The sequence below is a fragment of the Streptomyces lucensis JCM 4490 genome (genome assembly GCF_014650035.1).
GTDB lineage: Bacteria > Actinomycetota > Actinomycetes > Streptomycetales > Streptomycetaceae > Streptomyces > Streptomyces lucensis.
Genome location: NZ_BMUE01000017.1, coordinates 57,672 through 113,678, shown reverse-complemented (window position 1 = coordinate 113,678; position 56,007 = coordinate 57,672). Strand labels below are relative to the sequence as shown.

At 72.4% G+C, this 56,007-nt stretch carries 51 protein-coding genes and 1 pseudogene (2 of these 52 running past the window's edge); 11 read left to right on the top strand and 41 right to left on the bottom strand.

The window, feature by feature from the left end; genetic code table 11:
- A protein-coding gene (gene pruA / locus IE177_RS29635; protein ID WP_190018551.1) for an L-glutamate gamma-semialdehyde dehydrogenase crosses the window boundary here: on the bottom strand, positions 1-128 show its beginning. The gene continues 1,504 nt to the left of window position 1, outside the view; only the first 128 of its 1,632 coding nucleotides appear in the window; it begins with the start codon at positions 126-128; its stop codon lies beyond the left edge, outside the window.
- A gap of 63 nt (positions 129-191) precedes the next feature.
- Complete coding sequence (locus IE177_RS29630; RefSeq protein WP_190018550.1) at positions 192-1,172, bottom strand: proline dehydrogenase family protein; 981 nt, start codon at positions 1,170-1,172, stop codon at positions 192-194.
- A 143-nt stretch (positions 1,173-1,315) separates the two neighbouring features.
- On the opposite strand from IE177_RS29630, the gene IE177_RS29625 reads away from it, so the two are divergent.
- A complete protein-coding gene (locus tag IE177_RS29625; protein WP_190018549.1) occupies positions 1,316-2,551 on the top strand; it encodes a PucR family transcriptional regulator in 1,236 nt (411 codons plus the stop codon).
- Positions 2,552-2,572: 21 nt separating this feature from the next.
- Here IE177_RS29625 and IE177_RS29620 read toward each other — a convergent pair whose 3' ends face one another.
- Positions 2,573-3,145, bottom strand: coding sequence for a TetR/AcrR family transcriptional regulator (locus IE177_RS29620; RefSeq protein WP_190018548.1), 573 nt, complete (start codon positions 3,143-3,145; stop codon positions 2,573-2,575).
- Positions 3,146-3,242: 97 nt separating this feature from the next.
- Here IE177_RS29620 and IE177_RS29615 point away from each other — a divergent pair, with 97 nt between their 5' ends.
- Positions 3,243-4,775: an MFS transporter gene (locus IE177_RS29615; protein WP_190018547.1), complete on the top strand. Its 1,533-nt coding sequence runs from the start codon at positions 3,243-3,245 to the stop codon at positions 4,773-4,775.
- Between the two features lie 66 nt (positions 4,776-4,841).
- Here the strand turns inward: IE177_RS29615 and serA are convergent, their stop codons facing one another.
- The 6 genes from serA to IE177_RS29585 form a co-directional block, all read right to left on the bottom strand.
- The gene (serA, locus tag IE177_RS29610; RefSeq protein ID WP_190018546.1) at positions 4,842-6,431 is read right to left on the bottom strand and encodes a phosphoglycerate dehydrogenase; all 1,590 of its coding nucleotides are present in this window, start codon (positions 6,429-6,431) and stop codon (positions 4,842-4,844) included.
- A 273-nt stretch (positions 6,432-6,704) separates the two neighbouring features.
- Positions 6,705-7,703, bottom strand: coding sequence for a ketol-acid reductoisomerase (ilvC, locus tag IE177_RS29605; protein ID WP_190018545.1), 999 nt, complete (start codon positions 7,701-7,703; stop codon positions 6,705-6,707).
- A 118-nt stretch (positions 7,704-7,821) separates the two neighbouring features.
- Positions 7,822-8,346 carry an acetolactate synthase small subunit gene (gene ilvN, locus IE177_RS29600; RefSeq protein WP_190018544.1) on the bottom strand — a complete coding sequence of 175 codons (525 nt, stop codon included), beginning with the start codon at positions 8,344-8,346 and terminating at the stop codon, positions 7,822-7,824.
- Positions 8,347-8,375: 29 nt separating this feature from the next.
- Positions 8,376-10,226 (bottom strand): acetolactate synthase large subunit, encoded by a 1,851-nt coding sequence (locus IE177_RS29595; protein WP_190018543.1) that lies wholly within the window; start codon positions 10,224-10,226, stop codon positions 8,376-8,378.
- A 243-nt stretch (positions 10,227-10,469) separates the two neighbouring features.
- Positions 10,470-13,652 (bottom strand): putative bifunctional diguanylate cyclase/phosphodiesterase, encoded by a 3,183-nt coding sequence (locus IE177_RS29590; RefSeq protein WP_373305201.1) that lies wholly within the window; start codon positions 13,650-13,652, stop codon positions 10,470-10,472.
- 199 nt (positions 13,653-13,851) lie between these two features.
- Positions 13,852-14,829 (bottom strand): 2-hydroxyacid dehydrogenase, encoded by a 978-nt coding sequence (locus IE177_RS29585; protein WP_190018541.1) that lies wholly within the window; start codon positions 14,827-14,829, stop codon positions 13,852-13,854.
- A gap of 76 nt (positions 14,830-14,905) precedes the next feature.
- On the opposite strand from IE177_RS29585, the gene IE177_RS29580 reads away from it, so the two are divergent.
- Entirely contained in the window at positions 14,906-15,904 is a 999-nt protein-coding gene (locus tag IE177_RS29580) for an aldo/keto reductase (protein WP_190018540.1), read from the top strand.
- Positions 15,905-15,968: 64 nt separating this feature from the next.
- Entirely contained in the window at positions 15,969-17,138 is a 1,170-nt protein-coding gene (locus IE177_RS29575) for a PQQ-dependent sugar dehydrogenase (RefSeq protein WP_190018539.1), read from the top strand.
- 25 nt (positions 17,139-17,163) lie between these two features.
- Here the strand turns inward: IE177_RS29575 and IE177_RS29570 are convergent, their stop codons facing one another.
- From IE177_RS29570 to IE177_RS29545, 6 genes are all read right to left on the bottom strand, one after another.
- A complete protein-coding gene (locus tag IE177_RS29570; protein ID WP_190018538.1) occupies positions 17,164-17,382 on the bottom strand; it encodes a DUF6191 domain-containing protein in 219 nt (72 codons plus the stop codon).
- A 37-nt stretch (positions 17,383-17,419) separates the two neighbouring features.
- Positions 17,420-20,479, bottom strand: coding sequence for a helix-turn-helix transcriptional regulator (locus IE177_RS29565; RefSeq protein ID WP_190018537.1), 3,060 nt, complete (start codon positions 20,477-20,479; stop codon positions 17,420-17,422).
- A gap of 176 nt (positions 20,480-20,655) precedes the next feature.
- Positions 20,656-20,838, bottom strand: a complete 183-nt coding sequence (locus IE177_RS29560; protein ID WP_308431598.1) for a hypothetical protein — start codon at positions 20,836-20,838, stop codon at positions 20,656-20,658.
- Between the two features lie 205 nt (positions 20,839-21,043).
- Positions 21,044-21,679, bottom strand: coding sequence for a hypothetical protein (locus tag IE177_RS29555; RefSeq protein WP_190018535.1), 636 nt, complete (start codon positions 21,677-21,679; stop codon positions 21,044-21,046).
- 35 nt (positions 21,680-21,714) lie between these two features.
- Positions 21,715-22,290: a GNAT family N-acetyltransferase gene (locus IE177_RS29550; protein ID WP_190018534.1), complete on the bottom strand. Its 576-nt coding sequence runs from the start codon at positions 22,288-22,290 to the stop codon at positions 21,715-21,717.
- A 71-nt stretch (positions 22,291-22,361) separates the two neighbouring features.
- Positions 22,362-22,757 carry a hypothetical protein gene (locus IE177_RS29545; RefSeq protein ID WP_190018533.1) on the bottom strand — a complete coding sequence of 132 codons (396 nt, stop codon included), beginning with the start codon at positions 22,755-22,757 and terminating at the stop codon, positions 22,362-22,364.
- A gap of 183 nt (positions 22,758-22,940) precedes the next feature.
- On the opposite strand from IE177_RS29545, the gene IE177_RS29540 reads away from it, so the two are divergent.
- Positions 22,941-23,744: an SAM-dependent methyltransferase gene (locus tag IE177_RS29540; RefSeq protein WP_190018532.1), complete on the top strand. Its 804-nt coding sequence runs from the start codon at positions 22,941-22,943 to the stop codon at positions 23,742-23,744.
- Between the two features lie 82 nt (positions 23,745-23,826).
- Here the strand turns inward: IE177_RS29540 and gatB are convergent, their stop codons facing one another.
- The 11 genes and pseudogenes from gatB to IE177_RS29490 all read right to left on the bottom strand — a co-directional run bounded on the left by gatB (position 23,827) and on the right by IE177_RS29490 (position 35,445).
- On the bottom strand, positions 23,827-25,341 hold the full coding sequence (gatB, locus tag IE177_RS29535) for an Asp-tRNA(Asn)/Glu-tRNA(Gln) amidotransferase subunit GatB (protein WP_190018531.1): 1,515 nt from the start codon (positions 25,339-25,341) through the stop codon (positions 23,827-23,829).
- A gap of 16 nt (positions 25,342-25,357) precedes the next feature.
- Positions 25,358-25,597, bottom strand: a complete 240-nt coding sequence (locus tag IE177_RS29530; protein ID WP_190018530.1) for a hypothetical protein — start codon at positions 25,595-25,597, stop codon at positions 25,358-25,360.
- Positions 25,594-27,099 (bottom strand): Asp-tRNA(Asn)/Glu-tRNA(Gln) amidotransferase subunit GatA, encoded by a 1,506-nt coding sequence (gene gatA / locus IE177_RS29525; protein WP_190018583.1) that lies wholly within the window; start codon positions 27,097-27,099, stop codon positions 25,594-25,596. The genes IE177_RS29530 and gatA overlap by 4 nt, the downstream gene beginning before the upstream one ends.
- Positions 27,096-27,392 (bottom strand): Asp-tRNA(Asn)/Glu-tRNA(Gln) amidotransferase subunit GatC, encoded by a 297-nt coding sequence (gatC, locus tag IE177_RS29520; RefSeq protein ID WP_190018529.1) that lies wholly within the window; start codon positions 27,390-27,392, stop codon positions 27,096-27,098. Before gatC ends, gatA begins: the two co-directional genes overlap by 4 nt.
- A gap of 290 nt (positions 27,393-27,682) precedes the next feature.
- Positions 27,683-28,177: a cupin domain-containing protein gene (locus IE177_RS29515; protein WP_190018528.1), complete on the bottom strand. Its 495-nt coding sequence runs from the start codon at positions 28,175-28,177 to the stop codon at positions 27,683-27,685.
- Between the two features lie 32 nt (positions 28,178-28,209).
- A pseudogene (locus IE177_RS35870) lies at positions 28,210-28,326 on the bottom strand (DUF4267 domain-containing protein); the annotation flags it as partial.
- A 106-nt stretch (positions 28,327-28,432) separates the two neighbouring features.
- A complete protein-coding gene (locus IE177_RS29510; protein ID WP_190018527.1) occupies positions 28,433-30,667 on the bottom strand; it encodes a putative bifunctional diguanylate cyclase/phosphodiesterase in 2,235 nt (744 codons plus the stop codon).
- 259 nt (positions 30,668-30,926) lie between these two features.
- Positions 30,927-33,122, bottom strand: a complete 2,196-nt coding sequence (gene ligA / locus IE177_RS29505) for an NAD-dependent DNA ligase LigA (RefSeq protein ID WP_190018526.1) — start codon at positions 33,120-33,122, stop codon at positions 30,927-30,929.
- Positions 33,123-33,137: 15 nt separating this feature from the next.
- Positions 33,138-34,145, bottom strand: a complete 1,008-nt coding sequence (locus IE177_RS29500) for a methionine synthase (protein WP_190018525.1) — start codon at positions 34,143-34,145, stop codon at positions 33,138-33,140.
- A gap of 30 nt (positions 34,146-34,175) precedes the next feature.
- Positions 34,176-34,865, bottom strand: a complete 690-nt coding sequence (locus IE177_RS29495; protein ID WP_190018524.1) for an SDR family oxidoreductase — start codon at positions 34,863-34,865, stop codon at positions 34,176-34,178.
- 16 nt (positions 34,866-34,881) lie between these two features.
- Positions 34,882-35,445, bottom strand: a complete 564-nt coding sequence (locus IE177_RS29490; RefSeq protein WP_190018523.1) for an LOG family protein — start codon at positions 35,443-35,445, stop codon at positions 34,882-34,884.
- A gap of 51 nt (positions 35,446-35,496) precedes the next feature.
- Here IE177_RS29490 and IE177_RS29485 point away from each other — a divergent pair, with 51 nt between their 5' ends.
- Together IE177_RS29485 and IE177_RS29480 are read left to right on the top strand one after the other, a co-directional pair.
- Positions 35,497-35,820, top strand: coding sequence for a DUF427 domain-containing protein (locus tag IE177_RS29485; protein WP_190018522.1), 324 nt, complete (start codon positions 35,497-35,499; stop codon positions 35,818-35,820).
- Between the two features lie 63 nt (positions 35,821-35,883).
- On the top strand, positions 35,884-36,672 hold the full coding sequence (locus IE177_RS29480; protein ID WP_190018521.1) for an alpha/beta fold hydrolase: 789 nt from the start codon (positions 35,884-35,886) through the stop codon (positions 36,670-36,672).
- Between the two features lie 217 nt (positions 36,673-36,889).
- On the opposite strand, the gene IE177_RS29475 is transcribed toward IE177_RS29480, so the two are convergent.
- Complete coding sequence (locus IE177_RS29475) at positions 36,890-37,738, bottom strand: hypothetical protein (protein WP_229816334.1); 849 nt, start codon at positions 37,736-37,738, stop codon at positions 36,890-36,892.
- Between the two features lie 5 nt (positions 37,739-37,743).
- The gene (locus IE177_RS29470) at positions 37,744-38,382 is read right to left on the bottom strand and encodes a papain-like cysteine protease family protein (RefSeq protein WP_190018519.1); all 639 of its coding nucleotides are present in this window, start codon (positions 38,380-38,382) and stop codon (positions 37,744-37,746) included.
- A 371-nt stretch (positions 38,383-38,753) separates the two neighbouring features.
- On the opposite strand from IE177_RS29470, the gene IE177_RS29465 reads away from it, so the two are divergent.
- The gene (locus IE177_RS29465) at positions 38,754-39,647 is read left to right on the top strand and encodes a hypothetical protein (RefSeq protein WP_190018582.1); all 894 of its coding nucleotides are present in this window, start codon (positions 38,754-38,756) and stop codon (positions 39,645-39,647) included.
- A 45-nt stretch (positions 39,648-39,692) separates the two neighbouring features.
- On the opposite strand, the gene mnmA is transcribed toward IE177_RS29465, so the two are convergent.
- Entirely contained in the window at positions 39,693-40,823 is a 1,131-nt protein-coding gene (mnmA, locus tag IE177_RS29460; protein ID WP_190018518.1) for a tRNA 2-thiouridine(34) synthase MnmA, read from the bottom strand.
- An 89-nt stretch (positions 40,824-40,912) separates the two neighbouring features.
- Here mnmA and IE177_RS29455 point away from each other — a divergent pair, with 89 nt between their 5' ends.
- Positions 40,913-41,569: an N-acetylmuramoyl-L-alanine amidase gene (locus IE177_RS29455; protein WP_229816332.1), complete on the top strand. Its 657-nt coding sequence runs from the start codon at positions 40,913-40,915 to the stop codon at positions 41,567-41,569.
- A gap of 241 nt (positions 41,570-41,810) precedes the next feature.
- Here IE177_RS29455 and IE177_RS29450 read toward each other — a convergent pair whose 3' ends face one another.
- From IE177_RS29450 to IE177_RS29440, 3 genes are all read right to left on the bottom strand, one after another.
- Complete coding sequence (locus IE177_RS29450; protein ID WP_190018516.1) at positions 41,811-42,980, bottom strand: cysteine desulfurase family protein; 1,170 nt, start codon at positions 42,978-42,980, stop codon at positions 41,811-41,813.
- A gap of 310 nt (positions 42,981-43,290) precedes the next feature.
- Entirely contained in the window at positions 43,291-43,569 is a 279-nt protein-coding gene (locus IE177_RS29445) for a DUF4190 domain-containing protein (protein WP_190018515.1), read from the bottom strand.
- A 31-nt stretch (positions 43,570-43,600) separates the two neighbouring features.
- Positions 43,601-43,768, bottom strand: coding sequence for a hypothetical protein (locus tag IE177_RS29440; RefSeq protein ID WP_190018514.1), 168 nt, complete (start codon positions 43,766-43,768; stop codon positions 43,601-43,603).
- Positions 43,769-43,912: 144 nt separating this feature from the next.
- Here IE177_RS29440 and IE177_RS29435 point away from each other — a divergent pair, with 144 nt between their 5' ends.
- Entirely contained in the window at positions 43,913-44,539 is a 627-nt protein-coding gene (locus IE177_RS29435) for a TetR family transcriptional regulator (protein WP_190018513.1), read from the top strand.
- A 543-nt stretch (positions 44,540-45,082) separates the two neighbouring features.
- On the opposite strand, the gene IE177_RS29430 is transcribed toward IE177_RS29435, so the two are convergent.
- A complete protein-coding gene (locus tag IE177_RS29430; RefSeq protein ID WP_190018512.1) occupies positions 45,083-46,060 on the bottom strand; it encodes a helix-turn-helix transcriptional regulator in 978 nt (325 codons plus the stop codon).
- A gap of 104 nt (positions 46,061-46,164) precedes the next feature.
- Here IE177_RS29430 and IE177_RS29425 point away from each other — a divergent pair, with 104 nt between their 5' ends.
- Positions 46,165-46,812, top strand: a complete 648-nt coding sequence (locus tag IE177_RS29425) for a TIGR03086 family metal-binding protein (RefSeq protein WP_190018511.1) — start codon at positions 46,165-46,167, stop codon at positions 46,810-46,812.
- Positions 46,813-46,844: 32 nt separating this feature from the next.
- Here IE177_RS29425 and IE177_RS29420 read toward each other — a convergent pair whose 3' ends face one another.
- From IE177_RS29420 to IE177_RS29385, 8 genes are all read right to left on the bottom strand, one after another.
- Entirely contained in the window at positions 46,845-47,708 is an 864-nt protein-coding gene (locus IE177_RS29420; protein WP_190018510.1) for a thioesterase family protein, read from the bottom strand.
- An 84-nt stretch (positions 47,709-47,792) separates the two neighbouring features.
- A complete protein-coding gene (locus tag IE177_RS29415; RefSeq protein WP_190018509.1) occupies positions 47,793-48,452 on the bottom strand; it encodes a trimeric intracellular cation channel family protein in 660 nt (219 codons plus the stop codon).
- 47 nt (positions 48,453-48,499) lie between these two features.
- The gene (locus tag IE177_RS29410; RefSeq protein ID WP_190018508.1) at positions 48,500-49,891 is read right to left on the bottom strand and encodes a M1 family metallopeptidase; all 1,392 of its coding nucleotides are present in this window, start codon (positions 49,889-49,891) and stop codon (positions 48,500-48,502) included.
- A gap of 99 nt (positions 49,892-49,990) precedes the next feature.
- Positions 49,991-51,352 carry an ABC transporter ATP-binding protein gene (locus tag IE177_RS29405; RefSeq protein WP_229816331.1) on the bottom strand — a complete coding sequence of 454 codons (1,362 nt, stop codon included), beginning with the start codon at positions 51,350-51,352 and terminating at the stop codon, positions 49,991-49,993.
- A gap of 23 nt (positions 51,353-51,375) precedes the next feature.
- Positions 51,376-52,470: an ABC transporter ATP-binding protein gene (locus IE177_RS29400; protein WP_190018506.1), complete on the bottom strand. Its 1,095-nt coding sequence runs from the start codon at positions 52,468-52,470 to the stop codon at positions 51,376-51,378.
- Positions 52,467-53,468, bottom strand: coding sequence for an ABC transporter permease (locus IE177_RS29395; RefSeq protein WP_190018505.1), 1,002 nt, complete (start codon positions 53,466-53,468; stop codon positions 52,467-52,469). The genes IE177_RS29400 and IE177_RS29395 overlap by 4 nt, the downstream gene beginning before the upstream one ends.
- A 126-nt stretch (positions 53,469-53,594) precedes the next feature.
- The gene (locus IE177_RS29390) at positions 53,595-55,364 is read right to left on the bottom strand and encodes an ABC transporter substrate-binding protein (protein WP_190018504.1); all 1,770 of its coding nucleotides are present in this window, start codon (positions 55,362-55,364) and stop codon (positions 53,595-53,597) included.
- Between the two features lie 94 nt (positions 55,365-55,458).
- A protein-coding gene (locus tag IE177_RS29385; RefSeq protein WP_190018503.1) for an ABC transporter permease crosses the window boundary here: on the bottom strand, positions 55,459-56,007 show its 3' portion. The gene runs 447 nt beyond the window's last position; the window shows 549 of its 996 coding nt (coding positions 448-996); its start codon lies off the right edge, out of view; it ends in the stop codon at positions 55,459-55,461.

Here is a 56,007-nt window from a genome sequence, read left to right as displayed (position 1 = left end):
GGCAGGTCGATCGGGTTCTGCGCCAGCTCCTTGAGCTTGGCCTCCAGGCGGGCGCGCTCGGGCGAGCCGGGGGCGTAGCCGTGCACCGGCTCGTTGACGGGGGTGGGGACCTGGGTCACAGCGTCCATGAGATCCGTAACTCCTTGTACGTGAGCGGGTGTCGCGGGGAGGTGGGTGGGAGGGCGGCCGGCTCAGCCCTTGCTGACCATGCTGCGGAGGAAGAAGCGCAGGTTCGCCGGCTTCTCCGCCAGGCGGCGCATGAAGTAGCCGTACCAGTCGGTGCCGTAGGCGGTGTAGACGCGCATGCGGTGGCCCTCGGCGGCCAGGCGCAGGTGCTCGTCGCTGCGGATGCCGTACAGCATCTGGAACTCGTACTCGTCGAGCTTACGGCCGGCCTGGTGGGCCAGCTCCTGGGCGATGGAGATCAGGCGCGGGTCGTGGGACCCGATCATCGGGTAGCCCTCGCCCTCCATCAGTGTCTTCAGGATGCGCACGTAGGCCTTGTCGATCTCGTGCTTCTGCTGGTAGGCGACCTCGGCGGGCTCCTTGTAGGCGCCCTTGACCAGGCGCACGCGGCTGCCGGACTCCGCCAGGCGGCGGGCGTCGGCCTCGGTGCGGAAGAGGTAGGCCTGGATGACGCAGCCGGTCTGCGGGAAGTCCTTCCGCAGCTCCTCGTGGATGGCGAACATCGAGTCCAGGGTGGTGTGGTCCTCGGCGTCGAGCGTGACGGTGGTGCCGATGGCGGCGGCGGCCTCGACGACCGGGCGGACGTTGGCGAGGGCCAGCTCGTGGCCGCCCTGGAATGCGGGGGCGGGCCCGGAGGGCCCATCGATCAGGGCGGTGGCGGGCGACGGGAGGGCCTGGCCGAACATGGACAGCTTGACCGACATCTCGACCTTCTCGCCGAGCTCCAGCTCCTCGAGCCGGCCGATCAGCTCCAGGTAGGCGTCCCGGGCGGCGGAGGCCTGCTCCGGGGTGGTGATGTCCTCGCCGACGACGTCCATCGTCAGCTCCAGGCCCTTGGCCGTCAGCTCGCGGACGATCGGGACGATGTCGGCCACGGTCTCGCCGGGGATGAAGCGGTCGACGACCTGCTTGGTGACCGGGGCCGCCGAGATCAGGCGTCGCATCCGGTCGCTGCGCGACGCGGCGAGAATCACGGGACCCAGCACGGGGCACCTCCACAGACAAGCACCGAAACGGCCGTCACCCGACGATTCGGGTACGGCACGGAGAACCACCGTGAAACCTATGGATTTCTCCGATCGTCAGCCATCGACAGCTGTCACGCATCCGTGCACGCGATCTCAGACAGATGTATGAAGGCGGCGCGGGAATGCGGGAGAATACGGGGGTGACGTCGGACTACAAGGCTGACTACCAGGAGCTGGTCGACGAGGTCTCGGAGCTGCTGGGCGTCCCGGCGACCCTGGAGAACAGGGACTTCGAGCTGATCGCCTTCGGCGCGTACGACAGCGAGGGCGACCTCGACCCGTCGGCCCTGGACCCGGTGCGCACCCGATCGATCCTGACCCGGCGCTCCACGGCGGCGGTGCGGACGTGGTTCGAGGGGTTCGGCATCACCCGCGCGACGGGACCGGTGCGCATTCCGCCGACTCCGGAGGCCGGCGTCTACCGCGGACGCATCTGCCTGCCGGTACGCCACCGGGGCGTGGTCCTCGGCTACGTGTGGCTGCTGGACGACGACCCGGGTCCGACGGAGGCCCAGCTGGACGCGGCCATGCGGGTCACGGGCCGGATCGGCGCCCTGCTCGCCGACGAGCAGCAGGCGGGGGCGGGGCTCGGCCGGGAGCTGCGGGCCGTGCTGACCTCGGAGCGCGGCTGGCAGCAGGACATGGCGGTGGCCGAGCTGCGCACCGCCCTGGGGGCGCGTGCGGACGGCCCGCACACCCTGGTGTGCGTGGCCCCCTGGCCGTCGGCCGATCCGGACGACGCGCCGTCCGCCCGCACGATCCCGCACGCCACGGCGTTGTGCACGCTCCCGTGGGGTGCCACGGCCCAGAGCCTTGCGGTGCTGGTGCGGCTGCGCTCGGCGGACGTGGCGGCGCCGGCGCTGACGGCCGCGGCGCGGGTGCTGAAGGAGTCGGAGGGGGCGCGGGGCGCGCGCCGGTCCAGGGCCGTGGCCGCCGCCGGGGTCGGTGAGCCCCGGATCGGGCTCACCGAGCTGGGGGAGGTCTGGCGGCAGGCGTCCGCGGCGGCACGCGCCGCGCTGGCCGAGCCGCGGTTCGGTCCGGTCGCGGAGTGGGGGCGCATCGGGCCGTACCGGCTGCTGACCGCGCTGCCCCCGGAGTCGGCGCACGACCCGGTGGCCGGCCCGCTGCTCTCCCCCGCCCACCGCGAGCTGGCCCGCACCGCCGAGGTCTACCTCGACCGCGCCGGGCAGGCCGGGCGCACCGCCGCCGAGCTGGGCATCCACCGGCAGACCCTCTACTACCGCCTGTCCCGCGTCGAGCAGCTGACGGGCCTCGACCTGGACGACGGCGAGGACCGGCTGCTGCTGCACATGGCCCTGAAGCGCGCGCGGCTGTGACGGGCCGCCCGGGCGCCCGGGTCAGTTCTCCCGGGCCGCCTCCACGACCTGCCGCAGGCCCTCGGTCAGGGCTTCCCCGTCGGGGGCCGTCTCGGGGTCGAAGGTCCACTGGGCGATGAGGCCGGTCATCAGGGTCAGGTAGAAGCGGCCGAGCGTGTCCGCGGCCTCGTCGGAGACCTCCTCCTCCGGCATGCCCATGAGCAGCGCCACCAGGCCGCGTCCGCCCTCCCGCTGGGCGGCGGCCAGGTGGGCGCGGACCCCCGGCAGCTCGATGGTCATGACCTCCATGCTGAGCCGCCACACGGAGCCGGGCTCGCGCATCGTGTCGGCGATGCGCGACCACACCCACCGGAACCGCTCCAGCGACCCCGGGGCCCCTTCGGGGCCGGCGCCCGCGTCGAAGGCGCCGGACATGCCCTCCACCAGCGCGACGTACGCCTGCGCCAGCAGGGCGTCCTTCGACCCGTAGTGGTAGCCGATCGAGGCCAGGTTGGTCCCCGAGGCCTTGACGATGTCGCGCGCCGTGGTGCGCGCGAAGCCCTTCTCCAGCAGGCAGCTCTTGGCGCCTTCGAGCAGATCCTCACGGTGTCCCATGCCGTCACCCTACCCGTCGATCCATACAACCGTCCTAGACAGATGACTTATACAAGCGTTCTAGACAAGCGTTTAAGACACCCGTACATTCCTTGGCATGACGAACCGGACGAGCACCTCCCCGACCGCACCCCCGACCCCCTCCACCCGCGCCGGACGCCGGGAGTGGACCGCGCTCGGCGTGCTGATGCTGCCGCTGCTGCTGGTCTCGATGGACGTGTCGGTCCTGTACTTCGCCACCCCGGCGATCAGCGCCGACCTGCACCCGAGCGGCACGCAGCAGCTGTGGATCTTCGACATCTACGGCTTCGTCCTGGCCGGGCTGCTGATGACGATGGGCTCCCTCGGCGACCGCATCGGCCGCCGCAGGCTCCTCCTCATGGGCGCCGCGGCCTTCGGCGCCGCCTCGCTCCTCGCGGCCTACGCGGACAGCGCCGGGACACTGATCGCGGCCCGCGCCGTCCTCGGCATCGGCGGCGCGACCCTGATGCCGTCCACGATGGCCCTGGTGCGCACGATGTTCACCGACCCCGCCCAGCGGGCGAAGGCGATCGGCCTGTGGTCCGGCGTGATGACCGGCGGCATCGCCCTGGGCTCGGTGATGAGCGGCATCCTCGTCGAGCACTTCTGGTGGGGCTCGGTCTTCCTGGTCAACCTGCCCGCGATGGCGCTGCTGCTGCTCCTCGGCCCGGTGCTGCTGCCGGAGTCGAGGAACCCCGAGCCCGGCCGGTTCGACCTGGTGAGCGTCCCGCTGTCGATGGCCGCCGTGCTCCCCGTGATCTACGGCCTGAAGGAGATCCCCTCCGAGGGCTGGCACCCGCTGTACGTCGTCTCCGTCACCGTCGGCCTGCTCTTCACGGCCCTGTTCGTCCACCGGCAGCGCACCGCCCGCTCACCGCTGGTCCCGCCGGCCCTCTTCCGGGGCCACGGCTTCTCGCCGGCGCTCGTCCTGACCCTCGTCTCCGCGTTCGGCATGATGGGCTCGGCGATCTTCACCACCCAGTACCTGCAGTCGGTCCTCGGCAAGAGCCCGCTGGCGGCCGCCCTGTGGAGCCTGCTGCCGTCGGTGTTCATCGGTGTCGCCGCACCGCTCACCACCCAGCTCGTCCAGCGGGGCGTGAACCGGGCGTACGTCGTCGCCGGCGGCTTCGCGGTCACCGCCACCGGTTACGCGCTGCTCGCCTTCACCGGCACCGACTCCCTGTGGCTGGTGCTGACCGCGGCCGGGGTGCTCGCCTGCGGAGTGGTCGCGGTGATGTCCCAGCTGACCGACCTGGCCATGGGCACGGCCCCGGTGGAGCGGGCCGGTACGGCGTCCTCGCTCATGGAGACCGGCACCGAGTTCGGCGGCGCGCTCGGCATGGCGGTCCTGGGCTCCATCGGCACGGCCCTCTACCGCCACGGCATGCCGGCCACGGCCCCGGCCGAGGCCCGCGAGACCCTGGGCGGCGCCCTGGCCACGGCGGCCCACCAGCCGGGCGGCGGCGGGACGCTGATCGCCGCCGCTCGGCAGGCCTTCACCGACGGGATGCACGGCGTGGCGGTCGCCGGCGCGGTGATCCTGGCGCTCGCGGCGGTGGGGGCCGCGCTGACGCTGCGGCGGATCGGGGGCGAGGCCGCGGAGAAGTAGGGCACGAGAAAGCGCCGGACGGGCCGACCGACGTCGGCCCGTCCGGCGCTTCTCGCGTCGGTCAGGTCAGACCAGGTTCACCGAGCGGGCGGACGTCGCACCGATCTCGGCGGCCACCTCGGCCAGCACCCCGGCGGACACCGTGTCGTCGACGGTGAGGACGGCCAGCGCCTCGCCGCCCGCCGCCGCGCGGGCGACCTGCATGCCGGCGATGTTGAGGCCCGCCTCGCCGAGGATGCGGCCGACGGTGCCGACGACACCGGGACGGTCCTCGTAGCGCAGGACGACCATGTGGTCGGCGAGGGCGAGGTCGACGTCGTAGTCGCCGACCGCGACGATCTTCTGCACGTGCTTCGGGCCGGCCAGCGTGCCGGAGACCGACACCTCCTCACCGGTGCCCAGCGTGCCGCGCACGGTCACCACGTTGCGGTGCTCGGCCGACTCGGAGCTGGTGGTCAGGCGCACCTCGACACCGCGCTCCTGCGCGAACAGCGGGGCGTTCACGTACGACACCGTCTCGTCGACGACGTCCTCGAAGACGCCCTTGAGCGCGGACAGCTCCAGCACCTTCACGTCGTGCTGGGTGATCTCGCCGTAGACCTCGACGTCGAGGCGGACCGCGACCTCGCCCGCGAGGGCGGTGAAGATGCGGCCGAGGCGTTCGGCGAGGGGCAGACCGGGCTTGACGTCCTCGGCGATCACACCGCCCTGGACGTTCACCGCGTCCGGCACCAGCTCACCGGCGAGGGCGAGGCGCACCGACTTGGCGACGGCGATGCCGGCCTTCTCCTGCGCCTCGTCCGTGGAGGCGCCGAGGTGCGGGGTGCACACGACCTGGTCCAGCTCGAACAGCGGCGAGTCGGTGCACGGCTCCTTGGCGTACACGTCGAGGCCGGCGCCGGCGACCCGGCCCTCCTTCAGCGCCGCGTACAGCGCCGCCTCGTCGACGATCCCGCCGCGGGCCGCGTTCACGACGCGCACGCTCGGCTTGACCTTGCGCAGCGCCTCGTCGCCGATCAGGCCGAGGGTCTCGGGCGTCTTGGGCAGGTGGACGGTGATGAAGTCGGAGACCTCCAGCAGCTCGTCCAGGGACAGCACCTTGACGCCCATCTGCGCGGCCCGCGCGGGCTGCACGTAGGGGTCGTAGGCGACGACCTTCATGCCGAAGGCCGACATGCGCTGGGCGACGAGGGCGCCGATGCGGCCCAGGCCCACGACGCCCAGGGTCTTCTCGGCCAGCTCGACGCCCGTGTACTTGCTGCGCTTCCACTCGCCGTTCTTCAGCGCGGCGTTGGCCTGCGGGATGTTGCGGGCGGTGGCGAGGAGCAGACCGCAGGCCAGCTCGGCGGCGGTCACGATGTTGGAGGTCGGGGCGTTGACGACCATCACGCCGGCCTTGGTGGAGGCGGAGACGTCGACGTTGTCCAGGCCGACGCCGGCTCGCGCGACCACCTTCAGCTTCTTGGCGGCCGCGATGGCCTCCGCGTCGACCTTGGTGGCGGAGCGGATCAGGATCGCGTCGACGTCGGCGATGGCGGGGAGCAGTTCGGCTCGGTCGGCTCCGTTGCAGTGCCGGATCTCGAAGTCCGGGCCGAGCGCGTCGACGGTCGCGGGCGACAGCTCTTCAGCGATGAGTACGACGGGTTTCGAGCTCACGTGAGTCCTCACAAGTCCAATGCGGACGGCCGTCCCGACGGCCGCTGGCGGAGGGGTGCTAGCCGCGTGGAAGACGCACGACGCTGTGGGCCTGACGCGTTGTTGTGCAGAAGTGTAGTGGCGCCGCGTGCGTCGCATTGCGCCGCTGCGGAAGGATCACCCGTCCGTGGCTGGACGGGGTGGACAACGCCGCGTTTCCAACGGGGACTCCGACGTTACCCCTGGTTCGCCGAAGGGGCCGGAGCAGTCCTCGCCCCGGCCCCGGCGTGAGGCCTACGCCTCCTCGTTCACCCAGCTCATCAGCTTGCGCAGCTGCTTGCCGGTGGTCTCCAGCAGGTGCTCGGAGTCCTGCTTCTTGTACTCGTCGTACTTCTTCAGGCCGCCGTGGTACTCGTCCATCCAGTTCCTGGCGAAGGTGCCGTCCTGGATCTCGGCGAGGACCTTCTTCATCTCGGCCTTGGTGGCGTCCGTGATGATGCGCGGGCCGGTGACGTAGTCGCCCCACTCGGCGGTCTCGGAGATGGACCAGCGCATCTTCTCCAGGCCGCCCTCGTACATGAGGTCCACGATCAGCTTCAGCTCGTGCAGGCACTCGAAGTAGGCGATCTCGGGCTGGTAGCCCGCCTCGGTCAGGGTCTCGAAGCCCGCCTTCACCAGCGCGGCCGTGCCGCCGCACAGCACGGCCTGCTCGCCGAACAGGTCGGTCTCGGTCTCCTCGGTGAAGGTCGTCTTGATGACGCCGGCCCGGGTGCCGCCGATGCCCTTGGCGTAGGACAGGGCCAGCGCGAAGGCGTTGCCGGAGGCGTCCTGCTCGACGGCGGCGATGCAGGGAACGCCGCGGCCCTCCTCGTACTGGCGGCGGACCAGGTGGCCCGGGCCCTTCGGGGCGACCATGCAGACGTCCACGCCGGCCGGGGGCTTGATGAAGCCGAAGCGGATGTTGAAGCCGTGACCGAAGAACAGCGCGTCGCCGTCCTTCAGGTTCGGGGCGATGGACTCCTCGTAGACCTGGGCCTGGATCGGGTCCGGGACGAGGATCATGATGACGTCGGCCTCGGCGGCGGCCTCGGCCGGGGTCACCACGCGCAGGCCCTGCTCCTCGGCCTTGGCCTTGGACCTGGAGCCCTCGTGCAGACCGACACGGACGTCGACACCGGAGTCGCGCAGCGACAGCGCGTGGGCGTGGCCCTGGCTGCCGTAGCCGATGACCGCGACCTTGCGGCCCTGGATGATGGACAGGTCGGCGTCAGCGTCGTAGAACAGCTCGGCCACTTTGGGTTCTCTCCTTGGTGTGCAGGTTGTGCTCCCACCGTATGCCGGTGAGGGGGAAGGAAGGTTCGGGATCTCGGCATACGGGCGGACGGTGCGCACCGGCCGCCCCTGTTCAGCCTTACGCGGATCGGTCCAGTGCGCGAAGCGAGCGGTCCGTGATCGAGCGGGCGCCGCGGCCGATCGCGATCGTGCCGGACTGCACCAGCTCCTTGATGCCGTACGGCTCCAGCATCTTGAGCATGGCGGACAGCTTGTCGCTGGACCCGGTGGCCTCGATCGTCACGGCGTCCGGGGAGACGTCGACGGTCTTGGCGCGGAACAGCTGGACGATCTCCACGATCTGGGAGCGGGTCTCGTTGTCGGCGCGGACCTTCACCAGGACGAGTTCGCGCTGGACGGCCTGACCGGGCTCCAGCTCGACGATCTTGAGCACGTTGACGAGCTTGTTGAGCTGCTTGGTGACCTGCTCCAGCGGGAACTCCTCGACGCTCACCACGATGGTGATGCGGGAGATGTCGGGGTGCTCGGTGACGCCCACCGCGAGCGAGTCGATGTTGAAGCCGCGGCGGGAGAACAGGGCGGCGATCCGGGCGAGGATGCCGGGCGTGTTCTCCACCAGGACGGAGAGCGTGTGCTTGGACATGTCTGGTCTTCCTCTTCGCTCTTCCCGGCTCAGTCGTCTTCGTTGTCGCCGAAGTCGGGGCGGACGTCCCGGGCGGCCATGATCTCGTCGTTGGAGGTGCCGGCGGCGACCATCGGCCAGACCATCGCGTCCTCGTGGACGATGAAGTCGATGACGACCGGACGGTCGTTGATGGAGTTCGCCTCCTCGATGACCTTGTCCAGGTCCTCCGGCCGCTCACAGCGCAGGCCCACGCAGCCCATCGCCTCGGAGAGCTTCACGAAGTCCGGCACGCGCGTGCCCTTGGCCTCCGGGTTCACGTCGTCCGGGCCGCTGTGCAGCACGGTGTTGGAGTAGCGCTGGTTGTAGAACAGGGTCTGCCACTGGCGGACCATCCCGAGGGCGCCGTTGTTGATGATGGCGACCTTGATCGGGATGTTGTTCAGGGCGCAGGTGGTCAGTTCCTGGTTGGTCATCTGGAAGCAGCCGTCGCCGTCGATCGCCCAGACCGTGCGGTCGGGCCGCCCGGCCTTGGCGCCCATCGCGGCCGGGACCGCGTAGCCCATCGTCCCGGCGCCGCCGGAGTTCAGCCAGGTGGCGGGCCGCTCGTACTGGATGAAGTGCGCGGACCACATCTGGTGCTGGCCGACGCCCGCCGCGAAGATCGTGCCCTCGGGGGCCAGCCGGCCGATGCGCTCGATGACCGCCTGCGGGGAGAGCGAGCCGTCCTCGGGCTGGTCGTAGCCGAGCGGGTAGGTCTCGCGCCAGCGGCTGAGGTCGCTCCACCATGCGGTGTAGTCGCCCTTGTGGCCTTCGCTGTGCTCCTTCTGCACGGCCTGGACCAGGTCGGCGATGACCTCGCGGGCGTCACCGACGATCGGCACGTCGGCGGGGCGGTTCTTGCCGATCTCGGCGGGGTCGATGTCGGCGTGGACGATCTTGGCGTACGGGGCGAAGCTGTCCAGCTTGCCGGTGACGCGGTCGTCGAAGCGGGCTCCGAGGGCGACGATCAGGTCGGCCTTCTGCAGCGCGGTGACGGCGGTGACCGCACCGTGCATGCCCGGCATTCCCACGTGCAGCGGATGGCTGTCGGGGAACGCGCCGAGCGCCATCAGGGTGGTGGTGACGGGCGCTCCGGTGAGTTCGGCGAGGACCTTCAGCTCGGCGGTGGCGCGGGCCTTGAGGACGCCGCCGCCGACGTACAGGACGGGCCGCCTGGCGGAGGTGATCAGCTTGGCCGCCTCGCGGATCTGCTTGGCGTGCGGCTTGGTCACCGGGCGGTAGCCGGGCAGGTCCGTGACCGGCGGCCAGGAGAAGGTGGTCCTCGCCTGGAGGGCGTCCTTGGCGATGTCCACCAGGACCGGGCCGGGGCGGCCGGTGGAGGCGATGTGGAAGGCCTCCGCGATCGTCCGCGGGATGTCCTCGGCCTTGGTGACCAGGAAGTTGTGCTTGGTGATCGGCATGGTGATGCCGACGATGTCCGCCTCCTGGAAGGCGTCCGTGCCGATCGCCTTGGACGCGACCTGCCCGGTGATCGCCACGAGCGGCACCGAGTCCATGTGCGCGTCGGCGATCGGCGTGACCAGGTTCGTCGCGCCCGGACCCGAGGTGGCCATGCAGACGCCGACCTTGCCGGTGGCCTGCGCGTACCCCGTGGCCGCGTGGCCGGCGCCCTGCTCGTGCCGGACCAGGACGTGCCGCACCCGGGTGGAGTCCATCAGCGGGTCGTACGCCGGGAGGATGGCGCCGCCGGGAATGCCGAACACCGTGTCCGCCCCGACCTCCTCGAGGGAGCGGATGAGGGACTGCGCACCCGTGACGTGCTCGACGGGGGCGGAGTGCTGTCCTCCGGAACGGGGCCGCGGCTGCGGATGGTGGGCCCCGGTGGCCTGCTCGGTCATCGGCATTCTCTTCTCGATGCTGAGGGTTTTTGCGAGGTTCGGGCGGAGTTCACGCGCTGCACGCAGGGCACTGGTGCAACAAAAAACCCCTCGTGCCGCAAGGCAAGCGAGGGGAGCGCGTCGGGGAGGTCACTGGGGATTCCGGATCGTCTTCCGGTGGGTCCCAGCTCAGCCGACGCGCTGTCCAAGTACGAGAATTCGGGTGCGCATGGAACTGACCCTCCCCCCGACGCGCACCACGTGTCAAGTGGGTGGGACGGGCGTCTCGGCATGCGGACGCAGCCTGCCCCCGCCGCCGAAGCCGCTCGCGCTGCCCGCGAGCGCCGGTTCGGCCTGCTCGTGCGGCACCGGGTAGCGCCCCGAGCCGAGCGCCCGGCGCAGCCGGTACTCGTCCAGCGCACCGGCGAAGGCCATGCCCTGCCCGTGCGTGCAGCCCATCGCGCGCAGGGCGGCCACCTGCTCGGGCAGGTCCACCCCCTCGGCGACGGACTGCAGGCCCAGATCGCCGGCGATGCGCAGCAGCCCCCCGGTGATCTTGTGCAGGCGGGCGGACTCCACGACCCCCTCGACCAGGCCGCGGTCGAGCTTGAGGATGTCCACGGGCAGCCGTCTGAGCGCGGTGATGGCCGCGTAGCCGCTGCCGAAGCCGTCCAGCGCGATCCGCACCCCGAGTCTGCTGAGGGCGGTCAGCCGCCGCTCCAACTCGTCCAGACCGACCCGGGGATCGGTGTCGGACAGCTCCACGACCAGTGCGCCGGGCGGCAGCCCGTGCCGGGTCAGCAGCGCCTCCACGGAGCCCAGCGGCATCGAGCGGTCCAGCAGCCGCCGGGCGCTCACCCGCACCGCCACGGGGACGGCGAGTCCGGTGGCGGCCCGTTCGGCGGCCTCCGCCACGGCCTCCTGGAGGATCCAGCGGTCCAGCTCGGCGGTCTTGTCGCCGTCCTCGGCCACCCGCAGGAACTCGGCCGGGGTGAACAGCACCCCCTGGGACGAACGCCAGCGCGCCTGCGCGGAGGCGGCCGTGATCCGGCCGTTCTCCAGGCACACCACCGGCTGGTGCAGCAGGGTGAACTCGCCGTCGTGCAGCGCGGCGCGCAGCCGCGTGGCCAGCTCCGCCTTGCGTACGACGTCCTGCTGCATCTGGGGTCTGTACAGCTCGACCCGGCCCTTGCCGGCCGATTTCGCGCGGTACATCGCGAGGTCGGCGTTGCGCAGCAGTTCGCCCGCGCCGAGTCCGGCCTCGGCGAAGGCGACGCCGATGGAGGCGTTGACCCGGACATCGTTGCCGTCGATGGCGTAGGGCTGGGAGAGGGTCGTCCGCAAGCGGTCGGCCAGCTCCAGGATGTTCCGCTCCCGGGCGGCGCGGTCACGGGTGCCGTCCCCGGCGATGAGGGCGGCGAACTCGTCGCCGCCCAGCCGGGAGGCGGTGTCTCCCTGCCGGACCGCGTCCTGGAGCCTGCGGGCGGCCTGGACGAGCAGCTCGTCCCCGGCCTGGTGCCCGATCGTGTCGTTGACCGCCTTGAAGCCGTCCAGGTCGATGAAGAGCACGGCCGTGCCGCGCAGCGCGGCGCCCCGGTCGGTGGAACGGCGTCCGGACAGGGCCTGCTGGACGCGCCTGGTGAACAGCGCGCGGTTGGGCAGGTCGGTGAGGGGGTCGTGCTCGGCGTTGTGCTGCAGCTGCGCCTGCAGGCGCACGCGCTCGGTCACGTCCCGGCTGTTGAAGATGAGCCCGCCGTGATGGCGGTTGACGGTGGACTCGACGTTGAGCCAGCCGCCGTCGCCGGAGCGGAACCGGCACTCGATGCGCGTGGTGGGCTCCTCCAGTGGGCTGGCGGCGAGGAAGCGGCGCACCTCGTGGACCACGCAGCCCAGGTCCTCCGGGTGGATGAGCGCGGCCAGTTCGCTGCCCACCAGTTCCTCGGCGGGCCGGCCGTAGACCCCGGCTGCGGCCGGTGAGACGTACCGCAGGACGCCGGTGGGCGCGGCGATCATGATCACGTCGCTGGAGCCCTGCACCAGGGAGCGGAAGTGGTTCTCCTTCTGCGCCAGCTCCTGGGTGAGGGTGATGTTGTCCAGCAGCATGATGCCCTGGCGGATGACGAGCGCGAGCACGACGGCGCCCGCGGTGATCAGCACGACGTGGTCGGGTCTGCGGCCGTTGAGGACGTTGTACAGGATGCCCAGGGTGCACACCGCGGCGGCGAGGTAAGGGGTGAGCGCGGCGAGGGAGCCGGTGATCGGCCGGCCGGCCGGGTACCGGCCGGTGTCGCCTCCGGGCAAGGGTGCCGGTGCGGGTGCCGGTGCGGTCGGGTGGTGGCCGGTGCCGCGCTGTCCGGGCAGGTGCTCGTGGACCACGCGCGTGCGCCCGTCCGGTCCCCGCGCCTCCTGCCGGGTGCGGCCGCGCGGGGTGGCCCAGGGGGCGTAGGCGAGCAGCAGGGAGCCGCCGAACCAGCCGGCGTCCAGCAGCTGCCCGGAGTGGTAGCTGCTGTGCAGCAGCGGCGAGGTGAACAGCGCGTCGCACATCACGGTCAGCGCGAGCGCGCCGATCGCCGTGTTCACCGCCGTGCGGTTGCCCTGGGCGCGCCGGAAGTGCAGGGCCAGGACCATGCTGACGAGCGCGATGTCGAGCAGCGGGTACGCCAGCGACAGCGCGGTGTGCGCCACGCTCGGCCCGTCGAAGCGCGCCGCCTGCGCGAGCGCGAGGCTCCACGACAGGGTGAGCAGCGAGCCGCCGATCAGCCAGGCGTCCAGTGCCAGGCAGATCCAGCCCGCCCGGGTCACCGGGCGCTTGGCGAGGACGAGCAGGCCCACGATGGCGGGCGGTGCGAAGCACAGGAAGAACAGGTCGGCATAGCTGGGGCTGGGCACGGACTGCCCGAGGACGACCTCGTACCACCCCCAGACACCGTTGCCCAGGGACGCCATCGCCGAGGAGAGGGCGAACAGCAGCCAGGCGGACCGGAACCGCACGCGCGTGGTACGGGCGTACAGGACGCACGAGACGGCGGCGATGCCCGCCGCGGCGCTCAGCCCGAAGTCGCCCATGACGAGTGCGACTTCCTCGGTTCCCCAGTCGAACGCGGCTCCGACGGCGTAGGCCGCGCAGATCAGGGCGAGGACGAGCTGCTCCGTCAGTCGCGCACTCCCCCGGGCGGGCGGCCGGCGCGGCGGCGCCTGCTGCGGCCGCGGTGCGCGCACCGCTTCGCCGGGGGGGCTGGTCACAGAGGGCGGCGCGCTCACCGGGGCCTCCCGGTGCTCGCCGCCCCCGGCTGCTGCCGGTTGCGGTGCGCCGGGCGCGCGTGCCTCCTGCGGCCGCTGTGCCTGCGCTGCTGGCTGGTGTGGTGGCTGGTGTGGTGGCCGCGTCTGCGCGTGGCCGTGCGCCAGGGTCGCCGTCGGCGGCTCCGCCGCGTCGGATCGTTCGTCCATAGGCCGTGCATCGCCCGTCGCCCCCCTCACAAATCTGAAATGTCCGTCCCCGGCGCCGAACGGTCAGCGGCGCTGCCCCTGTCGGGACGATACACCAGGATCGTCACTCAGGGACATAGCTTCTCTACGCTCCGTGACGACCAGCGGCGATGGGGGCACGGAGCGCGCCCGAAAGATTGCGGAGGGTGCTGGAAGGGGGTCAGCGCCCCTTTGTTCCCGCGGTGCCCGCGTCCGTCGTAAGGATCACGTTCCGCAGGGGCTCCTGGTTCACGAACCGGGTCAGCTGGTCGGTGAGCAGCCTCTTGGCGCGGGGCAGGAAGGCCGAGGAGGGGCCCCCCACGTGCGGGCTGATCAGCACGCCGGGCGCCTGCCACAGGGGATGGCCCGGCGGCAGCGGCTCCGGGTCCGTGACGTCCAGGGCGGCGGTGATGCGGCCGCTCTCCAGCTCGGCGAGCAGCGCCCCGGTGTCGACGACGGGCCCGCGGGCGACGTTGACCAGCAGCGCGCCGTCCTTCATCCGGGCGAGGAAGCCCGCGTCGACGAGGCCCAGGGTGTCCGGTGTGAGCGGCGTGGAGAGGATCACGACGTCCGCGTCCGGGAGCATCGAGAGCACATCGGTGATCGGATGCACAAGACCGCGCGCAGTGGTGCGCCGGGAGCGCGCGATGCGCGCCACCCGCGCGACCTCGAACGGTTCGAGCCGGTCCTCGATGGCGGCGCCGATGGAGCCGTAGCCGACGATGAGGACATTCTTGTCGGCCAGGGACTGGTGGAACGCGCTCGCCCAGCGCTCCTGTTGCTGGGCCCGGACGAACCCGGGGATGCCGCGCAGGGCGGCCAGGGTGAGGGTCAGCGCGAGTTCGGCGGTGCTCGCCTCGTGCACTCCGCGCGCATTGCACAGCCGCACACCGGGCACGACGGACGACAGCCGCGCGGTGACGTCGTCGACGCCCGCCGTGAGCGTCTGGATGACCCGGACGCCGGTCAGGTGCTCCAGCGGACGCGCCTTGACCGCCCCGCGCTTCATGTACGGCACCACGTACACGACGCAGTCCGCGGGATCGCCGGGGAAGGGCTGCTCACCGTCCTCGCCACCGTCCCAGAACAGGTACCGGGGGCCCTCGGGCAGCCCCTCGATCTCCTCCGGCGGGATGGGAAGCCAAACGTCTGCGCTCATGCCGAGGAGGCTATGTCAAAGACGCGCGGGCGCAGAGGTTAGGTTGGGGGCCGGGCTGAGGGAGGTTCACGAGCAGGTGGAGCGCAGGACGATCGGCGCGGGGGCGCTCGCGGTGGGGGCCGTCGGACTCGGGTGCATGCCGATGAGCTGGGCGTACAGCGGGTCGCGGCAGCGGGGGGACGAGTCGCTGAGATGCGTGCACCGGGCGCTGGACCTGGGCTCGGACCTGCTGGACACCGCGGACATGTACGGTCCGTTCACGAACGAGCTGCTGCTGGGCCGGGTGCTCAAGGAGCGGCGCCGGGAGGCGTTCGTGTCCACGAAGGCGGGGCTGCTGGTGGGTGAGCAGCACATCGTGGCCAACGGCCGCCCGGGATACGTGAAGCGGGCCTGCGACGCCTCGCTGCGCCGGCTGCAGACGGACGTGATCGACCTCTACCAGCTGCACCGCGCCGACCCCGAGGTCCCGGTGGAGGAGACGTGGGGCGCGATGGCCGAACTGGTGCGGGCCGGGAAGGTCCGGTCGCTGGGTCTGTGCGCGGTGGGGGCGCGCGGCGGGCGCCGCTCGGGAGGCCGCCTGTACGACACCACCCTGCGCCAACTGGAGCGCGTGCAGCAGGTGTTCCCGGTGAGCGCGGTGCAGGCGGAGCTGTCGGTGTGGTCGCCGGAGGCGCTGGACGGGCTGCTGCCGTGGTGCGAGGCGCGGGGCGTGGGCTTCCTCGCGGCGATGCCACTGGGCAACGGCTTCCTGACCGGCACACTGACCCCCGGCGAGGGCTTCGAACCGGACGACCTGCGGGCGCGCCACCCGCGGTTCACGGCCGAGATGATGGCGGCGAACCAGCCGATCGTCGCGGGCCTGCGCCGGATCGCGCGGCGCCACGGCGAGGACGTCACCCCGGCCCAGGTCGCCCTGGCCTGGGTGCTGGCCCAGGGCCGGCACGTGATCGCCCTGCCGGGCGCCAAGCGGGAGCGCTGGGCCGCTCAGAACGCGGGCGCGGCCGGTCTGAGGCTGACCGGGGAGGACCTGGCGGAGGTTTCCGCACTGCCGCCGGCCCTGGGATCGTGGGACTGAGCGGTCCGCGGGCCCGCCGTGCGAGAGGGAGAGCCTTGGACCGGATCACCGCCTCGAAGGGACCATGATCGTGCGACGTCGAGCTGTGCCGGCCGTGCTGGCCGCGGCCGCCCTCCTGCTGTCGGCCGGCTGCTCCTCCGGCGGAGGGGGGTTCCCGGACGACGCCGGGAGGACCCCGCCGAAGGGCACGGCGACCGGCACCGGCCCCTCCTCGCGGGCCACCGCACCGGTCCCTGCGGCCAAGGGCTCGGTGAAGGTGCTGCGCACCGTCGCCGAGGGCCTGAAGACGCCGTGGGGGCTGGCCCCGCTGCCCGGCGGCGGCCTGCTGGTCTCCTCCCGGGACGACGGGACGATCTCCCGGATCGACGAGAGGACGGGCAGGACGACCGAGCTGGGCGCGGTCTCCGGGGTCTCCGCGAACGGCGAGGGCGGCCTGCTGGGCATCGCCCTCTCCCCCGGGTTCGCCTCGGACCACATGGTCTATGCCTACTTCACCTCGGCGTCGGACAACCGCATCGTGCGCATGCTGTACGACGGGCAGCGGCCGGCCGGTGAGCAACTGGGCGCACCGGACACGGTGTTCAAGGGCATCCCGAAGGGTTACATCCACAACGGCGGGCGGATCGCGTTCGGCCCGGACGGGATGCTGTACGCGGGCACCGGCGAGAGCGGCCGGAAGGGGCTGGCGCAGGACAGGAAGTCCCTGGGCGGCAAGATCCTGCGGCTGACCCCGGAGGGCGAACCGGCGCCGGGCAACCCGTTCCCCGGCTCCCCCGTGTACTCCTACGGCCACCGGAACGTCCAGGGACTGGCCTGGGACCGCGAACAGCGGCTGTTCGCCTCGGAGTTCGGCCAGGACACCTGGGACGAGCTGAACGCGATCAAGCCCGGGGGCAACTACGGCTGGCCGGACGCCGAGGGGAAGTCCGCCGAGCCCGGGTTCCAGAACCCCGTGGCCCAGTGGCACACCGACGGCGCCTCCCCGAGCGGCATCGCCTACGTCGACGGCGTGATCTGGATGGCGGGCCTCAAGGGGCAGCGTCTGTGGCGCGTCCCGCTGAACGGCACCGAGGCCTCGGCCGCCCCGCAGGCGTTCCTGAAGGGCGCCTACGGCCGGCTCCGCACGGTGGTCCCGGCGGGCGGCCACAAGGTCTGGCTGGTGACGAGCAACACCGACGGCCGCGGCACGCCGGACAAGGGGGACGACCGGGTGCTGGAGGCGGAGGTGAACTAGGCCGGGCCCCCGCCCGCCGCCCCGCTCACGCCTCTTCCGGGCCCACCGTCCCGCCCTGTTCGGGCCCCGCCCCGGCGGGCGGTCGCTCCGGCAGCCGTATGACGGCCTTCCCGGAGGACAGGTCGATGGGGCCGTGGCCGGGGTCGCCGTCACCGACGTCCTCGCGGGTCAGCTCCAACCGGTTCTGTTCGTCCCGGGTGTGTTTGCGACCGGGTGCGAACAGTTCCTCGAAGGCGTTGAACACGGCTGCTCCCCTTTGCCGGTTTTCTCCAGCGTAGGTCTCAGGGCGTCTTTCCGGCAGTGAGCGTCTCCTCCGAGAGCGTCTCCTCGGTGAACAGCTCCAGCCGGTGGGCCAGCGCCGCGGCCTCGCCCCGGCCCGAGACACCGAGCTTGGCGAGGATGTTGGAGACGTGGACGCTCGCGGTCTTCGGGGAGATGAACAGCGTCTCGGCTATCTGGCGGTTGGTGCGGCCGGCCGCGACCAGGCGCAGCACGTCCCGTTCCCGGCTGGTGAGGCCCAGGGCGGCGGCCGGGTCCGCGGGGGCGAGGGCCTGCCGGGGGGTGCGGGCCAGAGTGAGACGTGCGCGCTGGGCGAGCCGGGCGACGGTGTCGGCGAGCGGGCGTGCGCCGAGGTGGTCGGCGACCGCGGCGGCCAGCCGGAGCACCTCCAGCGCGCGGTCGCGTTCGTCGTCGCCGCCCTGGCTCAGCAACGCCGCGGCGAGGCGGTGGCGGACCCGGGCGAGGTCGTAGGGGCGGTCCAGGCACTCGAAGGCGGTGACCACGGGGGACCAGGCGTCCGGGGTGTCCCGGCTGTGCGCCCGGAGCAGTTCGGCGCGGGTCCACTGGGCGTAGGCCTGCCAGAGCGGGGCGCCGGTGGTGAGTTTCCGCACGGCCTTCTCGAGGCGGTCGAGGATGTCGGCGCGGTCGGCCTGGGCGGCGGGCAGGGAGCGGGCGTCGGCCTCGGCGGTGGCGGCGGCGAGCAGCAGCGGCCAGCCGTAGCGCTGGGTGCCGGGCGGGAAACCGGCCTCCAGGGCGTGGAGCAGTTCGGCGCGGGCGTCGGCGATGCGGCCCTGCGCGGCGGCGACCCCGAGGGCGAGCCGGGCCAGCGGCAGGGACGCCTGGGGCATGGGGTCGTGCGTGCCGTAGTGGGCGCGGGCCGCGGCGAGTTGCCGGTCGGCCTCGGCCAGGTCGCCGCGGCCCAGGGCGAGGTGGGCCAGCTTCAGGGCGCCGGCGCCGCGGGGCTTGGCGCTGTGGCCGACCCGGGTCGCGTGCGCGGCGGCCTCCGCGGCCTGCGGCCACTGGCCGAGCGAGTAGAGCGCGTCGGAGAGGTTGCCCCAGGTCCAGGCCTCGGAGTCCAGCAGGCCGTGCTTGCGGGCGTAGGCGATGCCCTCGCGCATGAGGGGGGCGGCCTCCCGGTCGCGGCCGACGGACTGCAGCTCGGACGGCAGGTTCACGTAGGCGCGGCCCGCGACGTGGTGCACGCCCTCCGCCAGGGCGTCCTGCAGCACCTCCCGCATCTCGGCGAGGCCGGTCTCGGGGTCGCCGGCGTCCACCTTGAGTCCGCTCAGGGTGAGGCGGGCGTGCAGTTCGGTGTCCCGGGCGCCCACCATGCGCGCGTACTCCACGGCCCGCTCCGCGGCGGCGAAGGCCTCGGGCCCCGGGCGGTGCAGCATGGACCAGCCCGCGACGAGGGCCAGCACCTCGGCGTGCACCTCGGAGGGCGGCAGACCGCGCACGAGGTCCTGGGCGGTGGCGAGTTCCTGCCAGCCGTCGCCGCGTCCCTGGGCCTGGACCAGGCGCGAGCGCTGGACCCAGAACCAGGCGGCGCGCAGGGCGTCCGGCTCGTCCTCCAGGAGGCGCAGCGCCCGCTTGGTTATCTTCAGGGCGCGTTCGCGTTCGCCGCCGAAGCGGCCGGCGACGGCCGCCTCGGCCATCAGGTCGAGGTAGTTCAGCGGGGTGGTGGCCGGGTCGCAGCCGCACGGGGGGTAGACCTCGGTGTAGTCGACCGGGCGCAGGGCGCAGCGCACTTCCTGCGGGACGCTGTCCCACAGCTCCATCGCCCGTTCCAGGAGCCGGAGCTGTTCGGTGTAGGCGTGCCGGCGGCGGGCCGCGACGGAGGCGTCCAGGACGGCGGGCAGGGCCTTGGCCGCGTCGTGGGCGTGGTACCAGTAGCTGGCCAGGCGCATCACGCGGGCGTCGGCCGCGACGAGCGCGGGGTCGGCCTCCAGGGCCTCGGCGTAACGGCGGTTGAGGCGGGAGCGCTCGCCGGGCAGCAGGTCGTCGGCCACCGCCTCGCGGACCAGGGAGTGCCGGAAGCGGTAGCCGTCGCCGGCCGGCGTGACGGTGAGGATATTGGCGCCGACGGCGGCGCGCAGGGCCTCGATGAGGTCGTCCTCGGTGAGCTGGGCGACGGCGGCGATCAGCCGGTACTCCACGGTGGAGCCGCCCTCGGCGACGACCCGGGCGACCCGCTGGGCGGTCTCGGGCAGCTTCTCGACCCGGACCAGGAGCAGGTCGCGCAGGGAGTCGGTGAGGCCGTCGCAGCAGCCCTCGCAGCCCGAGACGGCGAGTTCCTCGACGAAGAAGGCGTTGCCGTCGGAGCGTTCGAAGATCTCGTCGACCCGGGCGGGGTCGGGCTCGGCGGCGAGGATCCCGGCGATCTGGCGGGCGACCTCGTCGCGGGTGAAGCGCGCGAGCTCGATGCGGCGGACGGTGCGCAGCCGGTCGAGTTCGGCGAGCAGGGGGCGCAGCGGGTGGCGGCGGTGGATGTCGTCGGAGCGGTAGGTGGCCAGGACGACGAGGCGGCCGGTGCGCAGGGTGCGGAAGAGGTAGGCGAGGAGGTGGCGGGTGGAGGCGTCGGCCCAGTGCAGGTCCTCCAGGACGAGCACGACCGGGTGGTCGGCGGCCACCCGCTCCAGCAGCCGGGCGGTGAGTTCGAACAGGCGGGCCATGCCCTGCTCGTCGTGCCGGCTGGAGGTGGCCTCGCCGAGTTCGGGCAGCAGCCGGGCCAGTTCCTCCTCCTGGCCGGCGCCGGCGGCGGCGAACTCCTCGGGCAGGGCGTCGCGCAGGGCGCGCAGGGCGCTGGAGAAGGGGGCGAAGGGCAGCCCGTCGGCGCCGATCTCCACGCAGCCGCCGAGCGCGACGACCGCCTCCCGGCGGCCCGCGGCCATGGTGAACTCCTCGACGAGGCGGGTCTTGCCGACCCCTGCCTCACCGCCGAGCAGCAGCGCCTGCGGCTCTCCCGCGGCGGCACGGGCGAGCGCGTCGTTCAAGGTGCCCAACTCGTCGGTGCGGCCGACGAACACGGGACTGACTGACCTGGTCTCCACGGTCCCGAGCATCGCACGAGCCCCGGACGGCGGGGCAGCGGTTTTCCACAGCTTCGGTGCGATGGTCGTACCGGTGATCAGGATGGTCGTACGAGCAGACGGAAGGGTCGTACGACTTCGCTGGGAAGTCGTACGACCCTCGGACTGTTGGGGGCCGACCCCCGTGCGGCCCCCGCCCTCGTCCGCGGTCATGCGGTGCGCGGCGGCCGGTGCCGGCGGGGCCGGCCGGTATGGGGCTCGGCGGCCGGGCTCCCGTCGTGGGCGGACTCCGCCCGGCGGGCGGCGCGGCGGCTGCGTGCGGCCTCGCGTGCCAGGCGGTGCTCCTCGGCCTCGCGGATCATCTGGGCCGCGCGCATCCGGTGGTACTCCATCTCGATCACGGTGTGTCCTTCGGGAGAGGCGGTGTGGTGCTTCGCTTTCTGCGATGCCTCAACCTTCGTCTCCGAGGGGGGTGCGCCACATCGGGAGAGTTCCGCATCTTGGGGCCGCCGGCGGCCCGCCGGCGCGCGTAAGGGGGCCTCAGGGGGCCCGTAAGGTACTCACGGACTCCCTAAGGCCCCCGGGACCTGCGGATTCTCAGCCGGCCGACGGCAGGCCGAGCAGTGCGTCGGAGTACTTGAGGACGGCCAGGAGCAGGCCGATGACGCCGAGTGAGACGCCCGCCCAGGCGACCGACCTGCTCCAGGCGGCCTTCGGGCGGCCGGGGGCCGTGAACGCGGACCGCGCGAGCACGACCACGCCGGTGACCAGGGCGGCCAGCGCGAACAGCCCGGCCCACAGCGCGGTGGTGTGCCAGGAGTCGCCGTAGACCTCCTTCAGCTGTGTGGCGACGCTCGCGGACGTGGACGTCCGCAGCTGGCCGACGAGCTGCTCGCGGGCGCCCGCGAGGGTGCCGATCCAGCCGCCGCTGAGCGAGACCAGGCCGAGCGCGGCGGAGACGACGGCACCGGCGCCCTGGCCGACGCCGGAGGGGGCCGTGTCGTCGCCGTCCCGGGTCCCGGCCTTCACGGCCTTCACGGCCTCCGCGGCCTCCGCGGCCTCCGCGGCCTCCGCGGCCTCCTCGGCCTCCTCGGCTTCGGCGGCCCCCTCCCCGGCCGTCCGCCGCTCGGCGGCCCGCTCCTCCCGCTGCTCGGCGGTGCCGGCCTCCGCCGTCGTCCCGTCGGTACGCGCCTCGGTGACGGCCTCGGCGCCTTCCTCAGTCTTCGTTGCCATGCGCGGCACCGTACGGAGCCTCTCTGAGAGGTCCCTTAACGTTCGCCGCGCGCGGTACGCGCGCGTGCCTCACGCCACTCGGGGGCGAGCACCGCCCAGACCTCGGTGCTGGTGCGCACGCCCCGGTGCGGGTAGTTCTCGCGGAGCACGCCCTCGCGGGTCATGCCGAGCCGCCGGGCCACGCCGATGCTCGGCTCGTTGGCCGAGGACGCGTGCCACTCCACCCGGTGCATGCCGCGCTCGTCGAAGGCCCAGTCGAGCAGCACCCGCATGCCGAGCGTGACCAGCCCGCGCCCGGCCGCCGCCGGTTCCAGCCAGCAGCCGGCCTCGCAGACGCCGCTCGGGCTGTCCCAGACGCGGAACAGCACCCCGCCCACGAGCCGCCCGTCCAGCCAGATCCCGTGCAGACTGCCGGCGTCGGCGGCGCGCTTGCCGGCGTAGGACGTCAGCCAGGCGCGGGCTCCGTCCAGGTCGGGCACCGCGTCCGGCAGTCCGATGTGCCGCCCGATGAACTCCCGTCCCCGGTCGATGTGGGCGAGGAGCTCCTCGGCGTGCCATACCTCCAGGGGGCGCAGTTCGGCGCCGCTGTCTCCCAGGGGTGTCGCGTACATCGCGTCGCTGTTCCTTCCGCAGTCGTCCGGCCGGGACCGGGCCGAGCATCTCACGCGCGGCGCGGGACGGTTCAGTCGAACTGGTCGCCCAGCGCCATCACCATCGTCCCGGCGATCAGCAGCCACAGTGCCCTGCGGGTCCGGCCCCTGAGGCCGAGGACCGCGGCGAGGGAGCACACGGCGGCACCGAGCGCGTAGGCGGCGGGCACGAGGGCCGGGGCGGACCCGGTGAGCCGGAGCAGCGCGGCGGCCAGCCCGGCGAGGGTCAGCAGCCCCCCGGTGCCGGCGGCGGTCCAGCGGGCCCGCCGGGCATCCCCCTCCTGCTCCTCCGTGTCCACTCCGGCCGTCTCCGCGTCCAATCCGGCCGTCTCCGTATCCAATCCGGCCGTCTCCGTATCCAATCCGGCCGTCTCCGTGTCCACCTCGGCCATCTCCGGCCGGATGCCGGAATCGGTGCGTCCGCTCATGGCGGTCGAGCGTAGTACCCGCCGCCGGGGAATCCGGATGCGGGCCGCCCCGGCGACCGCTACTCTCCCGCCGTCCGCTACCGGCACACCGCCGCCGACCGAAGAAGGTGCTTTTTTTGACGGTCCGACCGAGCTCCCGCACATGCCTCTTCCGTACGAAGGAACCAAGGAGCCCGTTCACCGATGTCCGACATCACACCGAGGACCCCGGACCCCTCGCCGGCTGACCGCCTCGTCCACCCGCGGTACCCCCGCAGCAACCGCTACGACGCCCGCTGGACCATCGAGAACCAGATGGGCCCGCACGCCCTGTGGCTGCTGGAGTGGCTGGCGCCCGCACTCGGGCTGGACCGGCTGCCGCCCGGCGCCCGGGTGCTCGACCTGGGCTGCGGGCGCGCCATGACGTCCGTCTTCCTGGCCCGCGAGTACGGCGTCCAGGTCACCGCGGCCGACCTGTGGATCAAGCCCGGTGACAACGCCGTGCGGATCGCCGAGGCGGGCGTCGCCGACCGCGTGCTGCCGGTGTCCGCCGAGGCGCACGACCTGCCCTTCGCCGAGGGCACGTTCGACGCGATCGTGTCGATCGACGCCTACCAGTACTTCGGCACCGACGACCTGTACCTGCCCTCGCTGACCCGGCTGCTCAGGCCGGGCGGCCGGATCGGGGTGGTGGTGCCGTCCGTGCGGGAGGAGATCGACGGCACGGAGCCGCCGGAGCACCTCGGGCCGCACTGGGAACCGGACTTCTGGTGCTTCCACTCCCCCGCCTGGTGGCGGCGGAACTGGACGCGCACCGGGGCCGTGACGGTCGAGACGGCCGACTGGCTGCACGACGGCTGGCGCGACTGGCTGCTGTGGAGCGAGGTGTGCGCCGAGCACAGCCCGAGCGAGTTCATGGCGGGCCTGGCCCGGCAGTCCGTGGAACTCCTCCGCGCCGACCGGGAGCGGCTGCTCGGCTTCGCCAGGGTCGTGGGGCGCCGCATGTAGCGGTATGGCCCGCACGGGTCGCCCCGGGCAGCGGTACGGCCCCGGAGGACATGCCTCCGGGGCCGTGACGGTGAGCGCGGGATCAGCCCTCGCTCACGCCCAGCTTCTCGAGGATCAGCTCCTTGACGCGGGCCGCGTCGGCCTGGCCGCGGGTGGCCTTCATGACCGCGCCGACCAGCGCGCCGGCCGCGGCCACCTTGCCGCCGCGGATCTTGTCCGCGACGCCCGGGTTGCCGGCGATGGCCTCGTCGACGGCGGCGGTCAGCGCGCCCTCGTCGGAGACGACCTTCAGACCGCGCTTCTCGACGACCTCGTCGGGGGTGCCCTCGCCCGCGAGGACGCCCTCGATGACCTGGCGGGCCAGCTTGTCGTTCAGGTCACCGGAGTTCACCAGCTCGGTGACCCGGGCGACCTGCTGCGGCGTGATGGCCAGCTCGTCCAGGGCCTTGCCGGACTCGTTGGCGCTGCGCGCCAGCTCGCCCATCCACCACTTGCGGGCGGAGGCCGCGTCGGCACCGGCGTCGATGGTGGCGACGATCGGGTCCAGCGCACCGGCGTTGAGGATCGCCTGCATGTCGGTGGCCGAGATGCCCCAGTCGGCGAGCAGCCGGTTGCGGCGGGCCAGCGGCATCTCCGGCAGCGCGGCGCGGATCTCCTCGACCCACTCGCGCGAGGGCGCCACGGGGACGAGGTCGGGCTCCGGGAAGTACCGGTAGTCCTCGGCCTCCTCCTTCACGCGGCCCGAGGTCGTGGACCCGGTGTCCTCGTGGAAGTGGCGGGTCTCCTGCACGATCGTGCCGCCGCCGTCGAGGACGGCCGCGTGCCGCTGGATCTCGAAGCGGGCCGCGCGCTCCACGGAGCGCAGGGAGTTGACGTTCTTCGTCTCGCTCCGCGTGCCGAACTTCTCGCTGCCCTTGGGCATCAGCGACAGGTTCACGTCGCAGCGCATCTGGCCCATCTCCATGCGGGCCTCGGACACGCCGAGGGCACGGATGACCTCGCGCAGCTCACGGACGTAGGCCTTGGCGACCTCGGGGGCGCGCTCGCCGGCACCGGTGATGGGCTTGGTGACGATCTCGATGAGCGGGATGCCGGCGCGGTTGTAGTCCAGCAGGGAGTGGGACGCGCCGTGGATTCGGCCGGTGGCGCCGCCGACGTGCGTCGACTTGCCGGTGTCCTCCTCCATGTGGGCGCGCTCGATCTCCACGCGGAAGGTCTCGCCGTCCTCCAGCTGCACGTCGAGGTAGCCGTTGAAGGCGATCGGCTCGTCGTACTGGGAGGTCTGGAAGTTCTTCGGCATGTCCGGATAGAAGTAGTTCTTCCGGGCGAAGCGGCACCACTCGGCGATCTCGCAGTTCAGCGCGAGACCGATCTTGATCGCGGACTCGACGCCGGTCGCGTTGACGACCGGGAGCGCGCCGGGCAGGCCGAGGCAGACCGGGCAGGTCTGCGAGTTGGGCTCGGCGCCCAGCTCGGTCGAGCACCCGCAGAACATCTTGGTCTTGGTGCCGAGTTCGACATGGACCTCGAGGCCCATGACGGGGTCGTACGACGCCAGCGCGTCCTCGTACGACACCAGGTCGGTCGTGGTGGTCACGGTGAGTACTTCCCTCTCAGCCCAGCAGGACGTCGTCGTCGCCCAGCCGCTTCAGCTCGCGGTAGAGGATGGCGAGGCCGGTGACGATGGCGACGGCGGACACGGTGGCGTCGATCAGCCGGAGCGTGTCCTGCTCGGCGCGCGCCTTCTTGATCTGCTTGGCCACGCCGAACGCGCCGAACGCGGTCCCGGCCATCGACAGGTACGTGCCGGACTTCGACTTCTTGAAGCCCTTGGCCTTGTTCAGTGCGCTCACAGCGACGGAGCCTCCTCCAGCAGCGGGTGTCCCCACTTTTCCACGAAGGCGGCCTCGACGGCGGCGCCCACCTTGTACAGCCGGTCGTCCTTCATCACCGGGGCGATGATCTGCAGGCCCACCGGGAGGTTGTCCTCCGGGGCGAGGCCGCAGGGCAGGGACATGGCCGCGTTGCCGGCCAGGTTGGTCGGGATGGTGCAGAGGTCCGCGAGGTACATCGCCATCGGGTCGTCGGCGCGCTCGCCGATCGCGAAGGCGGTGGTCGGGGTCGTCGGGGAGACGATCACGTCGACCTGCTCGAACGCCTTGTCGAAGTCCTGCTTGATCAGCGTGCGGACCTTCTGGGCGCTGCCGTAGTACGCGTCGTAGTAGCCGGAGCTGAGGGCGTACGTGCCGAGCATGATGCGGCGCTTGACCTCGGCGCCGAAGCCCGCCTCACGGGTGAGGGAGGTGACCTCCTCGGCGGAGTGCGAGCCGTCGTCGCCGGTGCGCGCGCCGTAGCGCAGGCCGTCGAAGCGGGCGAGGTTCGAGGAGCACTCGGACGGGGCGATCAGGTAGTACGCCGACAGCGCGAGGTCGAAGGACGGGCAGTCCAGCTCGACGATCTCGGCGCCCAGCTCCTTGAGCAGGGCGACGGACTCGTCGAAGCGCTGGATGACGCCCGCCTGGTAGCCCTCGCCGCGGAACTGCTTGACCACGCCGACGCGCATGCCGGCGACGCTGCCGTTGCGGGCGGCCTCGACGACCGCCGGGACCGGCTCGTCGATGGAGGTGGAGTCCAGCGGGTCGTGCCCGGCGATCACCTCGTGCAGCAGCGCCGCGTCCAGGACCGTGCGGGCGCAGGGACCGCCCTGGTCGAGGGAGGAGGAGAACGCCACCATGCCGAAGCGGGACACCGCGCCGTACGTCGGCTTGACGCCGACCGTGCCGGTGACGGCGGCCGGCTGGCGGATGGAGCCGCCGGTGTCGGTGCCGATGGCGAGCGGGGCCTGGAAGGAGGCCAGCGCGGCGGACGAACCGCCGCCCGAGCCGCCGGGGATCTTCGTGAGGTCCCACGGGTTGCCGGTCGGGCCGTAGGCGCTGTTCTCGGTGGAGGAGCCCATGGCGAACTCGTCCATGTTGGTCTTGCCGAGGATGACGACGTCGGCGGCCTTCAGCCGCTTGGTGAGCGTCGCGTCGTACGGCGGGATCCAGCCCTCCAGGATCTTCGAGCCGACGGTCGTGGGCACGCCCTCGGTGGTGAAGATGTCCTTGAGCGCGAGCGGGACGCCGGCCAGCGGGCCGAGCTTCTCGCCGCGGGCCCGCTTCTCGTCCACGGCGCGGGCCTGGGCGAGGGCGCCCTCGCGGTCGACGTGCAGGAAGGCGTGCACCTTCTCGTCGACGGCCTCGATCCGGGCGAGGTGGGCCTCGGTGACCTCGACGGCCGTGAGCTCGCCGGAGGCGATCTTCTCGGCGGTCTGCGCCGCCGTGAGCTTGATGATGTTGCTGTCCGTCATGGTCAGTCCTCCCCCAGGATCTGCGGCACCTTGAAACGCTGCTGCTCCTGGGCCGGGGCGCCGGAGAGCGCCTGCACGGGGGTGAGCGAAGGACGGACCTCGTCCGGCCGCATGACGTTCGTCAGCGGCAGCGGGTGCGAGGTCGGCGGTACGTCTTGGTCGGCGACCTCGCTGACGCGGGCGACCGCGCCGATGATGTCGTCGAGCTGTCCCGCGAAGTGGTCGAGTTCTTCGGGCTTCAGCTCCAGACGCGCCAGCCGGGCGAGGTGGGCGACCTCCTCGCGCGTGATGCCAGGCATGCAGCGATCCTCTGGGGTGAGTGTGTGTGGTTTGGGGCCGGGGGCTGGCATCGCATTCCCGTCGTCCGCCCGAAGGGCGGCCGTGCGGCGTCTGGTGCGTGCGATCGCAAGGCGCCGGAGCGCCCTCGTGGCGGAGCCACGTGGGCGATTCGGCAACGCGGCGAGCGTGCGTGCCAGGCGTCGCACGGCAGGCGGGAATGTGACGCCAGTCCCCAATCCTATGGGGCGACGGGCTGTGCCTGTGAAACGGTTTGCCCGTGGCCCGGCCCGGTGGTGGCCCCGCTCCCCGCTCAGTGGCGCCGGGCGTCCCAGGCCGCGCTCTTCAGGAAGTGGTTGTCGTACAGGTCCTGCACCTCCAGCAGGCTCTCGGGGGTGGCCTCGCCGAGGGCGATGCGCCGGAGGTGGCGGAAGTACTCGAAGCGCTCGGTGCCGGGGGTGAGGACGATGAGCAGGTCGGCGCCGGCTCCGGGTACGGCGGCGAAGGCGTGCGGCCTGCCGGGCGGGACGACGACCAGGTCACCGGGGCCGGCGGTGACCACGTCGTCGCCGGAGAGGATGTCGGCGGCGCCGTCCAGCAGGAAGAACATCTCGGCGGAGTTGTCGTGCCAGTGCGGCTTGGCGCCGTCGGCGCCCGCGCTGAGGGTGACGCGCTGGGTGGACAGGGCGCCGCCGGTGGCGCTGCTGTCGGCCAGCAGGCGGATGGTGGTGGGCGCGCGGCCGACGATCTCGGCCTCGGCCTCGCGGACGATCACGGTCTCGTCGAACTGCGGAACGAACAGCGACATCGGGAAACCCCCTGGTGACTGCGGTGTGGCCGGACGAGGAAGAGCAGCGCGGCACTGATCAGCACGACGACCGCCGTGGCGAGGTGGCCCCCGAACGCGCCCGCCTTCGTACCACCGTGCCGCAGGACCATCACCGTGTCGCCCAGCGGCCCACGAGCGCAGGCCGGAGTTGCCGGTCGGGCACTTCCGGGCGCGCTGACCGCCCGCGACCCCGACGGTGCTCGGCGGCCGGGAGGGCCGCCCGCGGCGGGGACGCTACTCGGCGGCCGGGAGCGCCGCCCGCGGCCGCTGCCAGCCGCGCGAACCGCGAGCCCGCAGCCACGCCGTCGTCTCCTCGGGCGGCATCGCCGCGGCGACGAGCCACCCCTGCACGGCGTCGCAGCCGAGGTCCCGCAGCCGCTCCCACGTCTCGTCGTCCTCCACGCCCTCGGCGACGACGAGCAGGCCCAGCGAGTGCGCCAGGTCCACGGTGCAGCGCACGATCTCCGCGTCCTCGGTGTCGACGGCCAGCCGGGCCACGAAGGACCGGTCGATCTTCAGCTCGCTGACCGGCAGCCGCCGCAGGTGGACCAGGGACGAGTACCCCGTGCCGAAGTCGTCCAGGGACATCTTCACGCCGTGCCCGGTGAGCCCGGCCAGGGTGTCCGCGGCCCGCTGCGGGTCCTCCAGCAGCACGTGTTCCGTGATCTCCAGCTGGAGCGCCCCGGCGGGGACCCCGTGCCGCGCCAGCCGTGCGGCGACCGAGCCCGCGAATCCGGGGGTGTGGACGTCGCGCGGGGAGACGTTGACGGCGACCGGGACCCTCAGTCCCTGTGCCCGCCACCTGGCGACCTGGGCGAGCGCGGTCTCCAGGACGTACTCCGTGAGGTGGGGCATCAGCCCGGAGGACTCGGCGATCGCGATGAACTCGTCCGGCGGCACCTTGCCGCGCTCGGGATGCACCCAGCGCACCAGCGCCTCCAGCCCGGCGACCTGGCCGTCGAAGCGGACCTTGGGCTGATAGTGCAGCTGCACCTCGTGCGCGTCCAGCGCCCGGCGCAGATCGCCCAGCAGTCCGAGGCGGTCCGGTGTGTTGGAGTCCCGCTTGGACTCGTAGACCTCTACGCCGGTGCGGTCCCGCTTCGCCTGGTACATCGCCACGTCCGCCCGCCGCAGCAACCCCTCCGCGTCCCTCGCGTGGTCGGGGAAGACGGCGACGCCGGCGCTGGCCTCCAGGACCAGCGTGAGCCCGTCGAGGTCCAGCGGGGAGCTGAGGTCCGTGACAAGGCCACGGGCGATCCGGGTCGCCGAGGTGGTGGACTCGGCGACGGGCAGTAACACCGCGAACTCGTCCCCGCCCAGCCGGGCCGCCTCCGCCCCGCGCGGCAGGGCGAGCCGCAGCCGGTCGGCGATCTGCAGCAGCAGCCGGTCACCGGCGAGGTGACCGAGGGTGTCGTTCACCGACCGGAACCGGTCGAGATCGATCAGCATGAGGGCGGAGCGGGCGCCGATGCGTTCGGCGTCGTCGAGGGCGGACCAGATCCGCTCCAGCAGCCACTGCCGGTTGGGCAGCCCGGTCAGCGGGTCGCGGAGCTGCTCCTCGGCGCGGGCGCGGGCCATCCACAGGCTCGAGTCGAGCGCGATCAGCGGGATGGCGAACAGCGGGAGCAGGATCGGTTCGGCGTCGGCCACGACACACAGCAGGGGCGCGATGCCGAGCAGCGCGACGGCGAGCAGGCCCTGTCTGACCACGGCGGTGCGGGCGACGGTGGGCACCTTGCTGCCGCGCGGGGCGTGCAGGTACCACAGCAGACCGCGGCTGACGACGAGATAGGCGACGGCGACGAGGCCGAACTCGGGCGCGGTGGTGAGGTTCCAGCTGTGGTGCCGCCAGGGCTCCTCGACGCTCGGGACGCGGCCGAACGCGCCCAGCAGCAGCGCGCCCGCGCCGATGCCGAGGATGTCCACGGCGCCGTGCAGCACGCCCTGGCGCCAGTTGTTGCGCCTGGCGATGCCGACGAGGACGACGACGGTGAGGCTGACCATCCCCGCGGGCACCCAGCCGTACAGCAGCAGCACGGCGAGGGTGAGGGCGGCGCCGGAGCCCGTGCCGCCCCACCAGCGGGCGCGGCCCAGCATGACGAGGTGGCCGACGATGATGCCGGTGAGCAGGGCCAGCGACCAGCCGACCGTGCCGCAGGGGAAGAGGGCGTGGCGGCCGGCGAAGGCGCGGCAGAAGCCGGCGCCGAGGACGACCGCGGCGGCGGCCACGACGGCCGCGGGCAGCGTCGGCCAGGTCGCGTGCCGTTCGGGGTCGGCGCCGCCCGGGCCGGGGGCGGGCCGGACGGCCACGGGTACGGGGGCGTGCGGTGCGGTGGCGGTGCCCGGTCCGGCCGGGCGCGGCTGTCCGCCCCACCGCCCGTCACCCCGCCACGTCTGCCGGATCCCCCGCCACGCGACCACGCGGCGGCGCAGCCGTGAGCCCGGGGCGACGCTCTCGGTCGGTTCCATTCCCGTCCCTCTCACAGCCGGCGGTGCCCACGCCACGCGGTCCGATGCCCGACAGCCATCAGCGGCTCCGCGCCGAAGAAACCTTCCCCGCGCCCCTGCCGGGCACGGAAATGCCCCGGCCGCAGCTGGGCACGGCGGGCGCACATCTCAACAGTAGGCCGCGGAAGGCTTCCACGGGCAGCGGTCGCCGACGGTCGCCCGAATGCGCCCGGGCCACCCGTATGCATCTGATATGCGCCGATCGGGTGGCCTTCAACCGCTACTCCCCGGTCGGAAGCGCGACTTCGGCCGCCGCTTCGGGGCCCTGCTCCAACAGCACGCCGAAAGCGTCCTCGTTCAGAACCGGAACCTTGAGCTGCATGGCCTTGTCGTACTTCGATCCGGGGTTGTCACCCACAACGACGAACGACGTCTTCTTCGACACCGAACCGGTCACCTTCGCACCCCTGCTCTGCAGGGCCTCCTTGGCGCCGTCCCGCGTGTGGTTCTCCAGGGTGCCGGTCACGACGACCGTGAGCCCCTCCAGCGGGCGCGGGCCCTCGTCCTCACCGGTCGACCGGTCCTCCAGCGGGACGCCGGCGGCCTTCCACTTGCGGACGATCTCGCGGTGCCAGTCCTCGGCGAGCCACTCCTTGAGCGCCGCGGCGATGATGGGACCGACGCCGGCGGTGTTCGCCAGCTCCTTCTCCGTGGCCTGTTCGATACGGTCGATCGAACGGAACTCGCGCGCGAGCGCCTGCGCGGCCACGGGTCCCACGTGCCGGATGGACAGTCCGTTCAGGAAGCGGGCCAGCGGGCGCTGCTTGGCCTTCTCGATGTTCTCCAGCAGCGCGAGGGTGTTCTTCTTCGGCTCGCCCTTCTGGTTGGCGAAGACCGTGACGACCTTCTCCTCGCCCGTCTTCGGGTCCCGCTTGGGCAGCCCGCTGTCCGGGTCCAGGACGTAGGCCTTGATGGGCAGCAGCTTCTCCACCGTCAGGTCGAACAGGTCGCCCTCGTCGGCCAGCGGCGGGTCGGCCGGCTCCAGCGGCTGGGTGAGCGCGGCGGCGGCCACGTCGCCGAAGTGCTCGATGTCCAGGCACTCGCGGCCCGCGAGATAGGACAGCCGCCCCCGCAACTGGGCCGGACATGTCCGGCCGTTGGGGCAGCGGAGGTCGATGTCACCCTCCTTCATGGGCCGCAGCGGGGTGCCGCACTCGGGGCACTCGCCCGGCATCACGAACTCCCGCTCGCTGCCGTCCCGCAGGTCGGCCACCGGACCGAGGATCTCCGGGATGACGTCACCGGCCTTGCGCAGGACGACGGTGTCGCCGATCAGCACACCCTTGGCCTTGACGACCTCCTGGTTGTGCAGGGTGGCGAACTCGACCTCGCTGCCCGCGACCCTGACCGGCTCGACCTGCGCGTACGGCGTGACCCGGCCGGTGCGGCCGACGCCCACCTTGATGTCGATGAGCCTGGTGTTGACCTCTTCCGGCGCGTACTTGTAGGCGATCGCCCAGCGCGGCGCCCGCGCGGTGGAGCCGAGGCGGCCCTGGAGGCGGATCTCGTCCAGCTTGACCACGGCGCCGTCGATCTCGTGCTCGACGGAGTGGCGGTGCTCGCCGTAGTACGCGATGAACTCCCGCACGCCGTCCAGGTCGTCGACCACGCGGTTGTGCGAGGAGGTGGGCAGTCCCCAGGTCTTCAGCAGGTCGTACGCCTGGGAGAGGCGGGTCATGCCCGAGAAGCCCTCCAGGGCGCCGATCCCGTGGACGACCATGTGCAGCGGACGGGTCGCGGTGACGCGCGGGTCCTTCTGGCGCAGCGAACCGGCGGCGGCGTTGCGGGGGTTGGCGAAGGGCTTGTCACCGGCCGCGACGAGGCGCTCGTTCAGTTCGAGGAACTTGCCCATCGGGAAGTAGACCTCGCCGCGGATCTCCACCAGGTCGGGGACGTCGTCGCCCTGGAGGCGGTCCGGGATGTCGGCGATCGTGCGGACGTTGGGGGTGATGTCCTCGCCCGTGCGGCCGTCGCCGCGGGTGGCCGCGCGCGTGAGGCGGCCGTGCTCGTACGTGAGGTTGACCGCCAGGCCGTCGACCTTCAGCTCGCACAGGAAGTGGTACTCCTGGTCGCCCAGTTCCCGCGCGATGCGGTCGGCCCAGGCGGCGAGGTCGTCGTCGTTGAAGGTGTTGTCGAGCGAGAGCATCCGCTGGCGGTGCTCGACCGCCGTGAACTCCGTCTCGTACGAGCCCGCGACCTTCTGGGTCGGCGAGTCCGGGGTGCGCAGCTCCGGATACTCGCCCTCCAGGGCCTCCAGAGTCTTCAGGAGCTTGTCGAACTCCGCGTCGCTGATGACGGGAGCGTCCTTCACGTAGTACCGGAAGCGGTGCTCCTCGACCTGCTCCGCGAGCTGCGCGTGCCTCTCGCGGGCCTCGGCGGGCACCGCCGTCGTCTCCGCCTGCTTGTCGCCGGCCACCGTGTTGTCCTCCCGTTACTCTGGGTTGTCCGCGAGGGATCTCGCCGCCCGGACGCAGTGGGCGAGCGCCTGGCGCGCGTAGGCGGGGGAAGCACCCGCCAGACCGCACGCCGGGGTGACCGTGACCGCCTGGGCGAGCAGCCCCGGGTGCAGGCCCAGCCTGCGCCACAACGTCCTGACACCCATGACGCTACCGGCAGGGTCTGACAATGGGGCGTCCGTGCCGGGGACGACACCGGCGAACAGCCGCGTGCCGCCCTCCACCGCCTCCCCGATCGCGTCGTCGTCACGTTCGGTGAGCAGTGCGAAGTCGAAGGAGACGGCGGCCGCCCCGGCCCGGCGCAGCAGGGCGAACGGCACGTCGGGGGCGCAGGAGTGCACGACGACGGGCTCGCCGGCCTGCACGCCGACGACGTCCCGGAGCGTGGCCTCCACGACCTGCCGGTCCACGGCCCGGTGGGTGCGGTAGCCGCTGGCGGTCCGCACCTGGCCGCGCAGGACGGCGGTGAGGGAGGGCTCGTCGAGCTGGAGCACGAGCCGGGCTCCGGGGACGCGGCGCCCTACCTCGGCGAGGTGGAGCCGCAGTCCCTCCGCCAGCGAGGCGGCGAGGTCGCGGCAGGCGCCGGGGTCGGACAGCGCGGACTCGCCGTTCCTCAGCTCCAGTGCGGCGGCCAGGGTCCAGGGGCCGACCGCCTGGACCTTGAGGTCGCCCTCGTAGCCCTGGGTGAACTCCTCCAGGGCGTCCAGGTCCTCCCCGAGCCAGGACCTGGCCCGCTTGGTGTCCCGGCCCGGCCGGTCGCCGATCCGCCAGCCGCTGGGCTCCACGCGCGCGTACAGCTCGACCAGCATCCCGGCGGTGCGGCCGATCATGTCGGCGCCGGGCCCGCGTGCGGGCAGCTCCGGCAGGAAGGGGAAGTCCTCGAAGGAACCGGTGGCGGCCTTGGCGGCCTCGCGGGCGTCGCCACCGGGCAGGGATCCGACACCGGTGGCGCCACCGAACCTGAACACGCTGTTTTGGCTCACCGGGAAAGCCTACGGAACCTCCGGTCCGGGTCAGCGCCCCGGCCGCACCGTCAGGTCGTTCACCTCGGCGTCCCCGGGGAGGTCCAGGGCCATCAGGATGGCCGTGGCCACCGACTCGGGGTCGATCCACCGCCCGGGGTCGTACTCCTTGCCCTCCTGCTGGTGGACCTTGGCCTGCATGGGGCTGGCCGTGCGACCGGGGTAGACCGAGGTGACCCGGACGCCGCCCGCGTGCTCCTCCTCGCGCAGCGAGTCGGCGAGGGCCTTCAGGCCGTGCTTGGAGGCGGCGTACGCGGACCAGCCGGCGTGCGCGTTGAGTCCGGAGCCGGAGTTGACGAAGATCACGTGTCCGCGGGCCGCGCGGAGCTGGGGCAGGAAGTGCCGGGTCAGCTCGGCGGGGGCGATCAGGTTGACGTTGAGCTGGTGGCGCCAGGCCTTGGGGGTCAGCTCGCCGACCGGGCCGAGGTCGATGACCCCGGCGATGTGCAGCAGCGAGTCGACGCGGTCCGGGAGCGTCTGGTGGGAGAACGCCCAGGACAGCTTGTCCGGGTCCGCGAGGTCGCCGACCAGGGTGCGCGCCCCGGGGAACCCGGCCGCCAGTTGCTTCGCCCGGCCCGCGTCGCGCGCGTGCAGCACGAGGTCGTCCCCGCGCGCGTGCAGGCGGCGGGCGACGGCCGCGCCGATGCCGGAGCCGGCGCCGGTGATCACATGAGTAGCCATGCCCGACATGCTCGCATCAGCGGACGTCGGGACCCGCGGCGGCGGGGGCCGACGTCGCGGCCTCCAGGTGGGCCAGGGCCCCGGCGGGCTCCTTGGCGAAGAACACCAGCTCGGACAGCGGGCGCGGCAGGAAGCCCTCCTCCTCCATGCGGCGGAACTGCTCCTCCAGGCCGTCGTAGAAGCCCGCGGTGTTCAGCAGCACGACGGGCTTGTCGGTCCGGCCGTGCTTCTTCAGCTCCAGGATCTCGGTGGCCTCGTCCAGCGTGCCCGTGCCGCCGACCATGATGACCACCGCGTCGGCCTCCTCCAGCAGCAGCTTCTTGCGTTCGGCCAGGTCGGCGGCGACGATCATCGTGTCCGTGCCGGGCCGCGCCTTGTTCGCGAGGAACTCCACGGAGACGCCCAGCAGCCTGCCGCCCGCCTCGTGCACCCCGTCGGCCACCACCTTCATCAGACCGACGTTGGAGCCGCCCCAGACCAGAGTGTGACCGGCCTTGCCGAGCAGTTCCGCGAACTCGCGCGCGGGGCGCGTGTAGCGCTCGTCGAGGTCGGCGGCGGAGAGGAAGACGCAGATGTTCATGCCCCCCACCGTACGCGGGAAGAAGCGCGGAGCAGCCGGTGCTTACCCGGTATGACCCATGGACACGAGATCACCGTCGAACAGGGTGAGCAGCGCGTGCGCGCGGTGCACGGCGGCCAGGTGCTGGCGGAGACCGGCCGGCCGCTGGTGCTGCGCGAGACGGGCTGTCCGGTGCGGTACTACATCCCCGCCGAGGACGTCCGCCTCGATCTGCTCACGCCCTCCGAGACGCACACCGTCTGCCCCTTCAAGGGCACCGCCTCCTACTGGTCGCTGCCGGACGCGCCCGATCTGGTGTGGGCGTACCCCGACCCCAAGCCGGACGTGGCCGCGATCAAGGACCATTTCTGCTTCTACGAGGTCGAAGTGGCGTGACCTTCCACGACACCGACGTGTCGTGAGCGATGAGCCCCGTGCCGTGCGGCAGTCTGCACGGGCATGGACAAGAAGACGACTTCCCGCGACGGCACGTCCCTCGCGTACCAAGTGATCGGCCAGGGGCCGACGGTGGTCCTGGTGAGCGGCGCTATGTCCACCGGCGGCACCGTGGCGCCCCTGGCGCACCGGCTCGCGGACCGCTGCACGGCCGTCGTCTACGACCGCCGTGGCCGCGGCGGCAGCGGTGACACGGCGCCGTACGCGGTGGAGCGCGAGGTCGAGGACCTGGCCGCGCTGATCGACGCGGTGGGCGGCGCGACGGGCCTGTACGGCGTCTCCTCGGGCGGCGCACTGGTGCTGGAGGCGGTGGCGAGCGGACTGCCGGTGCGTCAGGCGGCGGTGTACGAGGTGCCGTTCGCCGACTTCCTGGACGGCGGGGCCGGGAAGCGGGCGTACACGCGGAATCTGGAGCGGGCGCTCGCCGACGGCCGGCGCGGGGAGGCGGTGGAGCTGTTCCTGCGGCTGACCGGCCTCGGCGAGGAGACGATCCGGGGCGCGCGCCAGTCCCCCATGTGGGCCGGGATGGAGTCGGTCGCGCCCAGCCTGGCGTACGACGACGCGGTCATGGGTGACGGCCTGCTGCCCCGGGAGCGGCTGGCCGCGGTCTCCGTGCCGGTCCTGTCGGTCGCGGGCGGGGCGAGCCCCGGGTGGCTGCGCCAGGCGGCCGAGGCGGTCGCGGGGGCCGTGCCCGAAGGCGTGTACCGCACCCTGGAGGGCCAGACGCACGCGGTGGAGCCGGAGGTGCTGGCGCCGGTGCTGGCGGAGTTCTTCACCGGCCGGACGCCGTAGGCGCACGGGGTGCTCCGTGCGCCTACGGCGGGACCGGCCATGGGGACTGGCCATGGGGATGGGTCCGGGCCCGCGGGGGCCGTTTCCCGCACCTGTCCCCCGGACGGGTGCGGGCCCCGCGGGGCCGCTTCCGCGGACCCATCCCCCTGGCTCGCGCGCCGGACGACGTGTGGGGCCGCCGCCTTACGCGCGTTCCTCGGAGCGCGGGCGGGCCAGGTCACCGCACTCCGGGGCCTTTGAGGAGCCGGCGCCCGACGAGGGCGGCTCCCAGCGTGAGGGCGGCGCCGGCCGTGCCCAGGCCGGCCAGGGTGCCGGCATCCGTGCCGGAGTCCCGGCCGTCCGTCGCGGCAGCCGCGGCGGCGCGGACGGACGACTCGCCGAAGCCGCCGGCGTAGCCCTCGCGGTCGTACGCGGACCCGGCCAGCCGGGAGCCGTACGACGAGTGGACGTGCCGCCGGTACCCGGCCACGGTGGTGCCGTGGCCGCCGACCGCCGCCCGCGCCTCGGTGTTGAGCGGCAGCACCCGGTCGCCGCGCAGCACGTACCAGGCGTTGATCTGCGGCTCGCGGAACACCGTGCCGCGGCCGTGCGCCTTGGCGGCGTACGTGGTCTCGTCGGTGCCGGTGGCGATGTTCACCACCTGCCAGCCCCGCTTCGTCCGCACGCTCCACACCGAGGCCCGCCGGCCGTCCGCGCAGAGCGCGTCGCTGGCGACGAACGCGGGCTTGGCGACCGGTGCGCCCTCACGGCCCGCGACGAAGTCGGCGTTCAGGGTGTAGACGGTGGTGCTGGCGCCGGTGAGGCGCGGTGCGGCCTGTGCGGCTCCCCGGGAGGTCCCGGCGCCGTCGTGGCCGGGTGCCTTGGCGAAGAAGCGGCGGAGCACGCCCAGCGTGGCGTCGCTGCCGGCGACGGCCCGGGCGTCGGCGAGCTGACCGGCGCTGTAGGCGCGCGGGACTGCGGGGGTCCCGGTGGCGGCCTTGGCGGAGCCGGCGCCGCTCAGCACGAGCACGGCGGCGGCGAGCGTTCCGGCGGCGGCCGGGCGGGCCAGGGTGCGGATCGGCTTCATGGCGGTCACGCCCCTATCCCGTAGAGCGTGTGGGTCCAGCTGAAGTCCGCGTTGTTCGCGTAGTAGCCGTACGTCGCCCAGTTGTAGCGGTAGTCGTCGGGCCACGGGTCGCCCCAGTACACCCAGCTCCTGGAGGTGTCGTAGCCGTACAGCACCTCCATGTGGCCGCCGCCGGAGCTCCATTGGATGCGGGTCTGCACGGGGCGGCCGGCGTTGATCTCGTTCTGCAGGCCCGAGTAGCCGATGCGGCCCTGGATGTACGTGCCGGGGTTGAGGCCCATCCAGTCGTACGCCCGCTGGTCGTTGGCGAGCGTGGCCTGGTTGTTGGGGCAGGCGGTGTTCTGGCTGTAACCGAAGGCCGCGTCGCAGAAAGCGTTCTGGCTGTAGCCGCGGCCGTGCCAGGCCGCGATGCTGGCACCGCTGGCCGCCCAGCACCAGTTGGTCTTCTGCTGTGCCTGCATGTCGAAGTTCAGCTGGTAGGAGCCGCTCGTGGCCGCCGCCAAGCCGGTGGGGCCGGCCGGGGCCGGGGCGGCGGTGGCGGCGCTCGCCGTGGTCAGTGAGAGGACGGTGGCGAGCAGGCAGCCCGCGAGGGCGGGTCCGCGTCTGCCGCGCTTGCGCGGCGAGCGGGGGACGCTGGGAGACATGGGGCGGTCCTCCCTGGTGGGGTGGGGAAGGGGTGGAAGGAGCGCGTCCGGACGCTTGGCGGAGAGCATCGACGAGTGGCGGAACATGGTCAACGGCCACGATCGGGGTGCGGGCGCCCGTGTGAACGGACGCCGTACGACTGTGAACGCCACGGCACTTACCACTGGTAGCATCGCGGCCCCGCGGACCCGCCCGTGGGCCGGGAAGTGAACATTCACGTCGTGCCGGCGCGCGACGGGGCGAAGGGAAGCTCCCCTTGGTGACATCGCAGGGTGACGAACCGGAAGCGGGGCGCACCCGCCCGGAGTCCGGGTCCGCCCTCCGTGCGCGGGACGCCCACCCGCTACCGCGTGACGCGGCGGAGGCGCGGCTGGCCGAGGCGCTGCGCACCGGCCCGTTCCCGGAGGCGCTGCGGGCCGCACTCGCCGCCCGCGGTCTCGCGCTGCACCGGGTGCGGCACCGGCTGGAGCAACGCGGCATCAATGTCGGAGTGACCAGCCTGAGTTACTGGCAGCGCGGCATCCGCCGGCCGGACCGGCCGGAGTCGCTGCGGGCGGTGACCGCGCTGGAGGAGGTGCTGGAGCTGCCCGAGCACTCCCTGACCCGGCTGCTCGGTCCGCGTGCGCCGGCCGACCAGCCGGTGGCCCGGCCGTTCCGGATGCTGGTGGGCCCGGGCTCGGCGCTGGAGCGGCTGCTCGGCGAACTGGAGGCGCCGCGGGACGGCGGGCTGCACACCGTGCTGCAGTACGAGCGGGTGCAGATCGACGGCGACCGGCGGCTCGCCAGCCGCGAGGCCCAGCACGTGGTGCGGGCGCACCGGGACGGCGTGGACCGCTACACGGCGATCCACGTCGGCGAGGTCGGCTGCGACACCGGGCGGATAGGCGTGGTGGGTGTGGAGAACTGCCGGGTCGGACGGGTGCGGCGGGCGGCCGAGGCCGGGATCCTGGCCGTGGAGCTGCTGTTCGACGCGCGGCTCGGCGCGGGCGAGACGGCGGCGCTGCGCTACCGCTTCGAGGACGGCACGGGCGAGCCGAGCCGCGAGTACTTCCGGGGTTTCTCGTACGCGGGCGGCGGCTACGTGCTCCAGGTCGCCTTCGACCGGGCGGCGCTGCCGGTGCGCTGCCGCCGCTTCGGCCGCCCCTCGGTGCACGTGCCGCCGGAGTTCGTCGCCGACCTGACGCTGAACGCCCACGGCACGGTGCACATCGTGGAGCCGGAGATCCAGCCGGGGCACGTGGGGGTGACGTGGGACTGGGACTGAGGGGTGTCCGCGAAGCCTCGTCGTCCGGGCCCTGGGCGGCCGGTGTCAGGACACGGGGGACGCCGCCCGGACCGTGGACGCGATCGTCGCCGAGCCGACCACGCGGGTGCCGTCGTACAGGACGATCGCCTGGCCGGGGGCGACGCCGCGGACCGGCTCGGTGAACGACACCTCCAGCGAGCCGTCGACCGGTTCCGCCGTCACCTCGGTCTCGCCGCCGTGGGCCCGCAGCTGGGCGGTGTAGGTGCCGGGGCCGGTGGGGGCGGCGCCGCACCAGCGGGGCTTGATCGCGGTGAGGGCGGTGACGTCCAGGGCGGCGGCGGGGCCGACGGTGACGGTGTTGGTGACCGGGGAGATGTCCAGGACGTAGCGCGGCTTGCCGTCGGCGGCCGGGGTGCCGATGCGCAGGCCCTTGCGCTGGCCGATGGTGAAGCCGTACGCGCCCTCGTGCGTGCCCAGCTTGGCGCCGGACTCGTCGACGACGTCGCCCTCGGCCCGGCCGAGGCGCTGGGCCAGGAAGCCCTGGGTGTCGCCGTCGGCGATGAAGCAGATGTCGTGGGAGTCGGGCTTCTTGGCCACCGCGAGGCCCCGGCGCTCGGCCTCGGCGCGGATCTCCTCCTTGGTGGTGACCGTGTCGCCGAGCGGGAACATCGCGTGGGCGAGCTGCCTGTCGTCGAGGACGCCGAGGACGTACGACTGGTCCTTGGCCATGTCGGAGGCGCGGTGCAGCTCGCGGGAGCCGTCCTCGTTCACGATCACCTTCGCGTAGTGACCGGTGCAGACGGCGTCGAAGCCCAGCGCCAGCGCCTTGTCCAGGAGCGCGGCGAACTTGATCTTCTCGTTGCAGCGCAGGCACGGGTTCGGGGTGCGGCCGGCCTCGTACTCGGCGACGAAGTCCTCGACGACGTCCTCGCGGAAGCGGTCGGCCAGGTCCCAGACGTAGAACGGGATGCCGATGACGTCGGCGGCGCGGCGGGCGTCGCGCGAGTCCTCGATGGTGCAGCAGCCCCGCGCGCCGGTACGGAAGGACTGCGGGTTCGCGGAGAGCGCGAGGTGGACGCCGGTGACGTCGTGTCCGGCTTCCGCGGCGCGCGCGGCGGCGACGGCGGAGTCGACTCCGCCGGACATGGCGGCGAGAACGCGGAGGGGGCGGGTGCGCTGCGGGGTGTCAGTCATAGCCCTTCCAGGGTACGGGGCGCGGGAACCGGGGCCGCCGGACGTCCGTTGGAGATCACATGGGGGCGGGTGAGGAGCGCGTGGGTGCGATGAGGGACGACGCGGACCGGCGGCTGGGGCGGCGGGCCCTGCTGGCCGGCGGGGCCGCGGCGGCCGTGGGCACGGCCGTGCTGGCCCGGCAGGAGCTGTCCCGGCTGTGGTGGCGGCTGCCCGGCGTCGAGCGGCCACGGGTGGCGGGCGCGGTGGACTTCCGGGGCGCGCGCTGGGTGGCGGCCTCCGCGGCGAACTACCGGCGGGCGGACCGGCCGGACGACTATCCCGTCGACCGGGTCGTCATCCATGTCACCCAGGGCGGCTACGCGTCGGCGGTGAAGGTCTTCCAGGACCCGTCGCACGAGGTGGCGGCGCACTACATCGTGCGCCGGGACGGGCGGGTGACCCAGCTCGTGCGGGAGCTGGACGTGGCCTACCACGCGGGGAACCGCTCGTACAACGAGCGCAGTGTCGGCATAGAGCACGAGGGGTTCGTGGAGGACGCCTCCTCCTTCACGGACGCCATGTACGCGGCCTCGGCGCGGCTGACGGCGGCGATATGCGCGCGGTACGGGATGCCCGTGGACCGCGAGCACGTCATCGGCCACGTGGAGGTGCCGGGCACGGACCACACCGACCCGGGGCCGCACTGGGACTGGGACCGCTATGTGGGGCTGGCGCGGCGGGCGCGTGAAAGCCGGGAAAAAATCTAGGCCTCAGCCCTTTTTGTCCGTTACGAGTCGTTCTATATTGAAGTCAGACCTGCGAGACGAGTGAGGGAGTCCAAGCGGAGTAGCCGACTTCAGCGAGAGACACACGGTTTCCGCTGGTGCCGACGTCGACGCTCGGGCTGAGAGGCCGAAAGGTTGCTGGCACAGAACCGGACGGCGACCCCCAGCACCTGATCCGGACCATACCGGCGAAGGGAACCCGCCTCGTGGGTCGCTTCGCGTCTCAGCTCAGCCCCGCCACACGGGCCCGTTCCACCGCCGGGCCGATGGCCTTGGCGACCGCCTCGACGTCCGCCTCGGTGGAGGTGTGGCCGAGGGAGAAACGCAGGGTGCCGCGCGCCAGGTCCGGGTCGGCGCCGGTGGCGAGCAGGACGTGGCTGGGCTGGGCCACGCCCGCGGTGCAGGCCGATCCCGTGGAGCACTCGATGCCCTGGGCGTCCAGCAGGAGCAGCAGGGAGTCGCCCTCACACCCCGGGAAGGTGAAGTGCGCGTTGGCCGGCAGACGGCCCCCGGGCGCCGGGTCGCCGCCGAGGATCGCGTCGGGCACGGCGTCGCGCACGGCGTCGATCAACTGGTCCCGGAGGGCGCCGATCTCACGCGCGAACCACGCCCGCTGCTCGGCGGCGAGGCGGCCGGCGACGGCGAAGGAGGCGACCGCGGGGACGTCGAGCGTCCCGGAGCGGACGTGCCGTTCCTGGCCGCCGCCGTGCAGGACGGGGACGGGTGTGTGCTCGCGGCCCAGGATCAGCGCGCCGATGCCGTAGGGGCCGCCGACCTTGTGGCCGGAGACGGTCATCGCGGCGAGGCCGGAGGCGGCGAAGTCGACCGGAACCTGACCGAGGGCCTGGACCGCGTCGGCGTGCAGCGGAACGTCGAACTCCGCTGCGACGTCGGCGAGTTCACGGACCGGCATGACCGTGCCGATCTCGTTGTTGGCCCACATCACGGTGGCCAGGGCGACGTCGCCGGGGTTGCGGGCGACGGCCTCGCGCAGCGCCTCGGGGTGGACGCGGCCGTGCGAGTCGACGGGGAGGTACTCGACGGTGGCGCCCTCGTGCTCGCCGAGCCAGTGCACGGCGTCGAGGACGGCGTGGTGCTCGACGGGGCTGGCGAGGACGCGGGTGCGGGCCGGGTCGGCGGCGCGGCGCGACCAGTAGAGGCCCTTCACGGCGAGGTTGTCGGCCTCGGTGCCGCCCGAGGTGAAGACGACCTCGCTGGGGCGGGCGCCCAGCGCTTCCGCGAGCGTCTCGCGGGACTCCTCGACCGTGCGGCGGGCCCGGCGGCCGGAAGCGTGCAGGGAGGACGCGTTGCCGGTGATGCTCAGCTGGGCGGTCAGTGCCTCTGCCGCCTCCGGGAGCATCGGGGTCGTGGCGGCGTGGTCGAGGTAAGCCATGGTGAGGCGATTCTACGGCTCCCCTGCGGTTGGCTTCGGCCGCGTGGGGGTGCGGTGGCCCGGGGGGCGTCGGCCGGGTGTCGTCGGCCCGGGTGCCGTGGGCCGGGTGCCGTTGGCCAGGGAGGCGCCTTGGGTTGGCTGCGGCCGGGGTCGGTGTCGGCGCGCCCGGCGCTGTGGGCCGCGCCCACCCTCCCCCACGCTCGACTCCGCTCGCGCCGGGGGACCCCCATCGCCCTGCGGAACAGCCGCCCACGGCGGTCGGCGGTCGGCCATCGGCGAGCGGCCCCGTCGTCCTCGGGGCCGGGTTCCGTCACAGGCTCCAGGAGACCGTGTGGGACAGCTCCATCGCCGTCAGGAGGACCGCCAGGTCGGCTACGCCCAGGGTCAGGCCCAGGTAGGCGCGGCCGCGGCGGGCCGTTCCGCGCCAGAGGGCGGCGGCGGCCAGGGCGATGGCGATCGGGCCGAGGAAGACGTTGAGGACGAGCAGCCCGAGGAGACCGAGGATGAAGGACGCGACGGCCATGCCGTCGGCGTCGCGCGGGCGCGGGCTGGTGTGGGTGCGGCCGGCGGCCGGTGCGGTGAGTTGCATGGTGCTCAGCTCCTGAAGTCCTTGTGGGCGGTCAGTTCGCCGAGGTGCCGTGACGGCGGCCGTGACGCTCGCGGATCGCGAAGACGCCCAGCCAGACGGCGATGACGGCGGCGAGCAGGGCGGTGACGGTCAGCGGTGCGTGGGCCACGGTGCCCAGCACGACACCGAAGAGCATGAGTGCGGCGACGAGGAAAAGCATGGGACGGATCCCCCCTCCGAGGTACCTCGTGTCGAGCCGGTGTGAAGTTTCGGTGAACAGTTGTAGTAACAGTTGTTCACTGACTTCGAGTCTAGCGCGTCCCGCGGCTTTCCAATTCCAGAGAACAGTTGTTAACTGGATGACATGAGTCACACCCTCGGCATCCGGCAGGTTCAGAAGCGGAAGACCCGGCAGGCCTTCCTCGACGCGGCGCTCGCGCTGCTGGAGGAGCAGAGCCTGAGCAGCCTGGGCCTGCGCGAGGTCACCCGGGCCGTCGGGGTGGCCCCCACCGCCTTCTACCGGCACTTCCGCTCGACCGCCGACCTGGGCGTGGCCCTGGTGGACGAGGCGCTGGGCAGCCTGCACCCGATGGTGCGCACGACGGTGTCCACGACCGGAGACAGCGAGGAACGCATCACCGGCGCGATCGAGTTGATCGCCCGTCACGTGGGCGCCTACCCGGCGCACGTCCGGTTCATCGCGCGGGAGCGGCACGGCGGGGTGCAGCCGGTGCGCGAGGCCATCCGGGAGCAGCTCGCGAGATTCGCCGAGGAGGTGAAGGCCGAGCTGGCCAAGGACCCCGAGGCGGCGGGCTGGAACGACGACGACCTGCTGATGCTCGCGCACCTCTACGTCGACCAGATGCTCATCACCGCCTCCCTGTTCCTGGAGGCACTGGAGGCCCCGGAGGACGAGCGGGAGCGGGTGACGCAGCTCGCCATCCGGCAGCTGCGGCTCATCAGCATCGGCCGCAGCCACTGGCTGGACTGAGTCACGCCCGACCGGGCGCCGTCCCGCGCCCCCCCCGGTCAGCCCTGCTCCACCTGGGACCCGCCCGCGGCCTGTCCCCCGCCCGGCCCCCCGCAGCCGCCTCCCTGCCCGCCGGCGGGCCCGCCGGCGGGTCCACCGCCGGGCACATCCGAGGGCACTCCGGTCGGCGCCCCGCTGGGCTTGCCGGCCGGCCTGCCCGTGGGCGCTCCCGACGGCGCACCGGACGGAGCCCCGCTCCGCCGGCCGGACGCACCGCCCGCCGGCGTCCCGGACGGCGCCGCACACGCCTGCTGCCGGCCTGAGCCGCCACCGGTGGAGGAGGAGCCGCCGGAGCCGCACGCGGTCAGCGTCAGCGGGGCGACGGCCAGGAGGGCGACGGCGGGAAGGAGACGGGCACGCTTCATGAGGGTCGGCTCCGAGAACGGTGAGGTGTCCTGAGGCCGGCACTCAACCAGCGTCGCCCAGGGCGTTCGTGTGGCCGCCCTGTCCGCGTCCTGTCAATGGGGTGAAGCGCACTCCGAACGCCCCGCCCGGCACGGGGTTTCAGTCGTGAGCCGGGCTCTTCCCCCGGTACAGCTCCGTGACGGAGCGGGCGCCCGCCAGCAGTTCCGCGCGGGCCTCGGGCGGATCCAGGACCTCCACCCGGTCCGAGAACGCGAGGAGTTGGCGCACCGCGCGCAGCACGGGATACGCCAGGCGGGCGGTCACCCACTCGCTGTCGCCGTCGTCGTCCGGCGGTGCCGTCAGTTGCGAGGCGGCCATCCGCCGGAACATGTCGAGGTGCTCGCGCCGGATCCGGACGGTCACCTCGATGCCGTCCTCCCGCTCCTCCACCTGGCGGCGCAGCGCCTCCCAGACATCCGCGAGTTCGACGCCTTCCCGGCGGCGGACGGGCTCCTCCAGCAGCCGGGCCGAGCGCACCCGGTCGGCGCGGAACAGCCGGGGGACGCCGCGCCGGTCGGCCACCAGGTACCAGACGCCGGCCTTGGCGACCAGACCGTACGGATCCACGGTGCGGGTGCGCGGCTCCCGCTCCCCGCTGTGCCGGTAGCGCAGCCTCAGGCGCCGGTCGGTGAAGACCGCGTCCTGCAGCACCTGCAGATCGACGGCCTGCCGCGGACCGCCGCGCCATCGGGTGGCGTCGACCAGGATGCGGCGGCTGGTCACCTCGGCGGCGGGCCGGTGCGGCGCCGGGAGCGCGGCCATCACCTTGCGCAGGGCCGAGCCCAGGGCCGCGTCCAGGCCGAGCGCGGCGTGGGCCCCCTGCGCGGCGAGGATGAACAGGGCGCGGGACTCGTCGGCGGTCAGCCCGGTGACGTCCGTGCGGAAGCCGGCGAGGAGTTCGATACCGCCGTGCCGGCCGCGCTCGGCGTAGACCGGGACCCCGGAGGCCGACAGCGCCTCGATGTCCCGGTAGATGGTGCGCACGGACACCTCCAGCCGCCCGGCGAGTTCGTGCGCGGGGACGCGGCCGCGGGTCTGCAGGAGCAGCAGGATCGACAGCAGGCGGTCGGACTTCACGCCCCAAGGATCCCGTCGGCGCGGCGCCCCGCGCAAATGTTGACGGAAGTTGTCAGGTTATCCCGCGATCCTCGGGTCATCGACCACCGAGGGAGAGACACACCATGACCACCACCGGCACCACCGAGACCACCACCGCCGCCACCACCGGCACCACCACCGCCGGTCCCGGCGACCCCCGTCCCGTCTACGCCCGCGCCGCCCGGCAGGCGGCCGCCCTCATCGGGACGGTACGGCCCGGGCAGCTCGACCGCCCGACGCCCTGTGCGGAGTTCGACGTACGGGCCCTGCTGAGCCACATCGTCGGCGGCACCCGGCGGATCGCGGTCGTCGGCGAGGGCGGCGACGGACTCGCCGTGGAGCCGGTGGCCGAGGGAGTCGCGGACGACGGCTGGGCCGCCGCCTACGACGAGGTCCGCGTCCGCGTCCTGAAGGCGTGGGAGAGCGACGAGCGGATGACGACCCCGGTGCGCGTGCCCTGGGGCGAGGTTCCCGGCCGCGCCGCCCTCTGCGGCTATGTGATGGAGATCGTGACCCACACCTGGGACCTCGCCGAGGCCCTCGGCCGGCCGTACGCGCTCGACCCGGAACTGGCCGAGTTCGCGCTCGCCACCGCCCGCCAGGTGCTGCCGGACTCCCGGCCCCGCGACGAGGAGACGCCGTTCGCGGACCGCCACGAGGCGCCCGAGGGCGCCGGCGCCTACGAGCGGCTGGCGGCCTGGCTGGGGCGCACCCCGCTCGTGCGGGACTGACGCCCGCCGCACCCGTGGGCCGGGGCTCCGGCTCAGCCGAGCCGGACCCGGGCCAGCTGCCGGGACTGGGCGACCAGCCGGTCCTCGCTGTCCCAGACCTCCGCGTCCTCCTCCAGGAAGCCGCCGGCCAGGTTGCGGGTGGTGATGGACACCCGCAGCGGGCCCGGGGCCGGGCGGTGCCGGACGTGGACGGTGAGTTCCACCGTGGGGACCCAGCCCTTGAGGCCGATCTCGAAGGCGGTGGGCGGCAGGGCGTCCACCGCGAGGAGCAGGGAGAGGGGATCGGCGTCGCGGCCGTCGGCGAGGCCGAACCAGGCGCGCATCTCCCCCTTGCCCGAGGGGGCGCCGAGGGCCCAGCCGAGGGTGGCGGGGTCGAGCTTGAGCATCAGGCGGTCGGCGATCGCCGAGCTGCCCGGCACCGGGGCCGGGGAGTCGTCGGGGCCGAAGCACCGGTCCATGGGCGGGATCGCGGGCGGCGCCGCCGTCGTACGGACGTCGTCGGGCAGGGCGGCGAGGTCGCCGTAGGAGGCGAGGACGCGGATGCGCTCGACCTCGTTGCCCTCGTCGTCGTACTGGAACAGCGAGGCCTGGCCGGTGGAGAGGGTGCGGCCGGTGCGGACGGTGTCCGTGCGGACGACCGCCGGGCCGGGCTGGGAGGCGGTCAGGTAGTGCGCGGAGACCGTGAAGGGGTCCGGATGCGGGAGGGTGTCCGCGAGGGCCCGGCCGAGCACGGCCAGCAGGTAGCCGCCGTTGACGGCGTTGATGATGGTCCAGCCGGCCGAGAGGTCGATGTCGTAGACGCCGGGCTCGCGCCGGGTGACCGCGGTGTCGCGGTCGAACTCGCTGTCACCGATCAGGGCCCGCGACGGGGAGGGGGCGGAGGCTGCTTCTGGCATGGGTGAACGCTACAACAGGAAACTACTAAGCGGTAGCTTTTTCGAGGGGACGGGCTGTCGGGGGCGCCGCTCCCCGGGCCACCGTCACTCCTCGGCCACCGTCGAGCGGCGGTTCCAGGCCCGCGGCGCCCGCCAGTGGAACCGCATGGCGAGCAGCCGGAGCACGAAGGCGGTGACCACCGCGAGCCCGCTGGTGAAGGGGGTCAGGACGTCGTAGTGGATGCAGAGCACCACCATGGTGGCTCCGACGATCGCCGGGACCGCGTACAGGTCGCGGTCCCAGCGCAGCAGGGAGGGCACCTCGTTGGCGAGCACGTCCCGCAGCACGCCGCCGCCGACCGCGGTGGCGAGGCCCAGCGCGGCCGACGCGGTCAGGTTCAGGCCGTAGCTGTACGCCTTGGTCGTACCGCTGACGGCGAACAGACCGAGGCCGGCCGCGTCGAAGACCAGCACCGCCGCCTGGATGCGCTCCACGTGCGGATGCAGGAAGAAGACGACGAGCGTCGCGATCAGGGGAGTGAGGAAGTACCCGAGGTCCGTGAAGGCGGCCGGGGGCACGGCCCCGATGACCAGGTCGCGGAACAGCCCCCCGCCCAGCGCGGTGACCTCGGCGAGCACGGCGATGCCGAAGACGTCGAAGTTCTTCCGGACGGCCAGCAGCGCGCCGGAGATCGCGAACACGAAGATGCCGATCACATCGAGCGTGTGCTGGACGGAGGGACTGAAGAGTTGCTGGAGCTGCACCCTGACATTCTTACCTGTCAGAGCACATGCACCTTACAAAGCCAGGCTCACAGGGTGGGCTTCCCTGTTGTGAACAGCCAGGTGTCGAACAGATCGTCCAGTTGCCGCCCGCTGACACGCTCGGCGAGGCGGATGAAGTCCGCGGTGTCCGCGTTGCCGTACCGGTGGAGCCTCGTCCAGGCGGGCAGCAGCTTGAAGAAGGCCGCGTCGCCGATCCGCTCGCGCAGCATCTGGAGCGTCATCGCGCCGCGCTGGTAGACGGCGGAGGCGAACATCGTGTCCCGCTGGGGGTCGGCCACCTTGATCTGCCAGAAGGCGGAGTCGGCGGGACGGGCGTCGTAGCCGGCCAGGAAGGAGTCGTGGGCCGAGCGGGTGCCCTGGTGCTCGGCCCACAGCCACTGGGCGTAGGTGGCGAAGCCCTCGTTGAGCCAGATGTCCTTCCACCGCGCCACGCTCACCGAGTCGCCGAACCACTGGTGGGCCAGCTCGTGCACGATGGTCGTCTCGTTGCGCACGGCCGAGTAGGCGGGCTTGCTCTGCACCTCCAGCGAGAAGCCGGCCTCGGGCATGTCGTCCACGATCGCGCCGGTCTCCTCGAACGGATACGGCCCGAAGACCTGCGACCAGTAGTCGGTGGCGGCGGCGGTGACGGCGTACACGTCGACGCCGTTGCCGTTCTTCAGCACGGGGTCGACGGCGACGTAGATCGGGATGCCGCCGGGGGTACGCCCGGTGCGCACGTCGAACTTCCCGATCGTGGCGGTGGCCAGGTAGGTCGCCATCGGCCTCGACTCGCGCCAGTGGGTGTAGGTCGAGCCGCCCTTGTCGTACGTCGACACCAGCCGCCCGTTGGAGACGGCGGTCAGGCCCCTGGGCGCCTTGACCCGGATGTCGTAGGTGGCCTTGTCGGCGGGGTGGTCGCTGGACGGGAACCAGGTGGAGGCGGCGTTGGGCTCACAGGCGACGAAGACGCCGTCGCCCGTCTTCATCCATCCGTACTTGGACCCGAAGATGATCGGGCCGCCGAGGGGTTCGGGTACGCCGCCGTAGGTGACGGTCACGGTGAAGTGCCGGCCCTTGCGGAGGCCGTCGCGCGGGGTGACGGTGACCTCGTCGCCGTCGCGGGTGAAGACGGCGCGTCTGCCGTTCACCTCGACGCGGGTGATCTCCAGCCTCTGCAGGTCCAGGTCGAAGGAGGAGAGGTTCCTGGTCGCGCGGGCGGTGAGCGTCGTACGGCCGTCCAGGCGGCCGGTGTCCGGGGAGTAGGCGAGGTCCAGGTCGTAGTGGCGGGCGTCGTAGCCGCCGTTGCCGAGGCCGGGGAAGTAGGGATCGCCGATGCCGGGGGCGCCCGGGGTCGGGGCCGATGACGCGGCGATGGTGAGGAAGGAGGCCGCCGCGGTGGTGAGGGCGGCCAAGCGTGCCGAACGGGAGAATGCCATGGTCGTCCCTTTCGAGCGTGTACCGATCAGTGGTCGGACACGGACGACTGTGCACTCTCCCGTTCAGGCATGTACATGACTTTGCCGAGTCGTCATGTGCTACTTGTCGGTTGACTCCTGAGACGCGGTCGGCTCCTGAGACGCGGCCGGCTCCCCGGACTCGCCCGGTGCGGCCGGCTCCCCGGACTCGGCCGGCTGCTCCGGCTCCGCAGCGGCCTCGGCGGCCGGCTCCGCGGCGGTGGCCTCCGCCTCGGGCTCCGCGGTCTTCTGGGCCGGGACCTTCGCGACGGCGCCGGACTCCGGCTCGGCGGCCTGCGCCGACTCCTCCAGGATGGCGTCCGGAACCAGCTCCGACGCCTCCTTCGCCGCCGTCAGCAGGACCGTGTCCTGCGGGGCCTGGTCGGCGAAGTCCTCCGGGTGGTGGCAGGCGACCCGCTGACCCGGCCTCAGCTCCAGCAGCTGCGGCTCGGTCGTCTTGCAGATCTGCGTCGCCTTCCAGCAGCGGGTGTGGAAGCGGCAGCCCGAGGGCGGCGAGATCGGCGAGGGCACGTCACCGCGGAGCAGGATGCGCTCGCTCTTGGCGCCCCGCCGCTTCGGGTCCGGGATCGGGACCGCCGACATCAGCGCCTTGGTGTACGGGTGCATCGGCGACTCGTACAGCGAGACGCGGTCGGCGAGTTCGACGATCTTGCCGAGGTACATCACCGCGATCCGGTCCGAGACGTGCCGGACGACGGACAGGTCGTGCGCGATGATCACGTAGGTCAGGCCGAGCTCCTCCTGGAGGTCGTCCATGAGGTTGACGACCTGGGCCTGGATGGAGACGTCCAGGGCGGAGACCGGCTCGTCGGCGACCACCAGCTTCGGCTTCAGGGCGAGCGCGCGGGCGATGCCGATGCGCTGGCGCTGACCGCCGGAGAACTCGTGCGGGTAGCGGTTGTAGTGCTCGGGGTTGAGGCCCACGACCGACAGCAGCCGCTGCACCTCCTTCTTGATGCCGCCCTCGGGCGTGACGCCCTGCAGCCGGAAGGGGGCCCCGACGATCGTGCCGATGGTGTGGCGCGGGTTCAGCGAGGAGTACGGGTCCTGGAAGATCATCTGCACGTCGCGGCGCAGCGGGCGCATCCCGCCCACGCCGAGGTGCGTGATGTCCTTGCCCTCGAACTCGATCCGGCCGGCGGTCGGTTCCAGCAGCCGGGTGATGAGCCGGCCCATGGTCGACTTGCCGCAACCGGACTCGCCCACGACGCCGAGGGTCTCACCGGCCCGCACCTCGAAGTCGATGCCGTCGACCGCGCGCACCGCGCCGGACTGCCGCTGGAACAGGCCCCCGCGGATGGGGAAGTGCTTCTGCAGACCCGTGACCTTCAGCAGGATCTCGCCGGGTGCCGCGTCCCCGGCCACGGTGGCCGTACCGGACGGCGCCGGCTCCGTGCCGTCGCTCTGTGCAGGGATCTTCACTGCCTTGTCCTCTGCGTTCTCACTCACAGCTTCGGCGCAATCTCTTCGGTCCAGATCCGCTCCCGCTGCTCCTGCGTCATGTGGCAGGCGGCCCAGTGCCGGCCGCCGACCTCGGTCAGCTCCGGGCGGACCGTGCGGGTGACGTTGTCCTTGGGGACGTCGGCGTACGGGCAGCGCGGGTTGAACGCACAGCCGGACGGGACGTTGATCAGCGAGGGCGGGGAGCCCTTGACCGGGATCAGCCGGTCCTGCTGCTCGCGGTCCAGGCGCGGCATCGAGCCGAGCAGACCCCAGGTGTAGGGGTGGCGGGGCTCGTAGAACACCTTCTCCGCCGGGCCCCGCTCGACGCAGCGGCCGCCGTACATCACCAGGATGTCGTCGGCCAGCTCGGCGACGACGCCCAGGTCGTGGGTGATCACGATGACCGCGGAGCCGAACTCCTTCTGCAGGTCGCGGATGAGGTCGAGGATCTGCGCCTGGACGGTCACGTCGAGGGCGGTCGTCGGCTCGTCGGCGATGAGCAGCTCGGGGTTGTTCACGAGCGACATGGCGATCATGGCGCGCTGGCGCATGCCGCCGGAGAACTCGTGCGGGTAGTTGTCCACCCGCTTGTCCGGCTGCGGGATGCCGACCCGGTCGAGCATCTCGATCGCCCGCCTGCGGGCGGTCTTCTTGTCGACGTCGTGGTGGATCCGGTACGCCTCCACGATCTGGGTGCCGATCGTGTAGTACGGGTGCAGCGCGGACAGCGGGTCCTGGAAGATCATGGCCATCTCGCGGCCGCGCAGCCTGCGCACCTCGCGCGGGTCGGCTGAGAGCAGTTCCCTGCCGTCCAGCCAGATCTCGCCGGAGATCTGCGCCTTGCGCTTGCCGTACTGGCCGGCGGTGTGCAGGCCCATGATGCCGAGCGAGGTGACCGACTTGCCGGAGCCGGACTCGCCCACGATGCCGAGGGTCTTGCCCTTCTCCAGCTGGAAGCTGAGCCCGTCGACCGACTTGACCAGGCCGTCGTCGGTCGGGAAGTGCACCTTGAGGTCGCGGACCTCGAGGAAGGCGGTGGGGGTCGCGGTGGCGACGGGTTCGCCGACGGCCGCACCCGTCTTGTGCAGTTCGGTCATCCCAGCCTCACTCGCGGGTCGATGACGGCGTACAGAAGGTCGACGAGGAGGTTGGCGACGGCGATCGCGAGGGCCGCGAAGAGCGTCACTCCGAGGATGACCGGCAGGTCGTGGCTGCTGATCGCCTGCACCGCGGCGAGACCGAGGCCGGGCAGGTTGAAGGTGGACTCCGTCAGCACGGCGCCGCCGAGCAGCGCGCCCAGGTCCAGGCCGAAGACCGTGAGGATCGGGGTCATGGCGGAACGCAGCGCGTGCCGGGTGATGACCGCCCGTTCACCGAGGCCCTTGGCGCGGGCGGTGCGGATGTAGTCCTCGCCGAGCACGTCCAGCATGGTGGCCCGGGTCAGGCGGGCGTACATGGCCGCGTTCAGCAGGGCGAGCACGATCCACGGCAGCAGCAGCGTCTCGAACCAGACGCCGATGGAGTCGTCGGTGTTCAGGCCGTCCTCGATGTGGATCCAGCCCAGGTTGTGGACGAAGATGCCCATCGCCACCATGCCGGTGAAGAAGACGGGCAGCGAGACGCCGCCGAGCGCGCCGACCATCGCGGCGCGGTCCCACAGCGAGCCCCGGCGGAGCGCGGAGACGACACCGGTGGCGACACCGGCCACGAGCCACAGGATCGCGGCGCCGGCGGCGAGCGCGCCGGTGACCGGCATGGCCTCCTTGAGGGTGTCCCACACCGGCTTCTCGGTGACGAACGAGTAGCCGAAGCAGGGGGCGGGGCAGTGCGTGACGTCCGCGCCGTTGGCGTAGTCACGGCCCAGCGGAATGCCCTTGACGAAGTCCCAGAACTGGACGAGCACGGGCTGGTCGAGGCCCAGCTTGGTGCGGATGCCCTCGATCTGTTCGGCCCCGGTGGCCTTGCCGGCGAAGAGGACGGCGATGTCCTGGCCCGCCCACTTGGGCAGCATGTAGAAGACGGTGAAGGTCGCGAGCAGGACGACCAGCACCATGATGAGTACGGCGAACAGGCGCCGGATGAGGTAAGCAAGCACTGTGCGCGGCCCGGCGGCGGCCGGAGCTTCCTTGTGGGAACCTCCGGCCGCCGCCCGGGCCATCACCTGCCCTTCGGACTGGCGGGTTTCGGCGGCAAGGGGTCGATCACTACGGGTGTACGGCGACTACTTGGCGACGCCGAGGGACACGTAGTCGTAGCGACCGTTGTAGGCGGCGGACGAGTAGACGTTCGTCAGACGCGGACCACGCCACGAGATGTTCTTCTCGTAGATGAACGGCATCCAGTCGGCGTTGTCGATCAGCTGCTTGTTCATCTGCTCGTACAGCGACTTGGCCTTGGCCTTGTCGGTGGTCGCGATCGCGTCGTCGAAGATCCCGTCGATCTTCTTGTCCTTGATCTGCGACTCGTTGTAGTTGCCGTTGTCGAAGATGAAGCGGCTGTCGAACAGCGGCTGGGCGTAGCCCTGGCCGGTCGGGAAGTCCGGGCCCCAGCCGCTCATCGTCATGCCGTAGCCGCGCTCCTTCACGACCTTCGGCGAGCCGGTGATGCTGGAGGACTGGGCGCCGTCGATCGAGTCGACCTCGATCTTGATGCCGGCCTTGGCGAGCTGCGCCTGCAGGGCCTCGGCGGTGTCGACCTCGGACGGGTTGTTGGTACGAGCGGTGATCTTGGTGGAGAAGCCGCCCGGCTTGCCGCACTGCTTCAGCTCGTCCTTGGCCTTGGCGATGTCCGCCTTGCCCTTGCGGGCGAGGATGCCGTACGGGTCGTAGTCGCTGTAGCCCGGGATCGACTTCGGGAAGACCGAGTTGGCGATGTCGCCGCCGGCGATCGCGCCACCGCGGGTCTGCTGCAGGCCGGCGAAGTCCGTGGCGTAGAAGACCGCCTTGCGGCAGTGGACGTTGTCCAGCGGCTTCGCCGCGTGGACCAGGGCCACGTAGCGGACGAAGGAGGTCTGGATGTTGTCGACGTCGGCCCGGTGGTCCTGGACGGCGGTGATACGGCCCGACTGGGTCATGCCGGTGCCGTTGACGTCGACGTCGTAGTCGCCCTCCATCAGCTTCTTGTCGTTCTCCTCCAGGTTGGCGGAGATCGTGACCGTGATCTGGTCCGGCAGGGCGGGACGGATCGGGTCGGAAGCCTTCTTCCAGGCGGTGTTGCGGACCAGCGCGAGGCTCTTGCCGGCGTTGTACGACTTGACCTTGTACGGGCCGGACGAGAACGGGTGCTGGGTGTACTTGGCGCCCGTGTCCTTGTCGGCCTTCACCGGCGCGCCGGTGGGCATGGCGAGGAACTGCTCGAAGTCGCCGTTGGGCTTGGGCAGCTTGAAGACGATGGTCTGGTCGTCGGGCGTCTGGATCGCCTTCAGGCCCAGCTTGTCCTTCGACTTGTCCTTGTACGGGCCCTTGTACTCGCCCTTGGGGTCGAGGGTCTGCTTGATGTACGCCGGGCCACCGGTGATCACATCGGTCGCCCAGATGCGCTCGATGCCGTACTTGATGTCCTTGGAGGTCAGCTTGGAGCCGTCCTCCCAGGTGAGGCCGTCACGCAGCTTGTACGTGTAGGTCTTGCCGTCGGCCGAGACCTGCGCGGGGCCGGTGGCGAGGTCGCCGACCAGCTTGTTGGACGCCGCGCCCGGCTTGGTGTCGTAGGTGACCAGGGTGCGGGTGAAGAACCGCATGAAGTCCCAGGTCATGCCGTAGTACGTGCGCTGCGGGTCGAGGGAGTCGAAGTCCTGCTTGCCGACGAACCGCAGCGTGCCGCCCTTCTTGGCGGACGCGTTGACGACCTTGTTCAGGGCCGCGTTGTAACCGGCGCCCTTGTCCTTGCCGTCGTTGTCGTCGTCACCGCCGCCGCACGCAGTGGTGCTCACCAGCGCCGCGACAACGAGGGCCGCACCAGCAGCGAGCCGCCGCTTCGGGAAACCTGTGGGCATTTTCTCGTAACCTCCGAGATTCGCGGTCCCGGGCCTTAGCCGAAGAACCATGAGGAAGAGCCACCTGACAGTGCGGCAGGGGGCAAGTCGATAGTCAGCGGGTGCCCTTGGGGTCCAGCGCGTCGCGCAGACCGTCTCCGAAGAGGTTGAAGGCCAGGACGGTGATGAAGATGGTGGCGCCCGGGAAGACCATGAACATCGGGTCGTGCTCGTAGGTCTGGAGTGCGTCGCGCAGCATGCCGCCCCAGGACGCGGTCGGGGGGCGTACACCGGCGCCGAGGAAGCTGAGGGCCGCCTCCGTCAGGATGTTGGTCGGGATCATGAGGGTGGCGTAGACCAGGATCGGCGCGACCAGGTTGGGCAGCAGCTCCTTGAACAGGATGTACCGGCTGCCGCCGCCCAGGCTGCGGGCCGCTTCCACGTACTCGCGCTCCCTGAGGCTCAGGGTCTGTCCGCGGACGATGCGGCCGACGTAGGGCCAGCCGAAGAAGCCGATGACGAGGACGAGGACGGCGACGCGCACGCCCGTGCCGGTCAGGCCCAGGAGGTCGTCGGGCAGGACGGAGACGAGGGAGATGATGAACAGCAGCTGCGGGAAGGACAGCAGCACGTCCATCACACGGCTGATCAGGGAGTCGACCCA

Excerpts from the sequence above, each read along its gene's own strand:
- IE177_RS29625 (WP_190018549.1), top strand. The coding sequence starts at position 1,316 with ATGTATGAAGGCGGCGCGGGAATGCGGGAGAATACGGGGGTGACGTCG.
- IE177_RS29620 (WP_190018548.1), bottom strand. The coding sequence starts at position 3,145 with ATGGGACACCGTGAGGATCTGCTCGAAGGCGCCAAGAGCTGCCTGCTG.
- IE177_RS29615 (WP_190018547.1), top strand. The coding sequence starts at position 3,243 with ATGACGAACCGGACGAGCACCTCCCCGACCGCACCCCCGACCCCCTCC.
- ilvN (WP_190018544.1), bottom strand. The coding sequence starts at position 8,346 with ATGTCCAAGCACACGCTCTCCGTCCTGGTGGAGAACACGCCCGGCATC.
- IE177_RS29595 (WP_190018543.1), bottom strand. The coding sequence starts at position 10,226 with ATGACCGAGCAGGCCACCGGGGCCCACCATCCGCAGCCGCGGCCCCGT.
- IE177_RS29590 (WP_373305201.1), bottom strand. The coding sequence starts at position 13,652 with ATGGACGAACGATCCGACGCGGCGGAGCCGCCGACGGCGACCCTGGCG.
- IE177_RS29585 (WP_190018541.1), bottom strand. The coding sequence starts at position 14,829 with ATGAGCGCAGACGTTTGGCTTCCCATCCCGCCGGAGGAGATCGAGGGG.
- IE177_RS29575 (WP_190018539.1), top strand. The coding sequence starts at position 15,969 with ATGATCGTGCGACGTCGAGCTGTGCCGGCCGTGCTGGCCGCGGCCGCC.
- IE177_RS29565 (WP_190018537.1), bottom strand. The coding sequence starts at position 20,479 with ATGCTCGGGACCGTGGAGACCAGGTCAGTCAGTCCCGTGTTCGTCGGC.
- IE177_RS29560 (WP_308431598.1), bottom strand. The coding sequence starts at position 20,838 with ATGGAGTACCACCGGATGCGCGCGGCCCAGATGATCCGCGAGGCCGAG.
- IE177_RS29555 (WP_190018535.1), bottom strand. The coding sequence starts at position 21,679 with ATGGCAACGAAGACTGAGGAAGGCGCCGAGGCCGTCACCGAGGCGCGT.
- IE177_RS29550 (WP_190018534.1), bottom strand. The coding sequence starts at position 22,290 with ATGTACGCGACACCCCTGGGAGACAGCGGCGCCGAACTGCGCCCCCTG.
- IE177_RS29545 (WP_190018533.1), bottom strand. The coding sequence starts at position 22,757 with ATGAGCGGACGCACCGATTCCGGCATCCGGCCGGAGATGGCCGAGGTG.
- IE177_RS29540 (WP_190018532.1), top strand. The coding sequence starts at position 22,941 with ATGTCCGACATCACACCGAGGACCCCGGACCCCTCGCCGGCTGACCGC.
- gatC (WP_190018529.1), bottom strand. The coding sequence starts at position 27,392 with ATGCCTGGCATCACGCGCGAGGAGGTCGCCCACCTCGCCCGGCTGGCG.
- IE177_RS29515 (WP_190018528.1), bottom strand. The coding sequence starts at position 28,177 with ATGTCGCTGTTCGTTCCGCAGTTCGACGAGACCGTGATCGTCCGCGAG.
- IE177_RS29510 (WP_190018527.1), bottom strand. The coding sequence starts at position 30,667 with ATGGAACCGACCGAGAGCGTCGCCCCGGGCTCACGGCTGCGCCGCCGC.
- IE177_RS29495 (WP_190018524.1), bottom strand. The coding sequence starts at position 34,865 with ATGGCTACTCATGTGATCACCGGCGCCGGCTCCGGCATCGGCGCGGCC.
- IE177_RS29490 (WP_190018523.1), bottom strand. The coding sequence starts at position 35,445 with ATGAACATCTGCGTCTTCCTCTCCGCCGCCGACCTCGACGAGCGCTAC.
- IE177_RS29485 (WP_190018522.1), top strand. The coding sequence starts at position 35,497 with ATGACCCATGGACACGAGATCACCGTCGAACAGGGTGAGCAGCGCGTG.
- IE177_RS29480 (WP_190018521.1), top strand. The coding sequence starts at position 35,884 with ATGGACAAGAAGACGACTTCCCGCGACGGCACGTCCCTCGCGTACCAA.
- IE177_RS29475 (WP_229816334.1), bottom strand. The coding sequence starts at position 37,738 with ATGAAGCCGATCCGCACCCTGGCCCGCCCGGCCGCCGCCGGAACGCTC.
- IE177_RS29470 (WP_190018519.1), bottom strand. The coding sequence starts at position 38,382 with ATGTCTCCCAGCGTCCCCCGCTCGCCGCGCAAGCGCGGCAGACGCGGA.
- mnmA (WP_190018518.1), bottom strand. The coding sequence starts at position 40,823 with ATGACTGACACCCCGCAGCGCACCCGCCCCCTCCGCGTTCTCGCCGCC.
- IE177_RS29455 (WP_229816332.1), top strand. The coding sequence starts at position 40,913 with ATGAGGGACGACGCGGACCGGCGGCTGGGGCGGCGGGCCCTGCTGGCC.
- IE177_RS29450 (WP_190018516.1), bottom strand. The coding sequence starts at position 42,980 with ATGGCTTACCTCGACCACGCCGCCACGACCCCGATGCTCCCGGAGGCG.
- IE177_RS29445 (WP_190018515.1), bottom strand. The coding sequence starts at position 43,569 with ATGCAACTCACCGCACCGGCCGCCGGCCGCACCCACACCAGCCCGCGC.
- IE177_RS29440 (WP_190018514.1), bottom strand. The coding sequence starts at position 43,768 with ATGCTTTTCCTCGTCGCCGCACTCATGCTCTTCGGTGTCGTGCTGGGC.
- IE177_RS29435 (WP_190018513.1), top strand. The coding sequence starts at position 43,913 with ATGAGTCACACCCTCGGCATCCGGCAGGTTCAGAAGCGGAAGACCCGG.
- IE177_RS29425 (WP_190018511.1), top strand. The coding sequence starts at position 46,165 with ATGACCACCACCGGCACCACCGAGACCACCACCGCCGCCACCACCGGC.
- IE177_RS29420 (WP_190018510.1), bottom strand. The coding sequence starts at position 47,708 with ATGCCAGAAGCAGCCTCCGCCCCCTCCCCGTCGCGGGCCCTGATCGGT.
- IE177_RS29410 (WP_190018508.1), bottom strand. The coding sequence starts at position 49,891 with ATGGCATTCTCCCGTTCGGCACGCTTGGCCGCCCTCACCACCGCGGCG.
- IE177_RS29400 (WP_190018506.1), bottom strand. The coding sequence starts at position 52,470 with ATGACCGAACTGCACAAGACGGGTGCGGCCGTCGGCGAACCCGTCGCC.
- IE177_RS29390 (WP_190018504.1), bottom strand. The coding sequence starts at position 55,364 with ATGCCCACAGGTTTCCCGAAGCGGCGGCTCGCTGCTGGTGCGGCCCTC.